Origin of the sequence: Geobacillus sp. PK12, assembly GCF_004123125.1 — a bacterium.
GTDB lineage: Bacteria > Bacillota > Bacilli > Bacillales > Anoxybacillaceae > Geobacillus > Geobacillus zalihae.
In genome coordinates, this window is record NZ_SDKL01000013.1 from 170006 (window position 1) to 225766 (window position 55761).

The 55761-nt window shown below is 55.0% G+C and carries 61 protein-coding genes and 1 pseudogene (2 of these 62 only partly in view); 49 read left to right on the forward strand and 13 right to left on the reverse strand.

The genetic code is table 11. From position 1 onward, the window contains the following. The 9 genes from buk to ETR37_RS07055 all read left to right on the forward strand — a co-directional run. Positions 1-782: the 3' portion of a butyrate kinase gene (gene buk / locus ETR37_RS07015; RefSeq protein WP_060787680.1), read on the forward strand. 331 nt of this gene lie to the left of the window's left edge; only the last 782 of its 1113 coding nucleotides appear in the window; its start codon lies beyond the left edge, outside the window; it ends in the stop codon at positions 780-782. Between the two features lie 30 nt (positions 783-812). After that, positions 813-2234 carry a dihydrolipoyl dehydrogenase gene (gene lpdA / locus ETR37_RS07020; protein ID WP_015375360.1) on the forward strand — a complete coding sequence of 474 codons (1422 nt, stop codon included), beginning with the start codon at positions 813-815 and terminating at the stop codon, positions 2232-2234. A gap of 69 nt (positions 2235-2303) precedes the next feature. Then, entirely contained in the window at positions 2304-3299 is a 996-nt protein-coding gene (locus ETR37_RS07025) for a thiamine pyrophosphate-dependent dehydrogenase E1 component subunit alpha (RefSeq protein ID WP_015375359.1), read from the forward strand. A 13-nt stretch (positions 3300-3312) separates the two neighbouring features. Then, positions 3313-4296: an alpha-ketoacid dehydrogenase subunit beta gene (locus ETR37_RS07030; protein ID WP_011231859.1), complete on the forward strand. Its 984-nt coding sequence runs from the start codon at positions 3313-3315 to the stop codon at positions 4294-4296. 37 nt (positions 4297-4333) lie between these two features. After that, positions 4334-5671: a dihydrolipoamide acetyltransferase family protein gene (locus ETR37_RS07035; protein WP_015375358.1), complete on the forward strand. Its 1338-nt coding sequence runs from the start codon at positions 4334-4336 to the stop codon at positions 5669-5671. A gap of 119 nt (positions 5672-5790) precedes the next feature. Next, positions 5791-6768, forward strand: a complete 978-nt coding sequence (locus ETR37_RS07040) for a YncE family protein (protein ID WP_129447067.1) — start codon at positions 5791-5793, stop codon at positions 6766-6768. Then, positions 6765-7439, forward strand: a complete 675-nt coding sequence (locus ETR37_RS07045) for a response regulator transcription factor (RefSeq protein WP_015375356.1) — start codon at positions 6765-6767, stop codon at positions 7437-7439. Before ETR37_RS07040 ends, ETR37_RS07045 begins: the two co-directional genes overlap by 4 nt. 2 nt (positions 7440-7441) lie before the next feature. Next, positions 7442-8848: a sensor histidine kinase gene (locus tag ETR37_RS07050; RefSeq protein WP_129447068.1), complete on the forward strand. Its 1407-nt coding sequence runs from the start codon at positions 7442-7444 to the stop codon at positions 8846-8848. 66 nt (positions 8849-8914) lie between these two features. After that, a complete protein-coding gene (locus tag ETR37_RS07055) occupies positions 8915-9499 on the forward strand; it encodes a Uma2 family endonuclease (RefSeq protein WP_129447069.1) in 585 nt (194 codons plus the stop codon). 94 nt (positions 9500-9593) lie between these two features. Here ETR37_RS07055 and ETR37_RS19750 read toward each other — a convergent pair. Continuing rightward, a pseudogene (locus ETR37_RS19750) lies at positions 9594-9728 on the reverse strand (type II toxin-antitoxin system HicB family antitoxin); the annotation flags it as partial. Between the two features lie 186 nt (positions 9729-9914). Here ETR37_RS19750 and ETR37_RS07065 point away from each other — a divergent pair. The 10 genes from ETR37_RS07065 to ETR37_RS07110 all read left to right on the forward strand — a co-directional run bounded on the left by ETR37_RS07065 (position 9915) and on the right by ETR37_RS07110 (position 19411). Beyond that, entirely contained in the window at positions 9915-11963 is a 2049-nt protein-coding gene (locus ETR37_RS07065; RefSeq protein WP_129447070.1) for a methylmalonyl-CoA mutase family protein, read from the forward strand. Beyond that, complete coding sequence (scpA, locus tag ETR37_RS07070; protein WP_129447071.1) at positions 11947-14142, forward strand: methylmalonyl-CoA mutase; 2196 nt, start codon at positions 11947-11949, stop codon at positions 14140-14142. The genes ETR37_RS07065 and scpA overlap by 17 nt, the downstream gene beginning before the upstream one ends. Continuing rightward, positions 14139-15287, forward strand: a complete 1149-nt coding sequence (meaB, locus tag ETR37_RS07075; RefSeq protein ID WP_129447072.1) for a methylmalonyl Co-A mutase-associated GTPase MeaB — start codon at positions 14139-14141, stop codon at positions 15285-15287. The genes scpA and meaB overlap by 4 nt, the downstream gene beginning before the upstream one ends. Before the next feature lie 32 nt (positions 15288-15319). Then, the gene (locus ETR37_RS07080) at positions 15320-15757 is read left to right on the forward strand and encodes a BrxA/BrxB family bacilliredoxin (RefSeq protein ID WP_011231850.1); all 438 of its coding nucleotides are present in this window, start codon (positions 15320-15322) and stop codon (positions 15755-15757) included. A gap of 433 nt (positions 15758-16190) precedes the next feature. Beyond that, on the forward strand, positions 16191-16598 hold the full coding sequence (locus ETR37_RS07085) for an AbrB/MazE/SpoVT family DNA-binding domain-containing protein (RefSeq protein WP_233130393.1): 408 nt from the start codon (positions 16191-16193) through the stop codon (positions 16596-16598). Beyond that, complete coding sequence (locus ETR37_RS07090) at positions 16585-16926, forward strand: type II toxin-antitoxin system RelE/ParE family toxin (protein ID WP_050572321.1); 342 nt, start codon at positions 16585-16587, stop codon at positions 16924-16926. Before ETR37_RS07085 ends, ETR37_RS07090 begins: the two co-directional genes overlap by 14 nt. Before the next feature lie 42 nt (positions 16927-16968). Beyond that, the gene (locus tag ETR37_RS07095; RefSeq protein WP_033006466.1) at positions 16969-17424 is read left to right on the forward strand and encodes an HI0074 family nucleotidyltransferase substrate-binding subunit; all 456 of its coding nucleotides are present in this window, start codon (positions 16969-16971) and stop codon (positions 17422-17424) included. After that, positions 17405-17692, forward strand: a complete 288-nt coding sequence (gene mntA / locus ETR37_RS07100) for a type VII toxin-antitoxin system MntA family adenylyltransferase antitoxin (RefSeq protein ID WP_081132527.1) — start codon at positions 17405-17407, stop codon at positions 17690-17692. Before ETR37_RS07095 ends, mntA begins: the two co-directional genes overlap by 20 nt. Positions 17693-17861: 169 nt before the next feature. Then, entirely contained in the window at positions 17862-18836 is a 975-nt protein-coding gene (locus ETR37_RS07105) for an aromatic acid exporter family protein (RefSeq protein WP_129447089.1), read from the forward strand. A 68-nt stretch (positions 18837-18904) separates the two neighbouring features. Beyond that, a complete protein-coding gene (locus tag ETR37_RS07110; RefSeq protein WP_129447073.1) occupies positions 18905-19411 on the forward strand; it encodes a L,D-transpeptidase in 507 nt (168 codons plus the stop codon). Between the two features lie 47 nt (positions 19412-19458). Here ETR37_RS07110 and prli42 read toward each other — a convergent pair whose 3' ends face one another. After that, on the reverse strand, positions 19459-19551 hold the full coding sequence (prli42, locus tag ETR37_RS19095; protein WP_020755294.1) for a stressosome-associated protein Prli42: 93 nt from the start codon (positions 19549-19551) through the stop codon (positions 19459-19461). A 207-nt stretch (positions 19552-19758) separates the two neighbouring features. Between prli42 and mce the strand changes: the two genes are divergently transcribed. The 7 genes from mce to gndA all read left to right on the forward strand — a co-directional run bounded on the left by mce (position 19759) and on the right by gndA (position 25556). Continuing rightward, positions 19759-20181: a methylmalonyl-CoA epimerase gene (gene mce / locus ETR37_RS07120; protein ID WP_033005773.1), complete on the forward strand. Its 423-nt coding sequence runs from the start codon at positions 19759-19761 to the stop codon at positions 20179-20181. Further along, complete coding sequence (locus ETR37_RS07125) at positions 20178-21728, forward strand: acyl-CoA carboxylase subunit beta (RefSeq protein ID WP_129447075.1); 1551 nt, start codon at positions 20178-20180, stop codon at positions 21726-21728. Before mce ends, ETR37_RS07125 begins: the two co-directional genes overlap by 4 nt. Positions 21729-21786: 58 nt before the next feature. Beyond that, complete coding sequence (locus ETR37_RS19100; protein ID WP_164977985.1) at positions 21787-21957, forward strand: hypothetical protein; 171 nt, start codon at positions 21787-21789, stop codon at positions 21955-21957. 31 nt (positions 21958-21988) lie between these two features. Further along, positions 21989-23113, forward strand: coding sequence for a tripeptidase T (locus ETR37_RS07130; protein ID WP_033005758.1), 1125 nt, complete (start codon positions 21989-21991; stop codon positions 23111-23113). 108 nt (positions 23114-23221) lie between these two features. Next, entirely contained in the window at positions 23222-23716 is a 495-nt protein-coding gene (locus tag ETR37_RS07135; protein ID WP_011231828.1) for a chemotaxis protein CheW, read from the forward strand. Positions 23717-23798: 82 nt separating this feature from the next. Next, on the forward strand, positions 23799-23990 hold the full coding sequence (locus ETR37_RS07140; RefSeq protein WP_020755290.1) for a hypothetical protein: 192 nt from the start codon (positions 23799-23801) through the stop codon (positions 23988-23990). A 156-nt stretch (positions 23991-24146) separates the two neighbouring features. After that, positions 24147-25556 (forward strand): NADP-dependent phosphogluconate dehydrogenase, encoded by a 1410-nt coding sequence (gene gndA / locus ETR37_RS07145; RefSeq protein WP_020755289.1) that lies wholly within the window; start codon positions 24147-24149, stop codon positions 25554-25556. Positions 25557-25720: 164 nt separating this feature from the next. On the opposite strand, the gene ETR37_RS07150 is transcribed toward gndA, so the two are convergent. From ETR37_RS07150 to ETR37_RS07165, 4 genes are all read right to left on the reverse strand, one after another. Further along, positions 25721-27646, reverse strand: a complete 1926-nt coding sequence (locus ETR37_RS07150) for an FtsX-like permease family protein (RefSeq protein WP_020755288.1) — start codon at positions 27644-27646, stop codon at positions 25721-25723. Further along, positions 27643-28398 (reverse strand): ABC transporter ATP-binding protein, encoded by a 756-nt coding sequence (locus ETR37_RS07155; RefSeq protein ID WP_015375338.1) that lies wholly within the window; start codon positions 28396-28398, stop codon positions 27643-27645. Before ETR37_RS07155 ends, ETR37_RS07150 begins: the two co-directional genes overlap by 4 nt. A gap of 93 nt (positions 28399-28491) precedes the next feature. After that, positions 28492-29496, reverse strand: coding sequence for a sensor histidine kinase (locus tag ETR37_RS07160; protein ID WP_060787668.1), 1005 nt, complete (start codon positions 29494-29496; stop codon positions 28492-28494). After that, positions 29496-30182 carry a response regulator transcription factor gene (locus ETR37_RS07165; protein WP_013144816.1) on the reverse strand — a complete coding sequence of 229 codons (687 nt, stop codon included), beginning with the start codon at positions 30180-30182 and terminating at the stop codon, positions 29496-29498. The genes ETR37_RS07160 and ETR37_RS07165 overlap by 1 nt, the downstream gene beginning before the upstream one ends. A 161-nt stretch (positions 30183-30343) precedes the next feature. On the opposite strand from ETR37_RS07165, the gene ETR37_RS19755 reads away from it, so the two are divergent. Then, entirely contained in the window at positions 30344-30784 is a 441-nt protein-coding gene (locus ETR37_RS19755) for a hypothetical protein (RefSeq protein ID WP_020755285.1), read from the forward strand. Between the two features lie 198 nt (positions 30785-30982). Continuing rightward, positions 30983-32350 carry a glycoside hydrolase family 1 protein gene (locus tag ETR37_RS07175; RefSeq protein ID WP_129447076.1) on the forward strand — a complete coding sequence of 456 codons (1368 nt, stop codon included), beginning with the start codon at positions 30983-30985 and terminating at the stop codon, positions 32348-32350. A 107-nt stretch (positions 32351-32457) separates the two neighbouring features. On the opposite strand, the gene ETR37_RS07180 is transcribed toward ETR37_RS07175, so the two are convergent. Both ETR37_RS07180 and zwf read right to left on the reverse strand, forming a co-directional pair. Further along, a complete protein-coding gene (locus ETR37_RS07180) occupies positions 32458-33075 on the reverse strand; it encodes a cyclase family protein (RefSeq protein WP_020755283.1) in 618 nt (205 codons plus the stop codon). A gap of 73 nt (positions 33076-33148) precedes the next feature. Continuing rightward, the gene (zwf, locus tag ETR37_RS07185; protein WP_129447077.1) at positions 33149-34642 is read right to left on the reverse strand and encodes a glucose-6-phosphate dehydrogenase; all 1494 of its coding nucleotides are present in this window, start codon (positions 34640-34642) and stop codon (positions 33149-33151) included. A 228-nt stretch (positions 34643-34870) separates the two neighbouring features. Here zwf and rnz point away from each other — a divergent pair, with 228 nt between their 5' ends. Next, positions 34871-35794 (forward strand): ribonuclease Z, encoded by a 924-nt coding sequence (rnz, locus tag ETR37_RS07190; RefSeq protein WP_129447078.1) that lies wholly within the window; start codon positions 34871-34873, stop codon positions 35792-35794. Here the strand turns inward: rnz and namA are convergent. Then, positions 35791-36813, reverse strand: coding sequence for an NADPH dehydrogenase NamA (gene namA / locus ETR37_RS07195; protein ID WP_129447079.1), 1023 nt, complete (start codon positions 36811-36813; stop codon positions 35791-35793). The two genes, rnz and namA, sit on opposite strands and share 4 nt — an antisense overlap. 324 nt (positions 36814-37137) lie before the next feature. Beyond that, positions 37138-37977 (reverse strand): pyrroline-5-carboxylate reductase ProI, encoded by an 840-nt coding sequence (proI, locus tag ETR37_RS07200; RefSeq protein ID WP_060787746.1) that lies wholly within the window; start codon positions 37975-37977, stop codon positions 37138-37140. 508 nt (positions 37978-38485) lie between these two features. On the opposite strand from proI, the gene ETR37_RS07205 reads away from it, so the two are divergent. Together ETR37_RS07205 and ETR37_RS07210 are read left to right on the forward strand one after the other, a co-directional pair. Then, on the forward strand, positions 38486-39457 hold the full coding sequence (locus tag ETR37_RS07205) for an MBL fold metallo-hydrolase (protein WP_129447080.1): 972 nt from the start codon (positions 38486-38488) through the stop codon (positions 39455-39457). After that, on the forward strand, positions 39448-40236 hold the full coding sequence (locus ETR37_RS07210; RefSeq protein ID WP_129447081.1) for an SDR family NAD(P)-dependent oxidoreductase: 789 nt from the start codon (positions 39448-39450) through the stop codon (positions 40234-40236). The genes ETR37_RS07205 and ETR37_RS07210 overlap by 10 nt, the downstream gene beginning before the upstream one ends. Before the next feature lie 147 nt (positions 40237-40383). Here the strand turns inward: ETR37_RS07210 and ETR37_RS07215 are convergent, their stop codons facing one another. Both ETR37_RS07215 and ETR37_RS07220 read right to left on the reverse strand, forming a co-directional pair. Beyond that, on the reverse strand, positions 40384-40581 hold the full coding sequence (locus tag ETR37_RS07215) for a YqzH family protein (protein WP_033005755.1): 198 nt from the start codon (positions 40579-40581) through the stop codon (positions 40384-40386). A gap of 72 nt (positions 40582-40653) precedes the next feature. Next, complete coding sequence (locus tag ETR37_RS07220; RefSeq protein ID WP_012820666.1) at positions 40654-40872, reverse strand: CDGSH iron-sulfur domain-containing protein; 219 nt, start codon at positions 40870-40872, stop codon at positions 40654-40656. An 84-nt stretch (positions 40873-40956) separates the two neighbouring features. Between ETR37_RS07220 and ETR37_RS07225 the strand changes: the two genes are divergently transcribed. From ETR37_RS07225 to ETR37_RS07240, 4 genes are all read left to right on the forward strand, one after another. Beyond that, positions 40957-41301 (forward strand): iron-sulfur cluster biosynthesis family protein, encoded by a 345-nt coding sequence (locus ETR37_RS07225; protein WP_129447082.1) that lies wholly within the window; start codon positions 40957-40959, stop codon positions 41299-41301. After that, on the forward strand, positions 41291-41530 hold the full coding sequence (locus ETR37_RS07230; protein ID WP_015375326.1) for a YqkC family protein: 240 nt from the start codon (positions 41291-41293) through the stop codon (positions 41528-41530). Before ETR37_RS07225 ends, ETR37_RS07230 begins: the two co-directional genes overlap by 11 nt. A gap of 270 nt (positions 41531-41800) precedes the next feature. Then, the gene (locus ETR37_RS07235) at positions 41801-42043 is read left to right on the forward strand and encodes a YqkE family protein (protein WP_033009052.1); all 243 of its coding nucleotides are present in this window, start codon (positions 41801-41803) and stop codon (positions 42041-42043) included. A 15-nt stretch (positions 42044-42058) separates the two neighbouring features. Beyond that, entirely contained in the window at positions 42059-43255 is a 1197-nt protein-coding gene (locus ETR37_RS07240) for a CynX/NimT family MFS transporter (protein ID WP_020755272.1), read from the forward strand. Positions 43256-43409: 154 nt separating this feature from the next. Here the strand turns inward: ETR37_RS07240 and ETR37_RS07245 are convergent, their stop codons facing one another. Then, positions 43410-44330: an aldo/keto reductase gene (locus ETR37_RS07245; protein ID WP_020755271.1), complete on the reverse strand. Its 921-nt coding sequence runs from the start codon at positions 44328-44330 to the stop codon at positions 43410-43412. A 120-nt stretch (positions 44331-44450) separates the two neighbouring features. Here ETR37_RS07245 and ETR37_RS07250 point away from each other — a divergent pair, with 120 nt between their 5' ends. The 14 genes from ETR37_RS07250 to ETR37_RS07315 all read left to right on the forward strand — a co-directional run. Next, the gene (locus tag ETR37_RS07250; protein ID WP_020755269.1) at positions 44451-45011 is read left to right on the forward strand and encodes an NUDIX domain-containing protein; all 561 of its coding nucleotides are present in this window, start codon (positions 44451-44453) and stop codon (positions 45009-45011) included. Next, the gene (locus tag ETR37_RS07255) at positions 45001-46191 is read left to right on the forward strand and encodes a TIGR00375 family protein (RefSeq protein ID WP_081212526.1); all 1191 of its coding nucleotides are present in this window, start codon (positions 45001-45003) and stop codon (positions 46189-46191) included. The genes ETR37_RS07250 and ETR37_RS07255 overlap by 11 nt, the downstream gene beginning before the upstream one ends. Before the next feature lie 224 nt (positions 46192-46415). Then, a complete protein-coding gene (spoIIM, locus tag ETR37_RS07260; protein ID WP_013144830.1) occupies positions 46416-47081 on the forward strand; it encodes a stage II sporulation protein M in 666 nt (221 codons plus the stop codon). Between the two features lie 97 nt (positions 47082-47178). Continuing rightward, on the forward strand, positions 47179-47631 hold the full coding sequence (gene fur / locus ETR37_RS07265; RefSeq protein ID WP_011231799.1) for a ferric iron uptake transcriptional regulator: 453 nt from the start codon (positions 47179-47181) through the stop codon (positions 47629-47631). A gap of 100 nt (positions 47632-47731) precedes the next feature. Continuing rightward, complete coding sequence (locus tag ETR37_RS07270) at positions 47732-47944, forward strand: YqzK family protein (protein ID WP_011231798.1); 213 nt, start codon at positions 47732-47734, stop codon at positions 47942-47944. A 6-nt stretch (positions 47945-47950) separates the two neighbouring features. Further along, a complete protein-coding gene (gene xerD, locus ETR37_RS07275; RefSeq protein ID WP_129447083.1) occupies positions 47951-48847 on the forward strand; it encodes a site-specific tyrosine recombinase XerD in 897 nt (298 codons plus the stop codon). Positions 48848-48980: 133 nt separating this feature from the next. After that, the gene (gene deoB, locus ETR37_RS07280) at positions 48981-50168 is read left to right on the forward strand and encodes a phosphopentomutase (RefSeq protein ID WP_033005752.1); all 1188 of its coding nucleotides are present in this window, start codon (positions 48981-48983) and stop codon (positions 50166-50168) included. A 30-nt stretch (positions 50169-50198) separates the two neighbouring features. Further along, a complete protein-coding gene (locus tag ETR37_RS07285; protein WP_011231795.1) occupies positions 50199-51035 on the forward strand; it encodes a purine-nucleoside phosphorylase in 837 nt (278 codons plus the stop codon). Positions 51036-51040: 5 nt separating this feature from the next. Next, complete coding sequence (locus ETR37_RS07290; RefSeq protein ID WP_129447084.1) at positions 51041-52342, forward strand: pyrimidine-nucleoside phosphorylase; 1302 nt, start codon at positions 51041-51043, stop codon at positions 52340-52342. 166 nt (positions 52343-52508) lie between these two features. Next, entirely contained in the window at positions 52509-53684 is a 1176-nt protein-coding gene (locus ETR37_RS07295; RefSeq protein WP_060787659.1) for a D-alanyl-D-alanine carboxypeptidase family protein, read from the forward strand. A 125-nt stretch (positions 53685-53809) separates the two neighbouring features. Then, entirely contained in the window at positions 53810-54160 is a 351-nt protein-coding gene (gene spoIIAA / locus ETR37_RS07300) for an anti-sigma F factor antagonist (RefSeq protein WP_011231792.1), read from the forward strand. Further along, positions 54161-54601, forward strand: a complete 441-nt coding sequence (gene spoIIAB / locus ETR37_RS07305; protein ID WP_011231791.1) for an anti-sigma F factor — start codon at positions 54161-54163, stop codon at positions 54599-54601. 13 nt (positions 54602-54614) lie between these two features. Continuing rightward, the gene (gene sigF / locus ETR37_RS07310) at positions 54615-55367 is read left to right on the forward strand and encodes an RNA polymerase sporulation sigma factor SigF (RefSeq protein ID WP_011231790.1); all 753 of its coding nucleotides are present in this window, start codon (positions 54615-54617) and stop codon (positions 55365-55367) included. Between the two features lie 311 nt (positions 55368-55678). After that, positions 55679-55761 carry the start of a stage V sporulation protein AA gene (locus ETR37_RS07315; RefSeq protein WP_033005766.1) on the forward strand. 541 nt of this gene lie beyond the right edge of the window, so only the first 83 of its 624 coding nucleotides appear in the window; it begins with the start codon at positions 55679-55681; its stop codon lies beyond the right edge, outside the window.

A 55761-nucleotide genomic window follows, 5' to 3' on the forward strand; every position in this document is an offset into this window, starting at 1 on the left:
ACCTCGGCGGTATTTTGGCGCATGAGATCGCCTCGGCCTTAAACATCCCGGCGTTTATCGTCGACCCGGTCGTCGTCGATGAACTTGATCCAATCGCCCGGATCAGCGGATTTCCGCTCATTGAGCGGCGCAGCATTTTCCACGCCTTAAACCAAAAAGCGGTCGCGCGCCGCGTCGCCAAGCAGCTCGGCAAACGGTATGACGAACTGAACTTGATCGTCGCCCATATGGGCGGCGGCATTACGGTCGGCGCCCACAAGCAAGGAAGGGTCGTCGATGTCAACAACGGGCTTGATGGCGAAGGCCCGTTCAGCCCGGAGCGCGCCGGGACGGTGCCAGCGGGCGATTTGGTTGCTTTATGCTTCTCTGGTGAATATTACCGCGAAGAGATCATGAACATGCTCGTCGGCGGCGGCGGCCTTGTCGGTTATCTTGGCACGAATGATGCGGTGAAAGTCGAGAACATGATCGAAGCCGGCGATGAAAAGGCCAAGCTCGTGTATGAGGCGATGGCGTACCAAGTGGCGAAAGAAATCGGTGCGGCAAGCGCCGTGCTTTCCGGCAAAGTTGACGCCATCATTTTGACCGGCGGACTGGCGTATGGCAAATCGTTTGTCGAACAGATCACTCGCCGCGTGCAATGGATCGCCGATGTCATCGTCCATCCGGGCGAAAACGAACTGCAGGCGCTCGCGGAAGGCGCGCTTCGCGTCCTGCGCGGCGAAGAAGAGGAAAAAGTGTATCCAGGCGAGGCCGTTTCGCCGATTCCAGCCCGGCGCTGATGCGGCAATGGACAGAAAGGAGAAGGCAAGATGGCAAAAGAATACGATGTCGTCATTCTCGGCGGAGGAACGGGTGGCTATGTGGCCGCCATTCGCGCCTCGCAGCTCGGGTTGAAAACGGCCGTTGTGGAAAAAGGGAAGCTCGGCGGCACGTGCCTGCACGCTGGCTGCATTCCGTCCAAAGCGCTGCTTCGCAGTGCCGAAGTGTACGCACAAACGAAAAATGGCGAGGCGTTTGGCGTCATCGCCGACGGCGTGCGCCTTGATTTTGCCAAAGTGCAGGCGCGCAAAGCGGCGATTGTTGAGCAGCTCCATAAAGGAGTGCAGCATTTGATGAAAAAAGGGAAAATCGATGTGTACGCCGGCACCGGCCGCCTGCTCGGCCCGTCGATCTTTTCCCCGCTGCCGGGGACGGTGTCGGTCGAAATGAACGACGGCAGCGAAAACGAAATGCTCGTCCCGAAATTCGTCGTCATCGCCACCGGTTCGCGCCCGCGCACGCTGCCGGGGCTCGAGCCGGACGGCGAATTCGTGATGACGTCCGATGAGGCGCTGCAAATGGAGACGCTCCCCTCGTCCATCTTGATCGTCGGCGGCGGTGTGATCGGCATGGAATGGGCGTCCATGCTTAATGATTTCGGCGTTGACGTGACGGTGCTCGAATATGCCGATCGCATTTTGCCGACAGAAGATGAAGACGTGTCAAAAGAAATGGAAAAACTGCTTCGCCGCCGCGGTGTCAACATCGTCACGGGAGCGCGGGTGCTCGCGGAAACGCTCGAAAAAGGAAACGGCGTCACAATCCAAGCGGAGCATCAAGGCGAGCGGAAAACGTTTGCGGCTGACAAGATGCTCGTTTCCGTCGGGCGTCAGGCGAACATTGAAGGGATTGGCCTTGAGAACACCGACATCGTCATTGAAAAGGGATATATTCAAACGAACGAGTTCGGCCAAACGAAAGAAGCGCACATTTACGCGATCGGCGATGTGATCGGCGGTCTGCAGCTCGCCCATGTCGCCGCCCATGAAGGGATCGTCGCCATTGAACATTTAGCCGGGCATAACCCGGCGCCGATTGACTACACGATGGTGCCCCGCTGCATTTACACCCGTCCGGAAGCGGCGGCGGTTGGCTTAACCGAACAAGAGGCGAAAGCGAAAGGCTATGATGTCAAGGTCGGCAAATTTCCGTTTAAAGCCATTGGCAAGGCGCTTGTGTTCGGTGAGGCGGAAGGGTTTGTGAAGCTCATCGCCGACCGGAACACGGACGATCTGCTTGGCGTCCATATGGTCGGGCCGCACGTAACCGATTTGATTTCCGAAGCCGGTCTCGCCCGCGTGCTTGATGCGGCTCCTTGGGAAATCGCCCATGCGATCCACCCGCATCCGACGCTGTCAGAGGCCATGGCGGAAGCGGCGCTGGCGGTCGATGGCAAAGCGATTCATTTTTAACCGATTTCGCCGTATGCGCGCGGCGCGTGATCATTGGTTGACTATGTGAATCTAAGGGAGGTTGTTGCGATGGCGCAAAACCGTCATCAGGCGCTTGGATTAAGCGATGACACGGTGTTGGAAATGTATGAAACAATGCTTCTCGCCCGCAAGCTCGATGAACGGATGTGGCTGCTAAACCGCGCGGGGAAAATTCCGTTCGTCATCTCATGCCAAGGGCAGGAGGCGGCGCAAGTCGGCGCGGCGTTTGCCCTCGACCGGACGAAAGACTATGTCTTGCCGTATTACCGCGATGTGGGCGTTGTCCTGACGTTTGGCATGACGCCGAGAGAATTGATGTTGGCGGCGTTTGCCAAGGCGGAAGACCCGAACTCGGGTGGCCGGCAAATGCCTGGCCATTTCGGGCAAAAGAAAAATCGGATCGTCACCGGTTCATCGCCTGTGACGACGCAAGTGCCGCACGCGGTCGGCTTTGCGCTGGCGGCGAAAATGGAAAAGAAAGATTTCGTCGCCTTCGTCACCTTTGGCGAAGGGTCGTCGAACCAAGGCGATTTCCACGAAGGGGCAAACTTTGCCGGCGTTCATAAACTCCCAGTCATCTTTATGTGCGAAAACAACAAATACGCCATTTCCGTACCGATTTCGAAACAACTCGCGTGCGAAAAGGTGTCGGACCGCGCCATCGGCTATGGCATGCCGGGCTATACGGTCGACGGCACCGATCCGCTTGAAGTGTACCGCGTCGTGAAAGAAGCGGCCGACCGCGCCCGCCGCGGCGAAGGGCCGACGCTCATCGAGGCGGTGACATACCGGCTGACGTCGCACTCGTCGGACGACGACCACCGCGTCTACCGGACGGAAGAAGAGCTCGCCGAAGCGCGCGCCAAAGACCCGATCGTGTCGTTTGCCAACTATTTGAAAGAAACCGGCGTTTTGACCGATGAACAAGATGAAGAAATTCAAGCGCGCGTCATGAAAGAAGTGAACGAAGCGACCGACTATGCGGAGAAGGCTCCGTACGCCGAGCCGGAGCATGCGCTTCGCTACGTGTATGCCGAGGAGTAAGGGGGAATCGACGATGCCTGTTATTTCCTATATTGATGCCGTCACGATGGCGATTCGCGAAGAAATGGAACGAGACCCGCGCGTGTTTGTGTTAGGAGAAGACGTCGGCCGAAAAGGCGGAGTGTTCAAAGCGACGCAAGGATTGTACGAGCAGTTCGGCGAAGAGCGCGTCATCGACACGCCGCTTTCCGAGTCGGCGATCGTCGGCGTCGGCATCGGCGCGGCGATGTACGGCCTGCGCCCGATTGCCGAAATTCAGTTTGCCGATTTTATCATGCCAGCGGTCAACCAAATCATTTCGGAAGCGGCGCGCATCCGCTACCGCTCGAACAACGACTGGAACTGCCCGATCGTCATCCGTGCCCCGTACGGCGGCGGCGTTCACGGCGCTTTGTACCATTCGCAGTCCGTCGAAGCGATTTTCGCCAACCAGCCTGGGTTAAAAATCGTCATGCCGTCGACGCCATACGATGTGAAAGGGCTGCTGAAAGCGGCGATTCGCGACGAAGACCCAGTGCTCTTTTTCGAGCATAAACGCGCCTACCGCCTCATTAAAGGGGAAGTGCCGGAGGACGACTACGTGCTTCCGATCGGCAAGGCGGACGTCAAGCGTGAAGGCGATGACATCACCGTCATCACGTATGGGCTGTGCGTCCATTTTGCCTTGCAGGCGGCCGAGCGCGTCGCCCAAGACGGCATTTCCGTTCACCTGTTGGATTTGCGCACCGTCTATCCGCTTGACAAAGAAGCGATCATCGAAGCGGCGAGCAAAACAGGAAAAGTGCTGCTCATTACGGAAGACAACAAAGAAGGCAGCGTCATGAGCGAAGTCGCCGCCATTATCGCGGAGCATTGTTTGTTTGATCTCGACGCGCCGATTATGCGCCTCGCCGGCCCGGACGTTCCGGCCATGCCGTATGCGCCGACGATGGAAAAATTCTTTATGATCAATCCAGAAAAAGTCGAAAAAGCGATGCGCGAATTAGCGGCGTTTTGAGGCGAAGACATTGCAGCCAAGATAGGAGGGTATCGATGTGGCCATCGAACAATTGACGATGCCTCAGCTCGGGGAAAGCGTCACGGAAGGCACGATCAGCAAATGGCTCGTTTCCCCGGGCGACAAAGTGAACAAATACGACCCGATCGCTGAAGTCATCACCGATAAAGTGAGCGCGGAAATTCCGTCGTCGTTTGCCGGCGTCATTCGCGAGCTGATCGCCAAAGAAGGGGAGACGCTCCCAGTCGGCGCGCCGATTTGCACGATCGAAGTCGAAGGCGCTGCACCGGCTCCGGAAGCGAAGCCGGCGGATGAAGCGCCGAAAGCAGAAGACAACGCGGAACCAGCCGCTCCGAAACAGACCGGCCGGGCAAACAACGGCCGCTATTCGCCGGCCGTGCTCCGCCTTGCCCAAGAACATGGCATTGACCTTGAACAAGTGAAAGGCACCGGCCTTGGCGGGCGGGTGACGCGCAAAGATTTGCTGAAGCTCATTGAGTCTGGACAAATTCCGAAAGCGGGAGCGGCACCGGCGGCGGAACAAGCGGCGCCAAAAGCGGAACCGAGAGCGGAACAGACGGCCCCGGCCGCCGCGGCGGCTCAACCGTCTGCCGCGCCAACCGCGCCGCAGGCAGCGCCGATCAAACCAGCGGCCCCGAACGTCGAAGCCGGAGCGGGCGACATCGAAATTCCGGTCACCCCGGTGCGCAAGGCGATCGCCGCCAACATGCTCCGCAGCAAACACGAAGCGCCGCACGCTTGGACGATGGTCGAAGTCGACGTCACCGATCTTGTCGCCTACCGCGATGCGATCAAAGACGAGTTCAAGCGGCGTGAAGGCTTCAATTTGACGTATTTCGCCTTCTTCGTCAAGGCGGTCGCCCAAGCGCTGAAAGAATTCCCGCAGCTGAACTCGACGTGGGCGGGTGATAAAATCATCCAGCGCAAAGACATCAACATCTCGATCGCCGTTGCGACGGACGATGCCTTGTTTGTTCCGGTCATCAAGCACGCCGATGAGAAAACGATCAAAGGCATCGCCCGCGAAATCGCCGAACTGGCGGCGAAAACGCGCGCCGGCAAACTGCGACCGGAAGACATGCAGGGCGGCACGTTCACCGTCAACAACACCGGCGCGTTCGGCTCGGTGCAGTCGATGGGCATTATCAACTACCCGCAAGCGGCCATTTTGCAAGTGGAAACGATCGTCAAACGCCCGGTCGTGAAAGACGGCATGATCGCCATCCGCGACATGGTCAACTTATGCTTGTCGCTTGACCACCGCGTCTTGGACGGCCTCATTTGTGGACGCTTCCTCGCCCGCGTCAAAGCGATTTTGGAAAACATGAACAAAGACAACACGCCGATTTATTAACGATTCCCCCATCGCCATCGGTTGGCGGTGGGGGTTTTTGCGTGGCGCGATTTCAAACTTCTTTCACAAATGTGAGGTATAATGAGGGCGGAAACAAACGTGCGAAGGAGAAAAACAAGATGAAACGAGCGAGCGTGTGGATGCTGTTGTGTCTGTTCTTTATGCTAAGCGGCTGCGCCAATCCGTCGTTTCCCCCGGTGGCCGATTCGCTTCCTGTCGTCATCAGCCTCGATGTCAAAGCGGAAACGGTCACCTTTTTGAACGCAGAAAACGGCCGCAAAATCGCCCGCTGGAACATCAACGAACCGTTTCAAGGCGGGGCGTTGAGCCCGGACGGCCGGACGCTTTTTTTGTACGGGCGGGATCTTGACGGGGTCTATCGGTACGATCTGGCCACCGGGAAGCCGCTCGCCGAGTGGAAAACGGGGAGTGGCATCGTCAGCGCGGCCCCGTCCCCGGATGGCCGCACGTGGTTTTTCGGCGACAGCACTCATCACGCGGTGCTTGTCGTCGACCGGGATGGGAACAAGATCGCCCGCCTTTCGGTCGGACGCTCCCCGATGACGTTGCTGGTCAATCGCGCTGGAACGAGGTTGTATGTGATCGATTTTCAAGACGAACGGGCGTGGATCATCGATGTGGACCGCCGCTGCGTCATCCGTTCGTTCGCCGTGCCAAAGTTCGCCTTAGGCGGAGTGGTGCGCGAGCAGGAAGGAGAGCTGTGGGTTGGCGGGCACGGCAGCGGAAGCCGTGTGGAAACGAACATTCATGTCTACTCGCTGCAAGACGGCCGCTTGCTCCGGACGATCGCCGCTCCGGTCATGCCGGTCGATTTCGTCGAAACAGGCCGCGGCGTGTTTGTGCTAAGCCATGGCTCCAACACAGTTTACCAATTTTCCCTAGATGGAAAGAAACTCGCTTCGGCGTCTGTCGGCGCCAATCCATTTGCGATGGAAGCGGCGTTCGGTCGTTTGTATATCGCGAGCTATGACAGCGATGAAATCATCGTGGTCGATGAGGCGACGTTGCGTCCGCTTGTCCGTTGGAAAACAGGGGATGGCCCGCTGCAGCTATTCATTCGGGAGGGACGAACATGAGCGAACGAACCGTTTTAATCGTCGATGATGAAGAAGAAATGCGCCTGCTCGTTGGCATGTATTTGGAAAACGCCGGCTTTCGCTGCCTCGAAGCAGGGGACGGGGAAGAAGCGCTGGTGCTGCTTTCGCAACATCCGGTTGATGCCGTGCTGTTGGACGTCATGATGCCAAAACAGGACGGATTCGCCGTCTGCGCCCGCATCCGCGAGCAGTCGGACGTGCCGATTTTGTTTTTGACCGCGCTTGGCGAAGAATGGGACAAAGTGAAAGGATTGAAGCTGGGAGGCGACGATTACATCGTCAAACCGTTCAGCCCGGGAGAGCTCATCGCCCGCCTTGAGGCGGTGCTGCGCCGGGTGCAGCGCGTCCGCGAGCACGACGGACGGCTGCAATTTGGCGACCTTGCCATCGACGAAAAAGGCCGAACCGTGACCGTTGGCGGCAAACCGGTGAAATTGACGTTGAAAGAGTTTGAGCTGTTGCTGTTTTTGGCGAAGCACCGCGGTCAGGTGTTCAGCCGCGACGACTTGCTCGTCAAAGTGTGGGGATATGATTATACAGGAAACGCCCGCACGGTCGATACGCATGTGAAAACGCTGCGCATGAAGCTGAAAGACGCCGCTCGCCATATCCAAACCGTCTGGGGCATCGGCTACAAGTTTGAGGGATGAACATGAAACGGCTTCGGTTAGGACAAAAACTATGGCTGTCGATCGGCGCCGCGGTCGTGGTGACGCTGGCGTTTTCTTTTGGTCTTCTCAATTATTTTTACCGGACGGTGTACATGAAAGAAGTTGAGCGAACGTTGATCGCGGAAGGGACGAGCCTCGCCCGCGACTATCGCGGCGGGGCGGTGACGGAGGCATATCGCCGTCAAATCGAATGGTATGACGAAAAATCAACGGCCACGATCTTGTTGATCGACAACCCGCGCGAACTGAGCGCCTGCTTTCCGTTTCCGGTCCACTATGACGCGTTAGTCAGCGGCCGCGACCGGGAAACATTGTTAGCCGGGAAGCCTGTTGTCAAAACGGGATACGAAAAGCGGTTCGGCCGCCGCGTGATGGCGGTCGTCGTTTCGCTTTTGGACGGCAAGCGGCTTGAAGGAGCGATTTACTTGTATTTGCCGTTAGCCGACGTTCAGGAAGCAACGAAGCGGGCGGCCGCCGCGTTTTGGCCGTTGGCCGCCATATTCGCCGCCGCGCTTTTGGTTGTCGGCCGACGGATGGTGCGGCAGATGACCGAGCCGCTGCAGGCGATGGAACAAGCGGCAGAACGCATGGCGGAAGGACGCTACGAAGCGGACATCCCCGTGCGGAGCGATGATGAAATCGGCCGCCTGGCGGAGGCGTTCAACCAAATGGCGGACGCCATTGCCAAAGAAGACGAGCGGAAGCGCGAGTTTTTAGCGAACGTCTCGCATGAGCTGCGCACGCCGCTCAGCTATATGAAAGGATACAGCGAAGCACTCCTTGCTGGCCTCGCGAAAACGAAGGAAGAAGAAAAGGCGTACCTTCGCCTCATCCACCGCGAAACGGAGCGGATGGAGCGGCTGGTGCGCGATCTTCTTGACCTGGCGCGCCTTGAAGGGCAAAGCGTGCCGCTCGAGCGCGAGCCGGTGGCGTTCGCCCAAGTGATCGAAGATGTCATCGCCACGTACGAACCGATCGCCGCGCAAAAGCGGATCGAGCTGGCGTGCGAGTTGGACTATGACATCATCGTCAACGGCGACGCCGACCGGCTCGAACAAGTCGTGCGCAACTTGCTTGACAACGCCATCCGCTACACCCCAGAAGGCGGTGTGGTGACGGTGCGGCTTTCCCGCTTGTCGGAAGCGGAAGGCGAGCTTGTCGTCCAAGATACGGGAAAAGGAATTCCGAAAGACCAGCTCCCGCTTCTCGGCCAGCGCTTTTTCCGCGTCGACCGCGCCCGCACCCGCAAAGAAGGCGGCACCGGCTTGGGGCTTGCCATCGTCAAACAAATCGTCTCTCTTCATGACGGCGCGATTTGGTTCGACAGCGACCTTGGACGCGGGATGACCGTATTCGTCCGCCTGCCGCTCGTTCGGGAAGAGGAATAAACATCGTTCAAGACACAGGAATGGATGATGTATAATCAATATAAAATTAGGAGGCAGGTGGAGGATATGGGTTCACCAGAAAAGGAACAGGCCCCTATGACCTACAAAGAGTATGCGACATGGCCGGAAGGAAAACGGTGCGAGGTGTTGGATGGGAACATCATTAGCGTGGCGCCGTCGCCGACACCGGAACATCAATCCGTTTCGCTCCAACTTTCCATTGAATTCGGGATGCATCTTCGTGGGAAGGATTGCCGCGTGTTGGCCGCCCCGATCGATGTGTATCTTTTCGAAGATCATCGAAAGGGATGGATGGATGAAAACGTCCGAAACTGGGTATGCCCCGATCTTGTCGTCATCTGCGACCAAAACAAAATTCAAAAAAACCGCATTGTCGGGGCTCCGGATTTGGTCGTCGAGATCTTGTCCCCCGCCACGGCCAAAATCGACCGGATGGACAAACGGATCGCGTACGAGCGGGCCGGGGTGAAGGAATATTGGATCGTTGACCCGGCGAATCAAGTGGTGGAAGTGTATTTGCGCGGAAAAACAGGAAGATTGGAACTTCATGGAGTGTACAACCGGGATGACGCCGTTTTGGTTCATGTATTGAAGGATTTCGTGATCGATTTGCGAAACATTTTCCAATGAATAAATGGCAGTTGAGATTTTCGCTAAGCGGCGATTTGGAGGGGGACGAGGGAGCATCGTCCAAGAGAGCATGCAACAACGCCCTCTTCCTTTCATGTTTTTTCAGGGCTTCTTGGAGGATTTGTGAATCGTTGAGATGGTGTTGTTTCGCCAAGTCATCGAGCCATTTCGGGATCGTTCATGTTTTTTTGACCGCTTTGTTTTCCATTTCATGGCGAAATGGTGGCATCAGCAAGTTGTTTGCCTTTTTGTTCATTGCCCAAACGCGGCCGATGTACTACAATAAACATAGAAACCGTTTTTTCCCACACGAAGCGTCATCAGCGCTTCGTTCTGAGCAGACGGGTTCGAGAGGGAAAGGTGCGGCTTGAAAAGAAAGCGGTTTCTTATGTCTGGAAGGCAAAGGGGGATCGGAATGAGCGATGTCGCAAAGATGAAGGAAGCGGCGTTTCCGGCTCCGAGGGTGGAGGAGTGGGAGCGGGAAGCGGAAAAGTCGCTGAAAGGCAAGCCGCTCGAGCGGCTTGTATCGATGACGTACGAAAACATTGCGGTCAAACCGCTCTATACGCGCCGCGATGTGGAGGCGCTCGGCCCGCTTGAGCAGTACCCGGGCTTTGGCCGCTATGTGCGTGGGGCGCGGCCAGAAGGGTATCGGGGCGAGCCGTGGAAGGTGAGCCAGGAGATTTCGGCAGCGAGCCCGTCCGACTGGAACGAGGCAGTGAAGCACGACTTGGAGCGGGGGCAGACGGAAATCCATCTTGCCCTTGGTCGGCTGCCGTTTGCCGTCGAGTCGGTTGATGATGTGGCGGCGATGTTGGATGGCGTGCCGCTGGACCGCTATTCGCTCCGTGTGGACGCCGGGGCGCGGTCGCTTTCGTTTTTGGCGCTGTTGGCCGCTTATTTAGAGGAACGGGGCGTCCCGCTATCGAGCGTACGGGGCGCGATCGGCATGGATCCGCTCGGAGCGTGGGCGGAGCAGGGGACGCTCCCGTGTTCGCTTGAGCGGCTGTATGATGAAATGGCGGAAGCAACGAAGTGGGCGAAGGAACAGATGCCTGCCGTTCGCACGATTTTGGTGCGCGGCGAGCCGTACCATAACGGCGGGGCGAACGCCGTGCAGGAGCTCGCGTTTTCGTTGGCGGCAGCCGTCGAGTACATCCGCGCCGGGTTGGACCGGGGCTTGACGGTTGATGACATCGCGACAAGGATGCAAGTGTCGCTCGCCGTCGGAGCCGACTTTTTCATGGAAATCGCCAAGCTGCGGGCGGCGCGGCGGTTGTTTGCGCAAGTGATCGAAGCGTTTGGCGGCGGTGAATCAGCAAGGCGGATCGAGCTGCATGTGCGCACGTCGCCCTTTACGAAAACGGTGTACGACCCGTATGTGAACATGCTCCGAGCGGCGGCGGAAGCGTTTGCGGCCGTTGTCGGTGGCGCCGATGGCGTGCACGTGTCGCCGTTTGACGAGGCGCTCGGACTCGCTGATGAGTTTTCGCGACGCATCGCCCGCAACACGCAGCTCATTTTGCTCGAAGAGGCGCATGTGGCGAACGTCATCGATCCGGCGGGCGGCTCGTATTATGTGGAAACGTTGACCGCCAAGCTCGCCGAAGAAGCGTGGAAGCTGTTCCAGCGTGTGGAGGAAAAAGGCGGCATGGCGAAGGCGCTCGAAGACGGCTTCGTGCAGACGGAAGTGGAAGCGGTCGCCAAGCGGCGGCTGGATCGTGTCAAGACGCGGAAGGAAAAAATCGTTGGCACGAACGTGTACGCCAATTTGGAGGAAACGCCGGTTGAAAAACCGAAGCAAGACGCAGCGAACGTGGCGCCGCCGCTGGATGAAAAGCGGGTGGCCGATATTCGCGCCTCGCTCGCGGGCGGGAAGTGGATGGAAGCGGCGATTCGTGCGGTTCGTCGTCGAGCAACCGCTCGGGAGATCGCGGCGGCGTTGGTCGATGGGAACGCGGTTGTTGCCATCACGCCGATTCGGGCATGGCGCTTGGCCGAGCCGTTTGAGCAGCTGCGGAAGGCAGCCGAGGAGTATGCCGAACGCACAGGAAGCAGGCTTTCCGTTCACTTGATCAATATCGGGCCGCTTGTCCGTCATCAAGCGCGCGCCGATTTCATCGCCGGGCTGTTTGCGGCCGGCGGGGTGGCGGCCGAGCGGAGCGATGGCTTCGCCTCGGTCGCGGAAGCGGTCGAATGGGTGCGGAACACGAACGGGACGCATTATATCGTGTGCGGCGCCGATGACGATTATCCGGCGTTCGTTCCAGCGTTGGCTGAGGCGTTCAAGCAAGCCAAGCCGAACGCGAAGCTGTATGTCGCCGGAAAGCCGCCGGAAGAGCTTGAGAGAACGTACGCGGACGCGGGCGTGGACGGATCGATTCATCTCGGTTCGAACGCGTACGATGTGATCGTGGCGTTTCTAACGGAAAGAGGGGTGGCGCTTGATGGCGAAGTACGTTGATTTTACCAACATGACGCTTTCCGACGCAACGGCCGATGTGGATGAGAAACAGTGGAGAGACGCGGTGGAGCGGCGCGTGCAAGCGTCGATCGATGAGCTGTTGTTTCAGACGAACGAACACATTGCGGTGAAGCCGCTTTATACAAAGAATGACATCGATGGGCTCGATTTTCTTGATTATCTGCCCGGCTTGCCGCCGTACTTGCGCGGGCCGTACCCGACGATGTACGTCGTGCGGCCGTGGACGATCCGCCAATACGCCGGCTTTTCGACCGCCGAGGAGAGCAACGCCTTTTATCGGCGCAACTTGGCGATGGGGCAAAAAGGGTTGTCGGTCGCCTTTGACCTGGCCACCCATCGCGGCTATGACTCCGACCATCCGCGCGTCGTCGGCGACGTCGGCAAAGCGGGGGTGGCCATCGACTCGGTGCTCGATATGAAAATTTTGTTTGACGGCATCCCGCTCGACCAAATGTCAGTGTCGATGACGATGAACGGGGCGGTGCTCCCGATTATGGCGTTTTACATCGTCACCGCCGAAGAGCAGGGAGTGACGCAAGACAAGCTGTCCGGCACGATCCAAAACGATATTTTGAAAGAATATATGGTGCGCAACACGTACATTTATCCGCCGGAGATGTCGATGCGCATCATCGCCGACATTTTCGCCTATACGGCCAAATACATGCCGAAGTTCAACAGCATCAGCATTTCCGGCTACCATATGCAAGAAGCCGGGGCGCCGGCCGATTTGGAGCTGGCGTACACGCTCGCTGACGGGCTTGAGTACGTGCGCACCGGCTTGAAAGCCGGCATTGACATCGACTCGTTCGCGCCGAGGCTGTCGTTTTTCTGGGCGATCGGCATGAACTACTTTATGGAAGTGGCGAAACTGCGGGCGGCGCGCCTCATGTGGGCGAAAATGATGAAAACGTTCAATCCGAAAAATCCGAAATCACTCGCTCTCAGGACGCATTCGCAAACGTCGGGTTGGAGCTTGACTGAGCAAGATCCGTTCAACAACGTCGTGCGCACGCTCATCGAGGCGCACGCGGCGGCGATGGGGCATACGCAGTCGCTCCATACGAACGCCTTGGATGAAGCGATCGCCTTGCCAACCGACTTCTCGGCGCGCATCGCCCGCAATACGCAGCTGTACTTGCAGGAAGAAACGGGCATTTGTCGGACGATCGACCCGTGGGCCGGTTCGTATTACGTCGAGACGTTGACGAACGAGTTGATGAAGCGGGCGTGGGCGCATATCGAAGAAATCGAAAGCTTAGGCGGGATGGCGAAAGCCATTGAAACGGGCATCCCGAAAATGCGCATCGAAGAAGCGGCGGCCCGCCGCCAAGCGCGCATCGATTCAGGAGCGGAAACGATCATCGGCGTCAATAAATACCGCCCGGAAAAAGAAGAGCCGATCGACATTTTGGAAGTCGACAACACCGCCGTGCGCCAGCGGCAAATCGAGCGGCTGAACGAGCTAAAGGCGACGCGCGACAACGAGCAGGTCGAAGCGGCGCTTGACGCCATCACGAAAGCGGCGGAAACGGGCGAGGGGAACTTGCTCGAGCTTGCTGTCCAAGCGGCGCGCGTCCGGGCGACGCTCGGGGAAATTTCGTATGCGATCGAAAAAGTGGCGAGTCGCCATCGCGCCGCCATCCGCTCGATCAGCGGCGTTTACAGCTCGGAATACAAAAACGAAGCGCAGCTCGAGCGGGTGAAGCGGCGGGTGGAGCAGTTCGCCGAACTCGAAGGACGCCGCCCGCGCATCTTGATCGCGAAAATGGGGCAGGACGGCCATGACCGCGGGGCGAAAGTCATCGCCACGGCGTTTGCCGATTTAGGATTTGACGTCGACATCGGCCCGCTCTTCCAGACGCCGGAAGAAACGGCGCGCCAGGCGGTCGAAAACGACGTGCACGCTGTCGGCATCAGCTCGCTCGCCGGCGGGCATAAAACGCTCGTGCCGCAGCTTGTGGCGGAGCTTGAAAAACTCGGCCGCGGCGACATTCTCGTTTTTGTCGGCGGCGTCATCCCGCCGCAAGACTACGCGTTTTTGTATGAGCACGGCGCCGCCGCCATCTTCGGGCCGGGAACCGTGATTCCGGAGTCAGCGGAAAAGGTGTTGGAGGAAATTTACGCCCGGCTTGGCTATGAGGAAGTGAACCAATGAACGGCGAAGAGAAACGGCGGGAACAGGAAAGCGGCCAGAGCGCAGCTTCGGACGGGCAGCCGCGGCGCCCGGAATGGGCGGACGGCAATGGTCTGTCGTCGTACGTGCAAGCCGAGCGCCCGCCGGCGCCAAAGCGGGTCGTGAGACGGAAAGAGCGGTCGGTCGAAGAGTACGTCCAAGGGGTGCTCGCCGGCGACCGCACCATTTTGGCGCAGGCGATTACGCTTGTCGAAAGCAATGCGTCTAGGCATATGGATCTCGCCCAGCAAGTGCTCAATGAACTGCTTCCGCACGTCGGCCGCTCGATTCGCATCGGCATCACCGGCGTGCCGGGGGCGGGAAAAAGCACGTTCATTGAAGCGTTTGGCACGTTTTTGTGCGAGCAGGGCCATCGCGTCGCCGTCTTGGCCGTCGACCCGACGAGTTCGTTGACCGGCGGCAGCATCCTCGGCGACAAAACGCGAATGGAGGCGCTCGCCCGCCATCCGCTTGCTTTCATCCGTCCGTCCCCATCGGGCGGGGCGCTTGGCGGCGTACACCGAAAAACGCGCGAGACGATGATGCTGTGCGAGGCGGCCGGCTATGACATCATCCTCGTCGAGACGGTCGGCGTCGGGCAAAGCGAGTTTGTCGTCCGAGGGATGGTTGACTTTTTCTTGTTGCTCGCCTTAACCGGCGCCGGCGACGAGCTGCAAGGCATGAAGCGCGGCATCATGGAGCTGGTGGACGCCATCGTCATCAACAAGGCGGACGGCGATAATAAAGAAAAAGCAAAAGCGGCGCAAAAAGAATACAACCAGTTTCTCCATTACCTCCGCCCGGCCACGCCCGGCTGGGAGACGAAAGCGTACACATGCTCGGCGCTTTTGGGAGAAGGGATCGCCGACATGTGGCGCGTCATTCAAACGTTTGTCGAGACGACGAAGCAATCCGGCGTCTTTTTCGACCGCCGCCGCCAGCAGCAAAAAGACTGGATGCACGCCATGATCAAAGAATATATCGAAACGCGCTTTTTCGCCGACCCGATCGTGAAAGAAAAGCTCCCGATGCTCGAGAACAGCGTCATTTCCGGCGCCAAGCCGGTCACCGCCGCCGTCCGCGAGCTGATCGAGGCGTATGAACGGAAGCGGGGCGGTGAACTGTGATATGATAAAGGCAAATCGAAGGAGGTGTTGAGATGTTCCAATTTCAATTTCCGCTCTATAACGACATCGTCGAACAAGCGCGGCGCGAAGCGGTCGAAGCCGGATTTGAAGAACTGCGCACGCCGGAAGACGTCGATGCGGCATTCCGCCGTCCGGGCACAACGCTCGTGCTCATCAACTCCGTGTGCGGCTGCGCCGGCGGCATCGCCCGTCCGGCAGCGGCCCACGCGGTTCATTACGACAAGCGCCCGGACCATTTAGTAACTGTCTTTGCCGGCCAAGACAAAGAAGCAACCGCCCGCGCGCGCGAATATTTTGTCGGCGAGCCGCCGTCCTCGCCGTCGTTCGCGTTGTTAAAAGACGGGAAATTGTGCGCCATGTTGCACCGACACGACATCGAAGGGCACGAACCGGTCGCTGTCGTGCAAAAGCTGCAGGCGCTGTTCGATGAATATTGTGAGGAAGTGTGAAAGGAGAACCCGAAGTTCCAAAAGGGACTTCGGGTTTTTGCATGGCCATTATTGTTTGTGATAATAGATTAGTAGGGGTGCGAAATGTGAGTTCCAATGTCAAATGAATCCTTGAAATACAAGGAAAGTGAAGGAATTTCCACACCATGGACGTTCGAATTCGTATCATTTATGAAAGTTCCTATTTGAAATAATAATCGCTATCTTTGAAAACCTTGGCCTCCATCAATTGAGCGTCGTTTTGTTCAGGAATTCTCCGCTTTGTTCCACTAGGATGTTAGTGTTTGCATCAATCTATTCCTCTTCCGCAAACATTGAACACTTCTCCTCCCTACGGTATGGGAAAATCATTGTGTTTGTTTCCCCACCATGCTATGATCATTAGTAAAGAAACCAAGAAATTTGGTTATTTTTTTGGAAGGAGGGGAATAATATGGTACCATCAGATTCGATGACAAAGGAGAAGGTACCGATGGACAATATCCCTAACCGTAAGAAAAACCTTGTGAAACGAATTGCCGTATCGAGCAAAAAACAAATTACGATCCCAAAGGATTTTTATGAGCAATTAGGAATTGGAAACGAGGTGTTAATTGAGTTAGCGGATAATAAGTTAATTATTCATCCTATTCATGAGGATCATTTTGACTTTTCCGATCTGATTTTAAAAGACTTGATCGAAGAAGGATATACAGGCGAAGAACTATACAAAGAATTTGTATACCGTAAATCGCAAATTGCCCCTGCATTCAACGCGATGATTTCTGAGGAAAGACCGAAGGCAAAAACGTATACCGCGGATACGTTAGAGGAGTTATTTGGTGAAGATGATGAACCATAATCGACTGCAATTGCTTCCGAAAGCAGAAAAAGCCATTAAAAAATTGACAAAAAAGGATGCAGCTCTGAAGCAGCGTTTGATCGAAGCCTTGCGGCAGATTCTTACCGATCCCGCCGAAGCAGGGGAAGCGAAAACTGGTGATTTGGCAGGAATTTACGGTTATGACATTTATCATCGAGGCATCAATTATGAGATTGCTTATTTGATCGACCAAGATGACAGCGGACATGTTGTGGTGGTGGTGGTTTTGGTGGGGACGCGTGAAAATTTTTACGAAGAGCTGAAGCGTTATATGAAGACGAATCAAGCGCCATTTTCGAAGCCATAGATGCAGATCCATTTAGGACAATGGGCAAAGGAGAACGATGGCATGGATGAACGAGAATCGATTGTATTATCGTACCAGCGCGCGTTTCGATTGTTGCTTCATTTGAAGAATGTCATTGCCGCGTCGAAGCAAGTGTCGGCAGAAGATGAACTGCTGAAGGAAGTATATCGTGATTCGATCGTGAAAAAGTATGAAATTTTGGAAGACCAGCTCTGGAAGCTGTTGTCGCGAATTTTCAAAGCGTCCGGTCTGGAATTGAACAACCCGCGGGCATGTTACCGCCAGGCGTTTAAGGAAGGGTGGATTCAGAATATTGATGTATGGAACGATATATTGCACTCGCGAAACGCTGCAGCCCATGTATATAACGAGGAAGACTATGAACAGATTAAAAACCGAATTGTATCACAATATGTCCATGAAATTGAAGCACTGCTCAAATACATCAAAAAAGAAGTGATCGATCGTGACCTATGGAATGAGCCCGACCGTGTTTGAACGGTTGATGGCGTATTTCGCGGGCGAAGAAGATATACAAAAAGTCATTTTGTTCGGCTCGCGGGCGCGCGGCACGGCCCGCTACAACTCGGACATCGACTTGTGCGTGGACTACACCGGCAAACAAAAGTGGAAAATCAAAGAGGATCTTGACGAGATTGTCGGCATTTACTCATGTGATGTGCTCTTTTTCGACGCGCTGAACGAAGCGATCCGGCGGGAAATCGAGCGCGACGGGAAGACGATTTATGAGAAATCTCCGTCGTGAGCGTAGGCGGCTTGCCCTGCATGAGCGGACAGCCGCCTTTTTTGTCCTTTTGCGCCTGTTGGGACAGATCGGCTTCGGAGCGGAGGCCAGGATTGTCCGTTTTTTCTTGCACCGAAAGCGCCGCCATCGGTACAATGAAGTCGGCAACCATTGGCAAAGGAGACTCGCGATGAAAATCGGCTATCGGACATTGAAAACGGCGGTGGGGGCGGCGCTGGCGATTGCCATCGCTCAGCTGATCGGTCTTCATAACTTCGCTTCCGCTGGCATTATCGTCATTTTATGCGTCCAAGTGACGAAAAAGCGGTCGCTTGAGACCGCCCGGGCTCGTTTTGCGGCGTGCGTCGTCGCCATTGGGTTTGCGGCGTTGTTTTTTACCGTCTTCGGCTATCATCCGTGGACGATCGGGCTGTTGCTGCTGCTGTTCATTCCAGTGACCGTCAGGCTGAAGGTGAACGAGGGCATTGCCACAAGCTCGGTCATTATTTTGCATTTGTATGCGGCCGGGGACATCACGTGGGGATTGGTCGCCAATGAGATCTTGCTCGTGGCGGTTGGCATTGGGGTAGCGCTGCTGATGAACATGTACATGCCGAGCGCCGAGAAGGAGCTCAAAGAGTACCAGCGCATTGTCGAAGATTTGTTTCGCATTATTTTAAAAGAAATCGTCCGCTACTTGCGCACCAATGAACTCGATTGGGACGGAAAAGAGCTGCCGCTTGCGGCGGAGACGCTCGACAAAGCGAAAAAACTCGCCATGCGCCACGCCGACAATCAATTATGGCGGAATGAGGATGAATATGTCCGCTACTTCCGCATGCGTGAGCGGCAGTTGGAAATCATCGAGCATATGCTTCCGCTTGTGACATCGCTCGTCTACACGGTCGAGCAGCGGATGATGGTCGCCGATTTTATCGACGAATTAAGCGACGCCATTCATCCGGGAAATACGGCGGACCGCTTTTTGCGGCGCCTTGCCGAGATGCGCGAACAGTTTAAAGCGATGCCGCTGCCAAAGACGCGCGAGCAGTTTGAAGAGCGGGCGGCGTTGTTTCATTTAGTGCGCGAATTGGAGCGATATTTAATCATCAAAAGCGAATTCCATCCCGGAAACGAACGAAAACCGCAGCGGCTGAAGGCATGATGCAGGGCATATGTCCATCCGTTTTGGCGCACACTATAGCCAAACATTCAAGCAAAGGATGGACGGATATGCGGGTATGGTTGGCCATTTGTCTCGTGCTCACCGCCGTGTTGGGAGCGCCTTTCCAGACAGCGGCGGAGGCGAAGCCGCTTGTCATTGTGAACAAAGCGATCAATAAGCTCGCGCTCGTCCGCGACGGCCGCATCGAAGCCGTTTATCCGGTGGCGACCGGGGTCAATGCCGATTTGACGCCGGAGGGGATGTTTACGGTGACGGTGAAGGCGAAATACCCGTATTATCGGAAAAAGAACATTCCAGGCGGGGCGCCGAACAATCCGCTCGGCGCAAGGTGGATCGGCTTTAACGCGCGCGGGACGGACGGGCGCATCTACGGCATTCACGGCACGAACAACCCGGCGTCGATCGGCCGGTATGTGTCGCAAGGTTGTGTGCGCATGCACAACCGCGATGTCGAGCATTTGTATGAACGGGTGCCGATTGGCGCCAACGTGCTCATTCTCCGCAGCAACGAATCGTTTTACGCCATTGCTAAGCGGTATGGTGCGGTGCGCTAAAAAACGCAAGCTCCTCAGCGGGAAGCTTGCGTTTTTTATGCCTGCGGTTAAAACCACATGCTGATGCCGGCGAGGAGCGTCGTCAGCAGCATGCAAATGAGCATTACATACACGATGAATTTTTGCGTTTTCCGCGACAACGGTCCGTCCTCCTTCCGTCCGCTGTTCTACGTTTATTGTAACGGCAAACCGCAGGGCGGACAAGGAAAAATGCCCGATGCGAAGCGAACCGATCCAAAGCTCGACCGTGGCGCGTACAAAGAAAAACAAAAAAGCAGGATTTTTTGTCGAAACGGCGAATGATAAAATGTTGGCCTCATCATTTTGCGGCAAAGGGGATGCAGACGATGGAAGTGAAAAAAGTCGACCATATCGGCATTGCCGTCCGTTCGATTGAGAAAGCGCTTCCGTTTTATACGGATGTGCTCGGCCTGCCGTTTCTTGGCATCGAGGAAGTCGAGTCGGAACAGGTGAAAGTGGCGTTTTTGCAGGCAGGAGAGGCGAAAATTGAACTTCTTGAGCCGCTGTCGCCAGAGAGCGCGGTGGCGACATTTATCGAGAAGCGCGGCGAAGGGATTCATCATGTGGCGCTTGGGGTGGAAGACATCACCGAGCGCATCCGCGAGCTGAAGGAGCACGGCATCCGTATGATTCAAGATGCGCCGAAACGCGGCGCCGGCGGGGCATGGGTCGCGTTCATGCACCCGAAATCGACCGGCGGCGTGTTGTATGAGCTTTGTGAACGGACGAAAACGGAGGGACACCAATGAGCGACATGTACGACAAAATCAACGAACTGTATGACCGCCGACGTGAGATTGAACTGGGCGGGGGCGATGAGAAAATTGAACAGCAGCACGCGAAAGGGAAGCTGACGGCGCGCGAGCGGATTGATTTGCTGTTGGACGAAGGGACGTTTGTCGAGCTCAATCCGTTCATCGAGCACCGCTGCACCGATTTTGGCCTCGGGGAAAAGAAGGGGCCGGGTGACGGGGTGGTGACCGGCTACGGGAAGATCAATGGACGCACCGTGTTTGTGTTTTCGCAAGATTTCACCGTCTTCGGCGGGGCGCTTGGGGAAATGCACGCGAAAAAAATTGCGAACATCATGGATTTAGCGGCGAAAACCGGGGCGCCGGTCATCGGTTTGAACGATTCGGGCGGCGCCCGCATTCAAGAAGGGGTCTTGTCGCTTGACGGGTACGGACACATTTTTTACCGCAACGCCATTTATTCCGGCGTCATCCCGCAAATTTCCGTCATTATGGGGCCGTGCGCCGGCGGGGCCGTCTATTCGCCGGCCATCACCGATTTTGTGTTCATGGTCGAAAAAACGAGCCAAATGTTCATCACCGGTCCGAAAGTGATTGAAGCGGTGACCGGGGAGAAAATCAGCGCTGAAGATTTAGGCGGCGCCCGCGTGCACAACACGATCAGCGGCAACGCCCACTTTGCGGCAGCGAATGAAGAGGAGGCGCTCGCTGAAGTGCGGCGGCTCTTGGGCTATTTGCCGTCCAACAACAACGAAAAGCCGCCGTTTGGCCCGATTCCGGATGGGGACGACTACCGCCCCGATTTGGCCGATGTCGTGCCGATTGACGCCGTCCGCCCGTACGATGTGCGCCACGTCATCGCCCAAGTCGTCGATGACGGGTCGTTTTTTGAGGTGCAAAAAGATTTCGCGAAAAACATCGTGATCGGCTTTGCCCGCATTAAAGGCGAAGTGGTCGGGCTTGTGTGCAACCAGCCGAAGTTTATGGCCGGCGGGCTGGACATCGACTCGTCCGATAAGGCGGCGCGGTTTATCCGCTTTTGCGATTCGTTCAACATCCCGATCATTACGTTTGAGGACGTCACCGGCTTTTTCCCAGGCGTCAAGCAGGAGCACGGCGGCATCATCCGCCATGGGGCGAAAATTTTGTACGCTTACTCGGAAGCGACCGTGCCGAAAATCACCGTCATTTTGCGGAAAGCGTACGGCGGCGCCTATGTCGCCTTAAACAGCAAATCGATCGGCGCCGATGTCGTCTATGCGTGGCCGAACGCGGAAGTGGCGGTCATGGGGCCGCAAGGAGCGGCGAACATCATTTTCGCGGGCGAAATTGAAAAAAGTCCGAATCCGGAAGAAACGCGGGCGCAAAAAATTGCCGAATACCGCGAGAAATTCGCCAATCCGTACGTCGCCGCGAAATACGGCATGATCGATGACGTCATTGACCCGCGCGACACGAGAATCAAGCTCATTCAGGCGCTCGAGATGCTTCGCCATAAGCACGAAGAGCGGCCGAAGAAAAAACATGGCAACATTCCGCTGTAAACGATGGAAGGCGTCCGGCAAGCAACGGGCGCCTTTTTCGCGGCAAACGATATTTTAGATGGGGGCGGCGTGGCCGTTTGCCGCAGCGGGAGCGGATGAAAGCTCGCTCGTTGAGAGGCGGTCAGGCAGCCCGTATCGGTACATCTCAAGCGCGTTCTTATACGTTTGCAGCGTTTTGATCGTTCCGGCGTCCGGTTTGGCTCTTGGCGGAACATTTCGGTATACTTAAGGTGGAGTACATAAGCAGGAGGAAAAAAGCGATGGTCAATGAACAGCGTCTTGTCGACGAATTTTTGGAACTTGTGCAAATCGATTCGGAAACGAAGCATGAAGGGGACATTGCGAAGGTGCTCAAACAAAAGTTTGAAGCGCTTGGCCTCGATGTGATCGAAGACGATGCGGCCGCGAAAACGGGGCATGGGGCAGGCAACTTGATTTGCACGCTCGCCGCGACGAAAGACGGGGTCGACCCGATTTACTTCACGTCGCATATGGATACGGTCGTGCCGGGCAAAGGGGTGAAACCGTCGATCCAAGACGGCTATGTCGTCACCGACGGGACGACGATTTTAGGGGCGGACGACAAGGCGGGCTTGGCGGCCATGTTGGAAGCGATTCGCGTGTTGAAAGAACAAAACATCCCGCATGGCGTAATCCAGTTTATCATCACCGTCGGCGAAGAGTCGGGGCTTGTCGGGGCGAAGGCGCTTGACCCGTCGCTCATTCAAGCGAAATACGGCTATGCCTTGGACAGCGACGGCAAAGTCGGCAACATCGTCGTCGCCGCCCCGACGCAGGCGAAGCTGAAAGTCGTTGTGCACGGCAAAACTGCCCATGCCGGCGTGGCGCCGGAAAAAGGAGTGTCTGCCATTACGATTGCGGCGAAGGCGATCGCAAAAATGCCGCTCGGCCGCATCGACGAGGAGACGACGGCGAACATCGGCCGCTTTGAAGGCGGCACGCAAACGAACATCGTCTGCGACCGCGTTGATATTTTAGCGGAAGCCCGTTCCCTCGTTCCGGAAAAAATGGAAGCGCAAGTGGCGAAAATGAAAGAGGCGTTTGAAACGGTTGCCGCGGAAATGGGGGGGCGCGCCGATGTCGAAGTGGAAGTGATGTACCCGGGCTTTAAGTTCAGCGACGGCGACCATGTCGTCGAGGTCGCCAAACGGGCGGCGGCGAACATCGGACGGCCGTGCAAGCTGGAGAAAAGCGGCGGCGGCAGCGATGCCAACATCATCGCCGGCTTCGGCATTCCGACGGTCAACCTCGCAGTCGGCTACGAAGAAATCCATACGACGAATGAGCGGATGCCGATTGAAGAGCTGGTGAAGCTGACAGAGATGGTTGTCGCCATTGTCGAGGAAGTCGCCAATGCCGAATGAGCATCCCGAGGCTGGATGCTCTTTTTTCTTGAACCTTTCGGTAAACATTCGGCCGGAATGAGCCGATAAAAAAAGCAGAGTGCGAATCACGAAAGAGGTGGCGGAGGAATGGACAAATACGTGGTGTTTCGCGTCGAGCGGGAACAGTACGCCGTCTCGATCGCGTATGTCGTCTCGATTGAGAAAATGACGGCGCCGACGGCCGTGCCGCATATGCCGGATTGTATGGCGGGCGTCGCGCGCATCCGCGGCGAGCTCGCGCCGGTGCTCGATATGCGAAAGCTTCTATATGGGAAAGCGATCGAGGAAACCGAGCAGACGCGTCTTGTCGTCGCCGCGGTCGACGGGTTGTCGGTGGCGTTTATCGTTGACGAAGCAAAGGAAATTGTCGATATTGAACCGGAAGCCATCAAACCGCTGCAGCTCGTATCCGCGGAGCGCACGCCGTATGTCGTCGGGATCGCGACGCTGCCGGAGCGGTTGCTCACGGTGCTGGATCCGCGCGTCTTGTTTGCCCATTTGGAAGAAGCGGACGCGATTCGCGAGCAAGTGGCCGCCGCCCAGGCCGCGGCCCAGGTCATCCAAGAGGAAGAGACGGTATAGGTGTTTGCCTATACCGTTTTTTCTTCCGCGCATATCCTAATCATGGAAATGAACTTCAACTCATGAAGAGGAGGCGCATTCCATGGTTCGACCGTTTGGCCCGTATCCGGGCGGCTTTTATCCGCCGTACTTTGGCGGCTACGGCCACTATCCGTATGGCTACTATCCTTATTGGCACGGGGGCTACGGCGGCTATCACCACTTTCCATACGGGATGCATGATGGCCACTATCCGTTTTCCCCATACGGCTTCCCGCACTATGGAGGCTACTAAGCATGAGGGGCGTTACGCCCCTTTTCGCATGGACAGGTCAAGCAAAGTCCGTCGTGCCGCCCCGTTCCTAAATCGGTTTAGAAAAACTTGCAGGCAAGCGCAAACGTATGGTATGTTGTTTGATGAACAAACCAAAACGGAAAGGGACGTTGGACAATGGCGAAACAGCAAATCGGCGTCATCGGACTGGCGGTCATGGGGAAAAACTTGGCGCTCAACATCGAAAGCAAAGGCTATTCGGTGGCGGTGTACAACCGTTCGCGCGAAAAAACGGACGAGTTTTTGCAAGAAGCGAAAGGAAAAAACATTGTCGGTACATACAGCATCGAAGAATTCGTCAACGCCTTGGAAAAACCGCGGAAAATTTTGCTGATGGTCAAAGCCGGAGCGCCGACGGACGCGACGATCGAACAGCTGAAGCCGCATTTGGAAAAAGGCGATATTGTAATTGACGGCGGCAATACGTATTTTAAAGATACGCAGCGCCGCAACAAAGAACTCGCCGAACTTGGCATCCACTTTATTGGCACGGGCGTCTCGGGCGGCGAGGAAGGGGCGCTGAAAGGCCCGTCGATCATGCCAGGGGGCCAAAAAGAAGCGCATGAGCTCGTGCGCCCGATTTTTGAAGCCATCGCCGCCAAAGTCGACGGCGAACCGTGCACGACGTACATCGGTCCGGACGGCGCCGGGCATTATGTCAAAATGGTGCACAACGGCATCGAATACGGCGACATGCAGCTGATCGCTGAAGCGTACTTCTTGCTCAAACATGTGCTCGGCATGGATGCTGCAGAGCTGCACGAAGTGTTCGCCGACTGGAACAAAGGCGAGCTGAACAGCTACTTAATCGAGATCACGGCCGACATTTTCACGAAAATCGATGAAGAAACAGGCAAGCCGCTTGTTGATGTCATTTTGGACAAAGCCGGGCAAAAAGGGACGGGCAAATGGACGAGCCAAAACGCCCTCGATTTGGGCGTGCCGCTGCCGATCATCACGGAATCGGTGTTCGCCCGTTTCCTCTCGGCGATGAAAGACGAGCGCGTGAAAGCAAGCAAAGTGCTGGCAGGCCCAGCGGTGAAGCCGTTTGAAGGCGACCGCGGCCACTTCATCGAAGCCGTGCGCCGCGCGCTTTATATGAGCAAAATTTGCTCGTACGCCCAAGGATTTGCGCAAATGAAGGCGGCTTCTGAGGAATACAACTGGAACTTGCGCTATGGCGACATCGCCATGATCTTCCGCGGCGGCTGCATCATCCGCGCGCAATTTTTGCAAAAAATTAAAGAGGCGTACGACCGCGATCCGGCGCTTTCGAACTTGCTCTTGGATCCGTATTTCAAAGACATTGTCGAACGCTACCAAGACGCGCTCCGTGAAATCGTCGCCACCGCGGCGATGCGCGGCATTCCAGTGCCAGGATTCGCAAGCGCCCTCGCCTATTACGACAGCTACCGCACCGCGGTGCTCCCAGCCAACTTAATCCAAGCGCAGCGCGACTACTTCGGCGCCCACACGTACGAACGCGTTGACAAAGAAGGCATTTTCCATACGGAATGGTTGAAATAAGAAAAAAGCCCTTAGAGTCATTCACCACTCTAAGGGCTTTTCGTGTTCGATAAAGCTAAAATTCGTTCCGTCAACTGGAACTGCATCTTCAGAATGGGATGACCACTGATCGAGTGGGCGAACGTTGGAACGGTTTTGGTTCTTCCCTCACTCGCTGCATCGTTTTAAAGCGCCTCGCGAATTAGCTTTTTGTAATAACGAACGGACAACACGCCAAACAGCGAATAGCAGACCGTGTAAATCGCCATCACCGTCAACATCGGCGTCCACAGTTCGGTGCCGAAAAAGAACCAGCCGGAACGGACAGCGAAATAGCTATGGGACAATCCCAGCAGCAACGGAATGCCAAAGTATAACAGCTGTTTCCGCCGAATGCCCCCGAGCAAGTCTTTTTCGGTGAATCCCAGTTTGCGCAAAATGGTGTAATTCGGCCGCTCTTCTTCGCCGGCGCCCATTTGCTTGAAGTAAAGAATGCAGCCGGATGTGACCAAAAAGGCGAGTCCTAAAAAGGTGACGACAAACAAGATCAATCCGAACGTCTGCTTTTGGTGGCGGCTCATCATCAGGCGCGAATCGGTGATGGAGGAAAACTCCATGCGTTGAAACAACTGATCAGCCCGTTCAATATTTGTTTCGTCAGTCAGATGAATTCCGATATGCACCTTTTTCTTTTGTGGATCGGTTTCTTTTTGCAAACGATCAAACATCGTTTGGTCGACGATGACAGTCGGCATGCCGTACGTGAAATGATAGTTGACGTAATAGTCTTTTTTCATCCCAAGGTAATGAAGCGGGACCATGCGGCCGTTTTCTTCTAAGCGAATCGTTCCCGTTTCTTTAAACGGCAAGAATTGACGGAGCATGTCCTGATATCCCGTCAGCAGTGCTTCATTAGGCTTGACATCGATGCGGCCTGTACTTGTGTCGCTGATCACCGATAGCGGCGCGGCGGACGGCTGAAACTGGAGCCGGCTTTGATCAGCGATGTCCAAAATCATCGAAATATCAGTCGGTGCTTCGATGACATCGATAATCGTTTCCCGATAGCGAATATCATGAGATCGCAGCGCCGCCGTAAAACGGGCGGCATCCTTTTTGTCCGTAAACGCGAAATCGGCGGCGACGTTGTTTTTGGCTGATTGCTCGGCTGAATAATAGGAAATATAGCTTAGTGAGATCAACCCGATCGCGATGGCCGACACGGTCGTGATGATCGTAAGCAGCAACGCGTTCGATTTCATGCGAAACATGAGCGACGATACCGATAGCACGTCGTTGATCGACAAATAGCCACCTTTTTGTTTTCGCCATAGGTGGAACAGAAAGCTGATCGTTCCTTTGAAAAATAAATAGGTGCCGATGATGACAGCGCCTAAAATGAACGCCATGGCCATGAATAATCCTTGAACGCTCTTCCAGTCGCTGCTAAACAATTTCGTCGATATACCATAGCCGCTGCCGATGAGGATGATCCCCACCATCCCCACGACCATGTTCCATACGGATACGTGTTTTGCTTCGGTTGTGGATGTAGTGCGGAACAAGGATAAAATCGTCTGTTTTTTGAGAAACAAGCGGTTCATCCCCATCATGAGGACATCAATCACGCTGAACACAATCAACGTTTGCACCAATGCTCGGCCAGAAAAGGAAAGAGATGCCGCTAGCGGAATATCGATGATTTTAAACAAAATCATCATCAACAGCTTGGAAGCGGCAAATCCCACCAATATGCCGATGATCAGTGTGCCGTAATAAAGAATGACGTTTTCGGCCGCCAGCATAAAAAAGATGTTTCGTTTCGTCATGCCGATCAACTGCAAAAGAGCGATCTCATGGCTCCGACGCTTGATAAACAGGGCGTTGGCGTACAAAAGAAAGACGGCGACAATCACGATAAGAAGCACCGCGCCTGTACGGACGGCCGCCGCGCCTTTCACTCCCCCTTTGATGGCATCAAGCGATGGATCGTACTGCAATGTCACGAACGCGAAATACAAGGCGGAAGCAAACATCAAGGCAAACACGTACAAATAATAATGTTGGATGTTTTGTTTCAAGTTGCGGAACAGGAGTTGCTTCATGCTCATGGCCGAACACCGCCCAGCACGCCTTGCGTTTGCATAATGGCTTGGAAAAATTGCTGCCGCGTTTCCGTTCCTTTATACAGTTGCGTATACAATTGTCCGTCTTTGATAAAAACGACACGGCCTGAGAAACTGGCGGCGACCGGATCGTGGGTGACCATGATGATTGTCGTCTTCCGTTTTTTATTAAGTTGTTGCAGCTTGTGCAATAAATCGGAAGCCGATTTTGAATCGAGTGCGCCCGTCGGCTCATCGGCAAAAATGATGCTCGGTTCATGGATGAACGCCCGCGCCGCCGCAGCGCGCTGTTTTTGCCCACCAGAAATTTCGCTCGGATAGTGGTTTTGGATGTCAGTAATGCCAAGTTCAGCCGCCAATTCTGCAAATTTCTTTTCCGCTTCTCGCTTGGGCGTTTTCGTAATCGATAAAGGCAAAAGGACGTTCTCCTTCACCGTCAGCGTGTCAAGCAAATGATACTCTTGAAAGATGAATCCGACATGGCGTTTGCGAAATTCTGCCAGCTCTCGGTCTTTCATGGCGACGACGTTGTTTCCTTCGATGAAAATAGCGCCCTCGCTCACCCGGTCGATTGAGGAAAGAACGTTGAGGAGCGTCGTTTTCCCTGATCCGGAAGGCCCCATGATCGCGAGAAATTCCCCCTTCTCCACACGCAGATCGATGCCTTTGAGCACTTCTTGTAGGTTCTTTTTCGTTCCGTACGTTTTGTAGATGTTGGTTGCTTCCAATATGACCATCTCGTTTTCCCTCCTTCGTTTCTATCATAAGCAATGGGGTTGGTTTTTTCCTGCGTTTGGCCGAACAAAACGAAACCGCGTGTGACAAAATCGTCACATGCGGTGCGTGCGGATGATGTCATTTTCTTGCGGAAATATGATCGTAAATGTCGTTCCGCGTCCGGGCGTGGATTCGACATGAAAGTCAAGAAGAAGCGGTTTGGCGGCTTTTTTCGCCAAATACAGCCCCATCCCCGTCGCCGCTTCATTTTGGTGTTCGGTGGTGGAGGTGAATCCTTTCTCGAAAATGCGCGGCAAGTCCTTTGGATCAATGCCCAAGCCGAAATCTTGAATTTGCAAGCGGGCATGGCCGTTTTTCATAAAGCTTTTCACGACAATGTCAGATGACTCGCTGTATTTCACCGCATTCGTGATGATTTGCCGGATGATAAAAGAAAGCCATTTGGCATCGCTTAGGACGGAGCGGACGTCCAATTGAAGGTCAAAGCCGATGCCTTTTTGCATACACCACGATTGCAGCGGTTTAATCTCATTGATGAGAAGCGGCTCAAGCTCGACTTGTTCGATATATAAGTCGTTTTCCATGTGTGGAAGCCGTCGTTGATGAAGTTGCTGATCAAGAAGCAGATGAATGCGCAGCCACTCGTACAAGAGTTGCGCTTTCGTGTTTTCGTCCCCGACCCGTTCGATGATGAGCCGCATGGCCGTCAGCGGCGTTTTCATTTCGTGAATCCATGACAACAGTTCATCTTTCTCTTGTTCCAACGTGGCGAGGTGTTCTTTCAGCTCCTGTTTCCATTGGTCCGTTTGGCTGGCGAGGACGCGTTCGACGATCTTCTCCAGTGGGCTTGCCGCCCGCAGGGCAGAGACAGGATCGAGGCCGCGCTCCCACTCTTGCAAACGTTGATAAAATGCCGTTTCTTTTTTCCAACGGATGATGACAAAGACAACAAAGATGATAGTCGTTAAAAAGACGATGTAAAGGATGGAGGAGAGCGGAATCGTCGGATCCAGATAAGCGACAAACAGGATGAACAGCTCCAGAAAGAGAAAGAGGGCCATCCAGCTTTTTCGTTCCCACAAATAGTCTTTGATCATCAGTGGCTCCCTTCTTCCGTAGCCATATAGCCTTGCCCAACTTTCGTTTCAATGAAGCGGCCCAAACCGAGTTCGTCGAGTTTTTTCCGCAGGCGGTTGACGTTGACGGTCAGCGTGTTGTCGCTGACAAACCGTTCGTCTTCCCATAGCCGTTTGATCAGCTCCGTCCGAGCAACGATCTGGTTTTTCTTGGCCAATAAATGTTTCAAAATCAACAGCTCGTTTTTCGTCAGCTCCACTGTTCCGTGTTCATTTGAGACTGTGCTTTTTTCATAGTCGACCGTTGCCCCGCACCATGTTTGCAGCTGAACGGGTCCGGCATTGTAGTTGTACACGCGGCGGAGCAGCGCTTGGATTTTGGCGATCAGCACATCGAAATGAAACGGCTTTTGGATGTAATCATCAGCCCCAAGCTGCATCGACATGACCATATCAGTCGGGTGGTCGCGCGATGATAAAAACAAAATCGGGACGTTCGAATGAGCACGAATCTGGCGGCACCAGTGGAACCCGTCAAATTTCGGCAGCTGGATGTCGATGATCACCAAGTGCGGCTTGCAAGCAGAAAACTCTTCCATCACACGACCGAAATCGCGGATGCCGCAAACGTCGTACGACCATTGTTCCAAACGTGCTTTGATTTCTTGAAACAACGTCACATCATCTTCAATGAGCAAAATGTTCAACTTTGCCTCACCCCACTTGTTTCTATTGGGAGTTCCGTTTTCATTATATTTGTTTGACCGTTCGGGGGAAAGGAGGTTCAAAATGGAAAGCATAAAAATGTATTAGACAGCAAAGCGATGGCCGCTGTTCGTGATCGGCGGCGGTTGGTGTATGCAGCCGAATGGGGTGCGTATGGCAAAAAGAGCTTGAAGTGATGATCGACGGTGGGCTATCATGGATATTGAGGATGGATAAGGAATGGTCAAATGTCGGTGCTCGATTGTTTGAGCTATGCTATGCGCAAGGAATGTATAAGGAAGGAATTAGAAATCATTGTTTGACGGGGGATTGGAATGGCGGGGAGATTTTTTACGGAAAGGCGCGCATCAATCCAGCCCAGCCCGGCGCATTGGTGGCCGCTGAATTTCCGGAGCCGCTGCGGGCGGCGAGCCGTCAATATATCATCACCAGCCGTGCCATTTATAACCGGGCAACAGGAACGAAAATCGCCGATTTGTCATCTGAAGCGTTGCTCGCAACGGCTGGAGATGATGGAATGATCTTCACGTATCGAAAAGTGGCTACGAACCATTATTTGATTAAGCAAAAACTGTCTCAATAAAATTGCCATTGCTGGGAGCGTTGGTGCTCTCCAAAGCGCATGAAACAGTTTTCACAACGTCTAGACGGGCTTCGTACCTCCGCCCGTCTAGTTTTATAAAGAAGCAAATATGTCATAATGAGGATGATGCCCAAAGGTGAATTTTCCAAGGCGTTCAATCACTGAAACACGTCTGTTCACAGATAGGAGGGTCTTTCCATGTCACAACAGCGTAAATCGATCATCCCCGACCACTTTTTATGGGGCGGGGCGGTGACGTCGTTTCAGACGGAAGGGGCGTGGAACGAAGGCGGCAAAGGGCTGTCGATCGTGGATGCGCGCCCGATTCCAAAAGGGCATTCCGACTGGAAAGTGGCGGTCGATTTTTACCATCGCTACAAAGAAGACATCGCTTTGTTCAAGGAGCTCGGCTTTACCGCCTACCGGACGAGCATCGCTTGGACGCGCATTTTTCCGGACGGGGAAGGGGAGCCGAATGAAGCGGGGTTGGCGTTTTATGACGCCGTGTTTGATGAATTGAGAGCGAACGGCATCGAGCCGGTCATTACGCTGTACCATTTTGATTTGCCGCTGGCGTTGGCGAAAACGTACAACGGCTTTGCCTCGCGGAAAGTCGTCGACTTGTTTGAGCGGTACGCACGCACCGTATTTGAGCGTTACCGCGGGAAAGTGAACTATTGGCTGACGTTCAACGAACAAAATTTAGTGCTCGAACAACCGCATTTATGGGGGGCGATCTGCCCGGAAGACGAAGACCCGGAAGCGTTTGCCTACCGCGTCTGTCATCATGTGTTCATCGCCCACGCGAAAGCCGTGAAGGCGCTGCGCGAAATCGCTCCCGAGGCGAAGATCGGCGGGATGGTGACGTATTTGACGACGTATCCGGCGACATGCCGGCCGGAAGACGCTTTGGCCAACGTGCAGGCGAAAGAGCTATTCCTTGATTTCTTCTTTGATGTGTTCGCCCGCGGCGCCTATCCGCGTTATGTGACGAATCATCTGGAGAAAAAAGGAATCCTTTTGCCGTTGGAAGAAGGGGATGAACAGCTGCTCCGGGAGCAAACGGTCGACTTTTTGTCGTTCAGCTACTATCAAAGCCAAATCGTCCGTCACCAAGAACAGGATGAACGGATCGTCAAAGGGCTGGAACCGAATCCCTATTTGCCAAAGACGAAATGGGGCTGGGCGATCGATCCGATCGGGTTGCGAATGGCCTTAAAAGACGTGTACGCCCGTTACGAAATGCCGATTTTCATCACCGAAAACGGGATCGGATTGGAAGAGGAGCTGAATGAGAACGGCACGGTCGAAGATGATGAGCGGATCGACTATTTGCGCCGTCATATCGAACAAATGAAGATGGCGATGGAAGAAGGCGTCGAGGTGATCGGCTATTTGATGTGGGGGGCGACGGATCTGTTAAGTTCGCAAGGGGAGATGCGCAAGCGCTACGGCGTCATTTTCGTCAACCGTGACGATGAGAACTTGCGCGATTTGAAGCGCTATAAGAAAAAAAGCTTCTACTGGTTCCAGCGCGTCATTCGCACGAACGGGGAAGAGCTGTAAACAGAGGCGGGGAAGCCCCCGCCATTTTACCAGTCTTTAGGGCGGCCATGGCGAATATTCAATTTGACATGATCAAACAGCCGGTCCCATCGGGGGACCGGCTGTTTTTACGGCTCGCGGTCAAACAGCAAGACGCGCGCCGGGGCGGCGTCGGTGCCGACGAGTTTGAGCGGAGCGGCGACCATGAAATAGCGGCCTTCGGGGACGTCTTTCAGCCGCAGCCCTTCGATGACGATGACGCCGGCCGAAAACAGCGTTTTATGAGTCGGGTGGCCTTCTTGCGCCCGTTCGATGCCAAGGGCGTCGATGCCGACGCCGCGGATCCGTTTGTCGGCTAGATACCGAGCCGCGTCTTCGGCGACGAAAATAAACTCAAAGTTAAATGCATCATCAAAGGAGTTTTTCGTTTTAAACAGAACGAAGTCGCCTTCTTGAATGTCAAGATGCGCGATGTCGTCTTTCATGATCCGGTTGTTGACATGCGTCAAATCGAACAGCTTGCACGGGCCGACGAGGTCGTTCAATGGAATCGTTTCAAACGTCGCCCCGCCTTCGACCATATGGAGGGGGGCGTCAATGTGCGTGCCGGTGTGCACGTCCATGTCAATGCGCGATTCGGTCACATAGCCGTTGGTGATCGTTGTGCGTTTCGGCTGTTTTTCCGGTTTGTTTTTATATACGGGCATGCCCTCGTAAATCGGGGCCGTGACGTCATACACCTTCATCGTTCATTCGCTCCTTTGCATGAGAGATAACGCTCGCTTGTCCAAAAGGGCGGCGGGCGCAAACGATTCGCGGTTATGGCCGCGGATGCGCGATCGGCCACCAGTGGAAGCCGTCTTGTTTGAGCAGCTCGTCCGCGGCCGCCGGGCCCATGGAGCCAGCCGCGTAGTTCGGAAAGTCGGAAGCTTTTGTGTTCGCCCACACCTCAGAAATTGGGTCGACAAATTGCCATGACGCTGCCACCTCGTCCCAATGAGTGAAGTTTGTCGCGTCGCCGCGCATGCAGTCGTACAACAGCTTTTCGTACGCTTCGGGCGTGTTGATGCCGTCGATGCAGTTGTTGCAATAGTCGAGTTGAAATGGAGCTGTTATGGTCGTCGATTCCCCGGTTTTTTTGCCGTTTAAATGAAGGGTGATCCCTTCGTCCGGCTGGATGTGGATGACGAGCAAGTTCGGGGCGATCGTCTCATTCGTCCGGTAATACAAGTTCATCGGTACATCTTTAAATTGGACGACGATTTTCGTCGATTTTTCCGCCATCCGTTTGCCGGTGCGAATGTAAAACGGCACGCCAGCCCAACGGAAGTTGTCGATCAGGAGTTTTCCAGCGACGAACGTTTCCGTGTTCGAGTCCGGATCGACGTTCGGCTCCTCGCGATACGCCGGCACGTTTTTGCCGTGGATCACCCCGCGCCCGTATTGGCCGCGCACGAAATAGCGGTCGACTTCATCGTGCGCAATCGGGCGCAAGGCGCGCAACACTTTCACTTTTTCATGGCGGATGTCATCGGTCGTTAATTTGATCGGCGGTTCCATCGCCAACAGAGCGACCATTTGCAGCATATGGTTTTGCACCATGTCGCGCAACGCCCCGGAATGGTCGTAGTAGCGGCCGCGGTCTTCGACGCCGAGCGTTTCGCTCGATGTGATTTGAATGTTGGCGATGAACCGGTTGTTCCAAAGCGGCTCGAAAATGGCGTTTGAAAAGCGGATGACCTCGATGTTTTGCACCATTTCTTTGCCGAGGTAATGGTCGATCCGGTAGATTTCCCGCTCGGAAAAGACGCGGCGAATCTCGTCATTCAGCTTCTCGGCGCTCGCCAAGTCATGCCCGAACGGCTTTTCGATGACGAGCCGCTTAAAGCCGTGCGTTTCCGTCAATCCTTCCGACTGCAAGCGGGAAGTAACGGTGCCGAAAAATTCCGGCGCCATCGCCAAATAAAAGATGCGGTTGCCTTCGGTCTTGTATGTGCCGTCGAGCTGTTCGAGGAGCGACTTTAAGCGCTGGTACGACTCGGCTTCCGTCACGTCGAACGGATGATAGTAGAAATGGGAGGTGAATCGGCCGTCGGTGAGCTTCTGCTGAAACGCCGTTTCGACCGAGTCGCGCACATAGTTCCGGAACTCATCGGCCGACAACGGGCGGCGCGCGACGCCGACGACAGCGAATTGCTCATGCAAATGCCCTTTTTCATACAGGCGGTAAAGGGACGGAAACAGTTTCCGTTTCGCCAAATCTCCCGTCGCTCCGAAAATGACGATGATCGATTTCGGATTCATGTTGTCCACCGTATGTACCTCGCTTTAACCAAATTTGTCTCTTCAATGAAACCATTGTAGAGGTTTGCCGGTCGGAACGCAAACACTTTGTTGCTTTCCGGCGGGAAAGCGTTTATGTTCATGAAAGAGCCGGGCGCCAACCCGGCGTTTTTGAGCGCAAAAGAAAGTTGAAAAGCCGTTTTGACATTGGTACGCTAACAACAGGCAATGTTGAGCGAGAAAAAGGAGTGAAGCGCGTTGGAACTGTTGTTTTTAGGCACGGGTGCCGGCGTGCCGGCCAAAGAGCGCAACGTATCGTCCGTCGCCCTGCAGCTGCTTGACGAGCGGGGGGCGACATGGCTGTTTGACTGCGGCGAAGCGACGCAGCATCAAATTTTGCATACCGCCATTCGCCCGCGCCGCATTGAGCATATTTTTATTACGCACTTGCATGGCGATCATCTATTCGGCCTGCCTGGGCTGCTTGGCAGCCGTTCGTTTCAAAGCGGCGAAACGCCGCTTACGGTCTTCGGCCCAAAAGGCATTCGCGTGTTTGTCGAAACGGCCCTTGCCGTCAGCGGGACAAAGCTCCGCTATGAACTGAACATTGTGGAGATCGATGAGGGCGTCATTTTTGACGATGAACGGTTTTCCGTCATCGCCAAACGGCTCGATCACGGCATGCCGTCATACGGTTTCCGCGTCGTTGAAAAAGATTTGCCCGGCCCGCTCTTGGTCGAGCGATTGCAAGCACTCGGCGTCCGCCCCGGCCCGATTTATCAAGAAATTAAGCAAGGAAAAACGGTCGTGCTGGATGACGGCACGGTCATCGACGGGCGCGAATTTGTCGGGCCGCCGCAAAAGGGGAGAATCGTCGCCGTGTTGGGCGATACCCGTTTTTGCGAAGCGGCGATTGAACTCGCCCGCGATGCCGATGTCGTCGTCCACGAGGCGACGTTTGCCGCGGCGGAACAGCGGCTGGCCCATGACTATTTCCATTCCACGACCACAGACGCAGCCGAGGTGGCGAGGCGGGCCGGGGCGAAGCGGCTTATTTTGACCCATATCAGCTCTCGCTACCAAGGTGAGGCGGCGCTGCAGCTCGTCGCCGAGGCGCGCAGCGTGTTTCCGAACACCGAGCTCGCCGTTGATTTCGCCTCGTTTTCGATCCCGCGCGGTTAAAACCGCCAGCCGCGCTCATATTGGACGGGCGCCGAGATTTTTGCGCCCAGCTCTCTCGCCGCGGCGTATGGCCAATACGGGTTGCGCAGCAGCTCGCGCCCCAAAAAGACGAGGTCGGCGCGGCCGTTATGCACAATTTCTTCCGCCTGCCAGCCGGATGTAATGAGCCCGACGGCGCCGGTCGGCACGTCCGCTTCGCGGCGGATCAGTTCGGCAAACGGCACTTGGTAGCCCGGATAGACGTCAATGCGCGCCGGAACAACAGCGCCGGAACTGACGTCAACAAGGTCGACGCCTTGCTCTTTCATCCGTTTGGCGTATGGAACATAGTCTTTCGCTGTCAGTCCTTCCGGGTGATAGTCGGACGCTGAGATGCGCACAAACAGCGGCCCGTCCCATACCTCGCGGACAGCGTCAATCACGTCGCCCAAGAAACGGTAACGGTTTTCCGGAGAGCCGCCGTACTCGTCTTGGCGCCGGTTGGAGAGCGGCGATAAAAATTCGTTAATCAGGTAGCCGTGGGCGGCATGGATTTCAATCACGTCAAAGCCGGCTTCTTTTGCCCTCCGCGCCCCGTTTTGGAACGCCTGCACCGTTTCTTCGATGTCGGCTTTCGTCATTTCTTTTGGCGTCGGCGACGAATCATCAAACGGGACGGCTGACGGAGCGATGATCTCTCCCGGCACTTGCGATTTTCTCCCCGCATGGGCAAGCTGGATGCCGATGGCGGCTCCATGCTCTTTCACAAGCCCAACGAGTTCGCGAAGCCCGGCGATATGGTCATCGCTCCAAATGCCTAAGTCGCGTTCAGAAATGCGACCTTGCGGCGTCACGCCGGTCGCCTCGACGATAATCAAGCCGACTTGGCCGACGGCGCGAGCCGAGTAGTGGATTTTGTGCCACGTGCGTACGGCGCCGTCTTTCGTGTCGCACGAATACATGCACATCGGCGACATGACAATTCGGTTTTTCAGCGTCAGCCCGCGGATCGTATACGGCGAAAACAATACCGTGTTCATGACAAGCGGCTCCTTTCTAAGCCAATGAGTGGTTCATGACTGATGATAGCACGCTGCCTGTCAAAAACAAAGTGAAACGGACTGTTTTGCCTGAGCCGGACGGTGGAAAAGCTGCGGCCCTGTTAACATGGTCTGTTTTGGGTAAAGATGGGCTTATGCGGTTGTGTCATGTGCGAAATTCGAGTTTCCGTTATGCGAAACCAAAAAAATCTTCCATAACCGGATGAAAAGGTTCGTTTGTTTCCTTGTTCATTGCGCCCGGTTTTGCCGAAACTTCCCCGCCCATCCGCCGTGCGGGGGCGGCGCGCTCCGGAGGTCCGTTCTTTACGCTTCCATGATGGCAGCGAGAAGCGCGCTGCCGAGCTCTTCGGAGCGGGCCGTCGCCCTTCGGATGCAGGCGATGACCGCTTCTTGGAACCGGTATTGCTCAAGCACGCCAATGCCGGCTTCGGTCGTGCCGCCTGGACTTGTCACTTCGCGGCGCAAGACGGATGGATGTTTGTCGGACGCTTTTAGCATCTCGGCTGCGCCGATGATCGTTTGCAAAATGAGCCGTTTGGCGACATCTCGCTCAAGGCCGATGTCGGCCGCCGCTTTTTCCATCGCTTCGACCAAGTAATACACATACGCCGGACCGCTCCCGGACAGGCCGGTGACCGCATGCAAGTCGCGCTCCGGCACAACAGCGACGATGCCGACCGTTTCAAACAGCTGTTTGGCGATCTCAAGATGTTCTTTCGCGGCGAAGCGGCCGCCGGCGATGGCGGTCGCCGACAAACCGACGGCGGCGGATGTGTTTGGCATGGCGCGCACGACAGGGATGTTGCGCCCGGCGAGCCGTTCGATCGTTTCCGTTGTCACGCCGGCCAACAGCGAAAGAATAAGATGATCGGACCGGATGGATGGTGCGATGGCGTTCATGGCTTCGGCGACGTCTTTCGGTTTCATCGCCAAAATGATGATATCCGCTTGTTTGACGGCTTCTTGCGCGCAATCCGCCGTGCCAACACCGTATTGACGCGCCAGTTCCTCAAGACGGGGGCGGTTTCGTCGGTTGGCGACGACAATGTGCGCCGGATGGCAAAACGCTTTCGTCATGCCGGCGATGAGCGCTTCCGCCATCGAGCCGGCGCCGATGAGCGCGATCGTTCGTTCGTTGTTCATCATTCCACTCCTCCTTGCCTTGATGTATCCATCCAAAAGAAAAAGGTTTCCCGTCCTGCAAAAGGACGGAAAACCTTCGTTTCCGCGGTACCACCTTTTTTGGCCCGATTTGGCCCAAGCGCCAAACAGGCCCAACTCTGCCCCGATAACGCCGGGGAGGCGTTTAGGTTGGCCTAACAGCTCCTAGGGTAGGTTCAACCGCAAAGAGGGCCGCAAAGCCTTCCAGCCGCGGGCTTCGCTCTCTGGTGCCGTTTGCGGTTTACTGGCCCTGTTCATCGCCTGTTTTGCCGTATCATAATTTATTTGTCATTATGCCGCGGGACGAGCACGGTTGTCAAGAGAGGAGAACGAATTTTTTTGCAATTTCGTCGTGCGGAAGAAAAAGGCATGACAAATGGATGAAATCAGTGTAAACTGTAAAATAAAATATAATGAATCATTATTCATTTTGCCTAATGAAACGGTTCGAACGGGATGGTTCATGAACTTTGGGAAAGAAGGGAACGCAATGAACGAAGAACGAGTGTATCGGATCACGGTGCCGACGCCGTTTCCGGTCGGCGATGTGCATATGTACGTGATCGCCGGCGATCGGTTGACACTGGTCGATGCCGGAGTGAAAACAGAGCAGGCATGGCAGCTGTTTGTGAAGCAGCTTGGCGAGGTCGGTTATGCGCCAGAGGATATTGAACAAATCGTCATTACTCACCATCATCCGGATCATGTCGGCTTGCTTGATTATTTTCCGCATGCGCCGATCATCGGCCATCCGAAAGCGGATCCGTTTTTGCGCCGTGAACGTTCGTTTATGGAGCGGTACGTCCAATTTTTTCAGGAATTTTTTACGGAATGCGGCGTCGACCGCCGTTTGTTCAGTCAGCTGTCCAAAGAAGGCGGATCGCTTCGATACGCAAGCCGGCGCGGGCTTGACATCATGGTGACGGAAGGGGACGCGGTGCCGGGGATGCCCGGGTGGCAGGTCATCGAAACGCCGGGGCATGCGCAAAGCCATATCGCCCTCTACCGCGAGGCGGATGGGTTGCTGATCGGCGGTGATCATTTGCTTGTTCATATTTCCCCGAATCCAATGATGGAGCCGCCGGCGGAAGGGGAGACGGAGCGGCCGAAACCGCTGCTGCAGTATAATGAATCGCTCGAAAAAATGCTGCAATACGACATCGTTCGCTCGTTAAACGGCCATGGCGACGATGCGACCGATATTCCGGCGCTCGTTCGCGAGCGGCTCGATAAGCAGCGCCAGCGCGCCGAGCGGGTGCTCGAAATGGTGAAAGAACGCCCGCATACGGTGTTTGACGTTTGTCAAAAGCTGTTCCCAACGGCTTACGAACGCCAGCTCATGCTGACGATGTCGGAGACAATCGGCCAGCTTGATTATCTCGAGGCGAACGGGTATGTGACGAAAAAACAGGAAGCCGGCCGATACGTTTACGAAGCGGCGGGGGTGTCGGTGTGCGGCTGAAGGGGCGCCATGTCGTCATTACCGGAGCGTCGGGAGGAATTGGCGAGCAAATCGCCTATGAAGCGGCGCGCCAAGGGGCGGTGCCGGTGCTCTTGGCGCGCAGTGAAGAAAGGCTGAAAGAAATCAGCGCGCGGATCGAAGCGCAAACCGGCATTCGCGCCCCGTATGCATCGCTTGATGTCAGCGACCGCGAGATGGTCGAGGCGGTATTTGCGAAGCTGTCTGCTGAACTGGGCGCTATCGATGTGCTTGTGAACAATGCCGGATTTGGCGTATTTCGCTACGTGGAAGATATCGACCTTGACGAGATGGAACGGATGTTTGCGGTCAATGTCTTCGGCTTGATCGCCTGCACGAAGGCGGTGTATCCGCATATGAAAGAACGCCGAAGCGGCCACATTCTCAATATCGCCTCGCAAGCCGGCAAAATCGCGACGCCGAAGTCGAGCGTCTATTCCGCGACGAAACACGCGGTCGTTGGCTTTACCGACAGCCTCCGCCTCGAGGCGGGGCGCTTTGGCGTTTTTGTCACGGCCGTCAATCCGGGGCCGGTGGAGACGAACTTTTTTTCGGCCGCTGATGAATCGGGAGAGTATGTGCGCAACGTGTCGCGTTGGATGCTGCGCCCGGAGGCGGTGGCGAAGCGCGTTGTTGCCGCGATGATGACGCCAACGCGCGAAGTGAACATGCCGCGCTGGATGGATCTTGGCAGCCGGCTGTATCGCCTTGCGCCGGGTTTGGTGGAAAAGGTGGCGAAACGGGCGTTTTTCCAAAAGTAAGTCAAAGAAGCGGGTCCGAAAACGGTCATGTTGTTTGATCGTTTTGCGTCTATGGAATACGAGAGGGTGTCCCGAGCCTGTGGGACACCCTTTTACAATCGCAGCGCCGCTTTTCTTTCTCATTAGGGGCATTTGACACAAGTCGGGTCAAGAACCGGCGATGAACCGGTAGACGGCGTCATGGACAAGTTCATAGATGTCCGCGTTTGGCTGCCTCTCTTTGGCGGCGGCAATGCGGGCGCAAAGCTCGCGCCAGTCGTCTTCGTCAAGCGGCATCATGTCATCATCGCAGCCGTAATGCCGCAGACAGTTGCGCGCTTGTTTTTGCAGCCAACGTTCATTCATCGATTTCACCGTCCGTTATGAAACTTGTGCAAAGACGTCCTTGCCTGTTGGCTGGGAAGAAACGGCCGTTCGTTACGATTCGCTCGATTCCGGCGACGGGGCGCGGACGACCGATTGGAATCGGCCTTTATGTGAACCGTCACAAAACGGTTTATTGTTCGACAGCCCGCACCGACAGAGCGAAAACGTTTGTTTCGTCACAAACGGCTTTCCTTCTCCATCGAGCAGTTCCACATCGCCGGTGACGCGCAGCGAACCGTTGTCATTCACTTTGATTTGCACGTTTGCCATCGCTTGTTCCTCCTTTGCTTTGACAGTTTCGCGTGTTGGCAGGTAAAATGAAAAGGAAAATCAATAAGGAAAAAGGAGTCAGGCATGAGTGTATCGATCACGTTTACGGATGCAGCCAAACGGGCGCTTGCCTCTATTGTAGCGCAATCCGAACGGCAGTTAAAGCTGGCGTTTGACACGGACGGCTGCGGCTGTTTGGTCGACGGCGTGCCGGCGCTATGGCTTGTCGACAAGGCCGATGACGATGATTGGGCCGTCGAAACGAATTTCGTGCCGGTGCTCGTGGAACGGTCGCGGCTCATCTTTTTTGATGAAGCGATGACGATTGACGTCAAGCCGGGAACGACCGTTTTTCAGCTCAAAAGCCCAGGGCAAATGTTGAATGGTCATATGCCGCTTGTTGAGGTGAAATCCGGCGATGAACGGTAAGTTAGAGCAGCTCGCAAAGACGGCGAAGCAAAAAACATGGGTGTCGTTCACCCATGAAAACGATCCGTACAGCTTGCTTCATTGGTCGGTCGCCGGCCCGTATCATGAGGCGAAAGACGTCTGGCTGCTGCAAAACGAAATGACGTTTGAAACGAAAGAGTTTCCGACGCTTGAGTCGGCCATTGCTTGGCTTGGCGAGCATATGCCGCACATCACCGAAGTGTTGTAAAGGGGACGCCCTGAAAGCCGATTTGGGCTGCAGGGCGCCCCTTTTGATAAAAGCTGCATCGTCCATGTTGCGGTTATTGAGGACTGTTTTGCCGCTTGGTCGGGTGGATTGCTTTTTCCAATTCTTCTTTTGCGATCACCGGCTTGACCGTATCAGCGGATGGTTTCCCTTTTTGGGCGCGGTTTTTCGCCATCCATCATCTCTCCTTTTCTTTGTCGTGTAGTTGTATCGTTTGACAAATGAACGATTGTTATGCAAGGGGGGGCGGACATGATGAAGAAGATCGGGCGAAAAAAAGAGCAAGGGACGGAGGCCTTGACGATCGCCGACCGGCTTGGCGCCGCGGTGGAAGCGAAGCTGCTTGAGAAAAAGCGCGCACTTGCCGAGGAAGAAGCGCGGAGGCGGGCGGCAGAGGAAGCGCGGCGCCGCGAGGAAGCGCGCCGCCGCGAGGAACAGAAATCGTTTGCCGAGCTGCTTGAGGAAAGCGAGCTAGACTGGCGGAAATTTAAGTAGCGGAGGGGATGGACGATGAAATCGAATGCGGCAGCGGCGCGCCCCTCTTCTTTTCCATTCTGGACGGCCGGAGCGGTCGTCGCGTTGGCCGTCAATTTGCGCGCGCCGCTTACGACGGTCGGCCCGCTCGTGCCTGATTTGCAGCGGGGGCTTGGCCTTTCCTACGCGGCCGCCGGGGCGTTGACGACAATTCCGCTTATGGCGTTCGCCTTGCTGGCGCCGGCGGCAGCGGCTCTCGCCCGCCGGTTCGGGATGAAGCGGACGCTCTTTTTTTCGTTGATCGTTTTGCTCGTTGGCGAGCTTCTCCGGCCGCTCTCCGGCGTTGGCTGGCTGTTTGCCGGCACGGTGCTGATCGGTGCAGCCATTGCGGTGGACAACGTCTTGCTGCCGGCGCTGGTGAAAGAGTCGTTTCCCGAACGGGTTGGTTTCATGATGGGCATTTATACAGTGACGATGAACATGAGCGCGGCGTTCGCTTCCGGGATCGCCGTTCCGCTTGCGGATGACTGGGGGCTTGGCTGGCAAGGGGCGCTTCGCTTTTGGGCATTGTTGGCGGCTTTGGCGCTTTTCGTTTGGCTGCCGCAAGCGCGCCGCCAGGAGCCGGACGGCGCGCCGTCCGGAAGCCGCCGCTCAACGCTTTGGCGGTCATGGCTCGCCTGGCAAGTGACGTTGTTTATGGGATTGCAATCGTTTTTCTTTTACTGCGTCGTCACTTGGCTTCCGGAGCTTGGACAAAGCAAGGGGTTGGCCGCCGGGGCGGCCGGATGGCTGCTCTTTTTCTTTCAGTTTGCCCAGCTGCCGATGATGTTCGTCTCTCCGATGCTCGCGGAGCGGATGGACAATCAAAAGGTGCTGATTGGTTCAGCTGTGCTTTGCATGGGAGCTGGGACGCTTGTCTTTTTCGGCGGGCAAGGGTGGTGGCTGTGGGCGGGGGCGCTTGTTGCCGGCATCGGCGCTGGCATGGCGTTTTCGCTGGCGATGATGCTGTTTACGCTGCGGACGCGCCATCCGCTCGCCGCCGCCCAATTGTCCGCCATGGCGCAATCGGTCGGCTACTTGCTGGCGGCTTCCGGTCCGCCGTTGTTCGGGGTGCTGTATGATGCGTCCGGCCGCTTCAATGCGCCGCTTGGTCTGCTTGTTGCCGTCTGCATCGCCATGATGGCCGTTGGCTTAGGGGCGGCGAGGGACCGATACGTAGATGAAAAGAAATAAAGCGGCCCGCTCGTCGCAAATGAGCGGCCGCACGTACCGAACGAGAGCCCGTATGCGGCCGTCAACGGCCGCCGGGCTCTCGATTTGTTTGCATTTTTTGGCTCGATCTATTTTTCAGCAAGGCATGTCGGCTTTCTTTCCGCTCCTTTGGTTTTTATCGATGCACGTCGTACACCGAGCGTTTCGTCGCTTGTTTCAGCCATTCGTATTCAGTGCGGTCAAGCGGCGGGGCTGACGCAGCGGCGACGTTTTCCTCAAGCTGTTCAAGGCGGCTGGCGCCCGGGATGACGGCGGCAACGACCGGGTCATACAAGCAAAATTGCAGCGCGGTCGCGGTCAAGGACCGGCGTCCGGCCGTTTTTTCCTTCAGCTTCGGGATGAGCGCCTGCAGTTCTTCATACGAATAATCGAGGTAGCCGTGTTGTTTCACCGCGCTGCCCGCCTGCTCAAGCGGGCGGCTCGTGAGCAAGCCTCTAGCGACCGGACCGCGGGCGATCACGCTGATGTTGTGTTCGCGAAGAAGCGGGAACCATTCTTCCGGCCGACGGTCAAGCAAGCTGTATTGCATCATGACGCTGACGATGTTCGAGCGCTTCACATATTCGCGAATGACGTTTGGGCGGATCGAGGAGATGCCGTACCAACGGATGACGCCTTCTTGCTTCAGCTCTTCGAACGCTTCAATCGTCTCATCGATCGGGTCGTCGATCGTGCCGCCGTGGAGCTGGTATAAGTCAATGTAGTCCGTTTGCAGGCGGCGCAGGCTTTCTTTGACCGCTTGTTTGATATAGGCTTTTGACGGATCCCAGTCCCAGCCGCTTCCGTCTCGGCGCCAACGGTTGCCGACTTTTGTCGCGATGATGACTTGGTCGCGTTTTCCTTTCACCGCTTTGCCGACAAATTCCTCGTTTAAGCCGCGGTCGTATAAATCGGCTGTATCCAAGTAGTTGATGCCGCGCTCCAATGCTTCATGGATGAGATAGATGGCATGGTTTTCATCAGTGCCGAGCGACATGCAGCCGAGTCCAATTTCGCTGACGTATAAGTCTGATGTGCCGATGCGGCGTTTGTTCATGTTTTGCGCCCCCTTTCGCGATCGATAATGATATGTTCATTGTACAACGGAAGCGAAAAAATGGCCAAACATGTAGTACAATGGAAAAGAATCGATCCAATTTGATAGGGGAGAATGAACATGGAGCTGTATGAAAAAACAATCCGCAGAGAGAAGCTGTTCAGCGGCCGCATCATTGACTTGTATATCGAGGAAGTCGAGTTGCCAAATGGGAAAACGAGCCGGCGCGAGGTGATCAAACATCCGGGGGCGGTGGCGGTGCTGCCGCTGTTGCCGGACGGGAAAATCGTTCTTGTCCGCCAGTACCGAAAAGCGTTGGAGCGCGCATTAGTCGAGATTCCGGCGGGCAAGCTAGAACATGGGGAAGAGCCGCTCGCTTCCGCACATCGCGAGCTCGAAGAAGAAACCGGCTACCGCGCCCAATCGATGCGCCATCTCATGTCCTTTTATACATCCCCAGGGTTTGCCGATGAACTCATCCATTTGTATGTCGCCGAGGGGCTGGAAAAAGCGGAGGACGGCGCCGGTTTGGATGAAGATGAGTTTGTCGAGCTGTTGGAAGTGACATTGGAGGAGGCGCTTGAGATGCTTCAACAACGTGACATTTACGACGCGAAAACGGCATACGCCTTGCAATATTTGCAGCTGCGCCGCGCGCTAGGGGAGCAAAATGCCGAATAAAAAAAACGAGCGCGGCCTCGGCCGTTATTACGCTGATTTACATATTCACATCGGCCGCACCGCCTCGGGCCGCCCGGTGAAAATTACGGGGGCGCGCACGTTGACGCTTGAGAACATCTTGCATGAGGCGGCTGAGGTGAAAGGGATCGACCTCGTCGGTGTCATTGACAGCCATGTGCCCGAAGTGCTGGACGAGCTCGAGCGGGCAGTGGAGAAGCACGGTTGGCGCGAACATGAGGGGGGCGGCGTCAGCGCCGGGAAAGTGACGCTTTTGTTAGGCAGTGAAATCGAAGTATATGACGACCATTGCCATGGACCGATCCACGTGCTCGTTTTTTTGCCGACTGTGCAGACGATGCGCACGTTTTCCGGCTGGCTTGGCAAACGGGTAAAGAACGTGTCGCTCAGTTCGCAGCGCATTTACGTGTCCGGCCGTGAACTGCAAGCTGCCGCGAAAGAGCAGGGCGGCTGGTTCATTCCCGCGCACGCGTTCACCCCGTTTAAAAGCTTGTACGGAAAAGGGGTCAAGCACAGCCTGACAGAAGTGTTTGACCCGGATTGGATTGATGCCATTGAACTTGGGTTAAGCGCCGACACGGCGATGGCGGACCAGATCGCCGAATTGCATCGCTACCCGTACTTGACGAATTCCGATGCCCATTCGCTGCGGAAAATCGCCCGTGAATATGAAGAAGTGCGGCTCGCCGCCCCGACGTTTGCCGAATTTGAAAAAGCGCTGCGCGGTGAAGACGGGCGCGCGATTGTCGCCAACTACGGTTTAAATCCCAAACTCGGAAAATATCACCAGACAGTGTGCGAGCGCTGCCTTGCGCCGGCTGCACCGGACGTCGACAGCTGTGCGGCATGCGGCCATCATCGCTTCGTGAAAGGCGTGTTTGACCGGCTTGCGGAGCTGAAAACGGCGGAACGCGGGCCGAAACGGCCGCCGTACATTTATCAAGTGCCGCTTGAATTCATCCCCGGCCTTGGTCCAAAAGCGTATGAAAAGCTGCTCGCCCGTTTTGGCACGGAAATGAGCGTTCTTCATGAGGCGGCGGAGGAAGAGATCGCGGAGACGGTGGGAGAAAAGTTGGCCCAACTGATCGTCCTTGCCCGCAGCGGTGCGCTCCATATCGAGGCCGGGGGCGGTGGGAGATACGGGAAAGTGCGGGAGGGGTAACCACTCGGGCAGCGCTCCTGCCGTTCATCATCATGCCGTGCGTGCTGCTTGGCCCAGCCCAGCCATGCGCCAATGGACCGAGGCGGCGTGCCGCCCGTGGAGTTGGTCACACGTCGGTGTTGAGCTGCTTTTTCATTCCATCACCAGCCTTTTAGAAAAACAGTCATACCGAAAGCGGATGGACATACAATCTACTAAGAGACAAAGTAGGAGGACGAAGCACAATGAGAACCCATCCGCTGAAATCGGCTATCGCTGTCCATTGGCGTGAACATGCTTCGCTGTATGTGTTTGTCATCGTCCTGTTTCTCATGGGCGTCATTTTCGGCGCCATTGTCGTCAACAGCCTCGGTTTCAGTCAAAAGCAAGACTTGTACTATTACTTGACGCAATTTTTTGGACAAGTGTCAAAAGACAATATCGCAAGCGCCCATGATATGTTCCGGCAAAGCTATATGCACAACGTCAAATATACCGCGCTGATGTGGGTGCTTGGCATTTCTGTCATTGGCTTGCCGATCATTCTTGTTTTGCTGTTTTTCAAAGGCGTCGTCGTCGGCTTTACGGTTGGCTTTTTAGTCAACCAAATGGGTTGGCGCGGGTTTCTTTTGTCGTTTGTGTCCATCATGCCGCAAAATTTGGTGGCCATTCCACTCATGATCGTCATGGGCGTCATTTCGATTTCGTTTTCCTTGCACATGGTGCGCAACCAGTTTATGAAGCGGCCGCATGGATCGATGTTTCCGATGGTGATGCGCTACGCAGCGGCGATGGCGGCTGTCGCCCTTGGGTTGCTTCTTTCCTCAGCGGTCGAGGCATATCTTTCGCCGGCATTGATGAAACAGGCGGTTCAATGGACAATGAGTTTAATCATAATGAATATTATATAATAACCATTATCATTTCTTCATAATAGTGATTTTACTTTGATACTTCCCTCGTGCATTTGTTATAATGATGGGTGAATGGCGAGGGAGGAATGAAAAGATGGAAGATCGTGTGGAACGAATCAAGAAGCAGCTGCATTCGGCGGGTTACAAGTTAACGCCGCAGCGGGAAGCAACAGTAAGAGTCCTGCTTGAACATGAAGAAGACCATTTAAGCGCGGAAGACGTCTACCTCCTCGTGAAAGAAAAATCCCCAGAAATCGGGTTGGCGACCGTTTACCGGACGCTCGAGCTGTTAACCGAGCTGAAAATTGTCGATAAAATCAATTTCGGGGACGGGGTGTCGCGCTATGACCTCCGCAAGGAAGGAGCGGCCCATTTCCATCACCACCTCATCTGCTTGGAATGCGGATCGGTGGCGGAAATTCAAGAAGATTTGCTTGAGGATGTCGAAGCGATTGTTGAGGAGAAGTGGAAATTTAAAATTAAAGACCATCGTTTGACGTTCCACGGCATTTGTCACCGTTGCCAGCAAAAGCATGAAGAAAAATAAAAACCTTTTCCAACGGGAAAGGTTTTTTGCGTATAAACAACGAAACAAATGGCATATCCTCATACTAGCAAGCTGACAAGCAGCTGATAGGGAGGATGCCATGAAAACCGTTTGGCAAATGGTGAAAGTGTTTCTTTTATTTACGGGATGCACCATTTTATTTTATTATAGTCTTGTATGGTTTAACCGCGAGTACGAGTATTACCACCGATACGATGAGCCGAAGGGATCGGCGGTCAAAGTATCGGCGGCGGAGAGTGCGCCGCCAAGTTGGCTCGACCGGCTGTTATTTTTTTATCGCGATGGGGAGTAGAGAGCGTTGGAATACGAGTTGAAAGATTTTCTGCATTATTTGACGGTGGAGCGGAATTTGGCGCACAATACGATCGTTTCGTATGAACGCGATTTGAAAAAATACGTCCGCTATTTGTGCCAAGTCGAGCAGCTTCAGGCGTGGGGCGAAGTGGAGCGCCTCCATATTCTCCATTTTTTAAAGTTTTTAAGCGAACAAGGGCAATCGGCGCGGACGATCGCCCGCCATTTGGCGTCGATCCGTTCGTTTCATCAGTTTTTGCTAAGGGAGAAAATCGCGGCGCAAGACCCGACCGTCCATATCGAAACGCCGCAGTTTGAACGGACGCTGCCGAAAGTGCTGTCGGTCGAGGAAGTCGAGGCGCTGCTTGCAGCGCCGCAAGTGAGCACACCGTTTGGGCTGCGCGACAAGGCGATGCTGGAGCTGTTGTATGCGACCGGCATGCGCGTCAGTGAGCTTGTGCAGCTCAACTTAAGCGACGTGCATTTGACGATGGGGTTTGTCCGCTGCTATGGAAAAGGGCGGAAAGAGCGGATCGTGCCGATCGGGCGCATGGCGATTGAAGCGCTTGCCCACTATTTGGAGCGAGGGCGCCCGCAGCTTGTCAATCCGCGACGGCGGGCAACGGAGGCGCTGTTTTTGAACCATTATGGCCAGCGGTTGACACGGCAAGGGTTTTGGAAAATTTTAAAGCGGCTCGCGAAAGAAGCCGGCATCGAAAAAGAATTGACGCCGCATACGCTTCGGCATTCGTTTGCGACGCATCTGCTTGAGAACGGAGCCGATTTGCGCGCTGTGCAAGAGTTGCTTGGGCATGCCGACATTTCGACGACGCAAATGTATACGCATGTTACGAAAACGCGCCTAAAAGACGTGTACAAACAGTACCACCCGCGCGCCTAGCAGTTGCCGTATGCTAGGCGCTTGCCTGTCGTTTTAGTTGTCAGACTTCTGACCAATTGGCCATAGGCGTGTTTTCGCGAAAATACGGGAACGATAGAAAGAGACTCCATATTTTTCATTGCAGGCAGGGGGAATGAATGTGAAAGCGACATACCGGCGCGTCTTTTTGATTGTGATGGATTCAGTCGGCATCGGCGAAGCGCCGGATGCCGAGAAATACAACGACAAAGGAGCGGATACGCTCGGCCATATCGCTGAGTATCGCGGCGGCCTCTATATGCCGAACATGGCGAAGCTCGGCCTAAGCCATATTCGTGAGATCAAAGGGGTGCCGAAAGTCGATCGACCGCTCGCGTACTATACAAAAATGAAGGAAGCATCGGCTGGAAAAGATACGATGACAGGCCATTGGGAGCTGATGGGCCTTCGCATCGACAAGCCGTTCCGCGTCTTTCCGAACGGGTTCCCAGATGAATTGATCGCTGAGCTCGAGCGGCGCACCGGCCGGAACGTGATCGGCAACAAACCGGCGAGCGGAACAGCGATCATCGAAGAGCTTGGCGAAGAGCATATGAAAACAGGGGCGATCATCGTCTATACATCAGCCGACTCCGTCTTGCAAATCGCCGCCCATGAACAAGTTGTGCCGCTTGATGAATTGTACCGCATTTGCGAAATCGCTCGTGAATTGACGCGCGACGAGCCGTATATGGTCGGGCGCGTCATTGCCCGACCGTTCATCGGCACACCCGGCCATTTTGAGCGAACCGCCAACCGGCACGACTATGCGCTTAAGCCGTTTGGCAAAACGGTGATGAATGAATTGAAAGACGCCGGTTATGAAGTGATTGCCATCGGGAAGATCGCCGATATTTACGACAATGAAGGAGTTACCCAGTCGTTGCGAACGACATCCAATATGGACGGAATGGATAAGCTCGTCGACACGCTCGGCATGGACTTTACCGGGTTGAGTTTCGTCAATCTCGTCGATTTTGACGCTAAATACGGCCATCGCCGCGACCCAAAAGGTTACGGCGATGCGCTCGAAGAGTTTGACGCCCGGCTTGCCGATGTGTTGCCGCGCTTGACAGCGGACGACTTGCTTATCATCACCGCTGACCACGGCAACGACCCGATTCACCACGGAACCGACCATACGCGCGAATATGTGCCGCTTCTTGTGTACAGTCCGCGATTTCGCGGCGGCAAGCCGCTCCCAGTCCGCGAGACGTTTGCCGATGTCGGCGCAACGATTGCGGATAACTTCCAAGTCAACCGGCCGCCGTACGGAACAAGCTTTTTGGCTGATTTGGCCTAACTTCATAAAGAACGATGAGGGGGGAAAAGAATGGATCGACAAGCGATTGAAAAAACCGCCGGTCATTTGCGCCCATTGATGCCAACTCCGCCTGAAATCGGTCTCATTCTCGGCTCGGGGCTCGGCGTGCTCGCTGATGAAATCGAAGAGGCGGTTCGCATTCCGTATGAAGATATTCCCGGATTTCCAGTGTCGACCGTTGAAGGACACGCTGGACGGCTCGTATATGGGCGGCTTGAGGGGGCGACCGTTGTCGCCATGCAAGGGCGGTTTCATTATTATGAAGGGTATTCGCTTCAGGAAGTGACGTTTCCCGTCCGGGTGATGAAGGCGCTTGGCGTCCGCGAATTGATCGTGACAAACGCTGCGGGCGGCATCAACGAACGGTTTCAGCCCGGCGATTTCATGATCATTTCCGACCATATCAACTTGCTGGGCACAAATCCGCTCATTGGTCCGAACGATCCGGAGCTTGGTCCGCGCTTTCCGGACATGACGGAAGCGTACAGCCGGCGGCTGCGCGAGCTCGCCAAGGAAACGGCGGCGAGACTTGGCGTTCGCGTGCATGAAGGAGTATATGTCGCCAATACGGGGCCGTCGTACGAAACGCCGGCGGAAATCCGCATGATTCGTACGCTCGGCGGCGATGCGGTCGGCATGTCGACCGTCCCGGAAGTGATCGTCGCCCGCCACGGCGGCATTGAGGTGCTCGGCATTTCGTGCATTTCGAATATGGCTGCAGGGATGTCGGATGCTCCGCTTCACCACGACGAAGTGGTTGAAACGGCCGAGCGGGTGAAGACGGACTTTTTGCGGTTTGTGAAAGCGATTGTCGCCGAAATGGCGAAATCAAAACGAAAAAGGTGATCGCGATGCGAATGGTCGATTTGATTGCGAAAAAGCGCGACGGAAAGGCGCTGACGAAGGAAGAAATTGAGTGGATCGTCCGAGGGTATACAAACGGGGACATTCCCGATTACCAAATGAGCGCGCTCGCGATGGCGATTTATTTCCGCGGCATGACCGAGGAAGAAACGGCCGCGCTGACGATGGCGATGGTGCACTCCGGCGAAATGCTCGATTTGTCGAGTATTCGCGGCGTGAAAGTCGATAAACATTCGACCGGCGGGGTCGGCGATACGACGACGCTCGTTTTAGGGCCGCTTGTCGCTTCTGTCGGCGTGCCGGTGGCGAAAATGTCTGGACGCGGCCTCGGCCATACGGGCGGCACGATCGACAAACTCGAGTCCGTGCCCGGGTTTCATGTCGAGATCAGCAAAGACGAGTTCATTCGACTCGTGAATGAAAACGGAATCGCCATTATCGGCCAAACGGGCGATTTGACACCGGCTGACAAAAAGCTATATGCGCTTCGCGATGTGACGGCGACCGTCAACAGCATTCCGCTCATCGCCTCGTCGATCATGAGCAAAAAAATCGCCGCTGGGGCTGATGCCATCGTCTTGGATGTGAAAACGGGCGCCGGAGCGTTTATGAAGAAACTTGACGAGGCGCGCCGGCTCGCTCGAGCGATGGTCGACATTGGCAAGCGCGTCGGCCGCCGGACGATGGCGGTCATTTCTGACATGAGCCAGCCGCTCGGCTATGCCGTCGGCAACGCCTTGGAAGTGAAAGAGGCCATCGAAACGTTAAAAGGAAACGGGCCGCACGATTTAACCGAACTTTGTTTGACGCTCGGCAGCCATATGGTCTATTTGGCGGAGAAGGCGCCATCGCTTGATGAGGCGCGCCGTTTGCTTGAAGAGGCGATTCGCAGCGGGGCCGCCATCGCGGCGTTCAAAACGTTTTTGGCCGCTCAAGGTGGAGATGCATCGGTCGTCGACGATCTGGATCAATTGCCAAAGGCGGCCTATACGTCGACCGTCACGGCGGCTGCCGACGGCTATGTCGCCGAGATGGCCGCCGATGACATCGGCACGGCCGCCATGTGGCTCGGCGCCGGCCGGGCGAAAAAAGAAGACATGATCGATTTGGCGGTCGGCATTGTGCTCCATAAAAAAATCGGCGATCGCGTGCAGAAAGGGGAAGCGCTCGCCACGATTCACAGCAACCGGCCAGATGTGCTTGACGTGAAAGAAAAGATCGAGGCGGCTATTCGTCTGTCGCCGCAGCCGGTTGCTCGGCCGCCGCTCATTTATGAGACCATCGTATAGAGAGGGACGCTGGCGATCCGCAAGGAAAAAAGCAGTTGTTCAAGTAGAAGACGCCTGAAACGCGTGTTTCGGGCGTTTTTTTTGTTTTTTGGAAAATGAGCTGTTTTTTGTATAAAAATATCTCGCCTGGAAAAAATGGCATGTATAAAGAATGGAGGTTTGGGAGATGAAAACGAAAGTCACTCGTCTTCTTTTATTGCCGTTTCTTCTTTTTCTTCCTCTTTCTGCCCATGCCGAGGCGAAAGAGATGAAGGAGGCGAAAGTGAAGCTGGCCGATGAGGCGAAATCAGCCATTTTGATTGAACGCGACACCGGCAAAGTATTGTATGAAAAAAATGCCCATGAACCATTGCCGCCGGCGAGCATGACGAAAATTATGACGATGCTGCTAGTCATGGAAGCCATCGATGAAGGAAAGCTGTCCTACGATGAAAAAGTGCGGGCGAGCGAATACGCCGCGTCAATGGGTGGATCGCAAATTTTCCTCGAGCCGGGCGAGGAAATGACCGTCGATGAGCTGCTGCGCGGCATTGCCATCGGTTCGGCCAACGACGCGTCGGTCGCTATGGCTGAGCAGATCGCCGGGTCGGAAGAAGCATTTGTCGAGATGATGAATGAAAAAGCGAAACAGCTTGGCTTAAAAAACACCCATTTCGCCAATGCGACCGGCCTGCCGGCGGAACATCACTACAGCAGCGCTTATGATATGGCCATGATGGCGCGCGAACTGTTGAAATATGAAGATATTACCAAATATACGAGCAAATACGAAGACTATTTGCGCGAAAATACGGACAAAAAGTTTTGGCTCGTCAATACGAACCGGCTTGTCAAATTTTATCCGGGCGTTGACGGCCTGAAAACCGGATATACAGCCGAAGCGAAATATTGTTTGACCGCCACGGCGAAAAAGAACGGCATGCGCGTCATCGCTGTTGTGTTTGGAGCGCCGACGCCGAAATCGCGCAATGCGCAAATTACGAAGATGCTCGATTACGCGTTTTCCCAATATCGAACTCACCCGGTGTACAAACGGAATGAAACTGTCGCCCGCGTCAACATAAGCAAAGGCAAACGGTCATCCGTCGAAGCGGTGACGTCGGAGCCGGTGTCGGTGCTGACGAAAAAAGGGCAGTCGGTCGAGCAGATCGAAAAAGTGATCAAAGTGAAAGACAATGTGAAAGCACCCGTTCGCAAAGGCGATGAGCTTGGCGTCCTCATTTTAAAACAGGATGGAAAAGAAATTTTGCACAGCCTGATCGTCGCCAAGCAAACGGTCGAAGAAGCGAGCTTTTGGGACTTGTTTAAGCGGGTGTTTGGCCGCTTCGTGCAAGCGGGATAATGTCAAGTTTTGCGGTCTTTTCGCTCTCTTTGGCGAACGACCACTAGTTTTGTCGGGCGGCAGGATTTCGGGCGGACAGCAGCGAAATGTCTCCATATCCTGAAATGGACAAGGGGGAACACGCTGTGAGTCTCGCGATCGACTTGGAAGTGAAGCAAGACGTGCTCATCGTTCGCCTGTCTGGGGAGCTTGACCATCATACAGCCGAAGAATTGCGTGAACAAGTGACGGATGTGCTCGAAAACCGAGCGATCCGCCACATCGTGCTCAATTTAGGACAATTGACGTTCATGGACAGCTCTGGCCTCGGCGTCATTCTCGGACGCTATAAACAAATCAAAAACGTCGGCGGGCAGATGGTTGTATGCGCCGTATCGCCGGCCGTCAAACGGCTGTTTGACATGTCGGGTCTGTTTAAAATCATCCGCGTTGAGGCGGATGAGCAATTCGCCTTGCAAGCATTGGGGGTGGCGTAAATGCGCAACGAAATGCACCTCCAATTTTCTGCCCGCAGCGAAAATGAATCGTTCGCCCGTGTGACCGTGGCGGCGTTCGTCGCCCAGCTTGACCCGACGATGGACGAACTGACGGAAATTAAAACGGTTGTCTCTGAGGCGGTGACAAACGCGATCATTCACGGCTACAACAACGATCCGAACGGCATCGTCTCCATTTCGGTCATCATTGAAGACGGTGTCGTCCATTTGACGGTGAGAGACGAAGGAGTCGGCATTCCTGACATCGAAGAAGCGCGCCAGCCGTTGTTTACGACAAAGCCCGAGCTCGAGCGGTCAGGGATGGGCTTTACCATTATGGAAAACTTCATGGACGAAGTCATCGTCGAATCGGAAGTGAATAAAGGGACGACTGTGTATTTGAAAAAGCATATTGCGAAAAGCAAAGCGTTATGTAACTGAGGGAGACATGCCTATGGATGTCGATGTCAAGCAAGATCAGTCGCCAATCAAAGATCAGGAGATGAAAGAGCTGATCCGCCGCAGCCAAGAAGGCGATCAAGAAGCGCGTGATGAAATTATTGAAAAAAACATGCGCCTCGTTTGGTCGGTCGTTCAACGTTTTTTAAACCGCGGCTATGAAGCGGACGACTTGTTTCAAATCGGCTGCATCGGCTTGTTAAAGTCGGTCGACAAGTTTGACCTGTCATATGACGTCAAGTTTTCGACGTACGCCGTGCCGATGATCATTGGGGAGATTCAGCGGTTTCTTCGCGACGACGGCACCGTCAAAGTGAGCCGTTCGCTGAAAGAGATGGGCAACAAAATCCGCAAGGCGAAAGATGAGCTGTCGAAAACGCGCGGGCGGGCGCCGACGGTTACGGAAATCGCCGACCATTTAGGCATTTCGCCAGAAGACGTCGTTCTGGCTCAAGAGGCGGTCCGCTCGCCGACATCGATTCACGAAACGGTGTACGAAAACGACGGCGATCCGATCACGTTGCTTGATCAAATCGCTGACGCCGACGAGGCGTCATGGTTTGACAAAATCGCCTTAAAAAAAGCGATCGAAGAACTCGACGAGCGTGAGAGGCTGATCGTCTATTTGCGCTATTACAAAGACCAAACCCAGTCCGAAGTGGCATCGAGGCTCGGCATCTCTCAAGTGCAAGTATCCCGGCTGGAAAAGAAAATATTGCAGCACATAAAGGACAAAATGGACGGATAGTCCATTTTGTCCGCACGGAGTGGGCAACAAAATGGACGGATCGACCATTTTGTCCGCACAGGTGTGTTCAAAATCGACGGATGTCAATTCATCGGCGGTGAACCATGAATCGCATCCGTCTTTTGGTCTGTAAGCGCATTTTGGAACGCTTTTTCCAGAGCAAGCAACAAAAGTCTAAAAAAGAATGGGCATTTTTTGCCCATTCTTTTCTATTTTTATGAAATCGATGGTGAACGCCGACAGGCCGCATGATCGGTGTTTTTGCCAACCAAACTAAAGAAAAACAAAATGGGGACAAAGGTGTGAAGCAAATGGCCAACACCGTATTTATCAAGCCGCGCCATCGCGTGCAAGTCAAGCCGGGGGCGGTGGTGACGCTCGGGCAGGCGGCCCA

Coding starts and splice junctions, on each gene's coding strand:
- lpdA (WP_015375360.1), top strand. CDS start 813: ATGGCAAAAGAATACGATGTCGTCATTCTCGGCGGAGGAACGGGTGGC.
- ETR37_RS07025 (WP_015375359.1), top strand. CDS start 2,304: ATGGCGCAAAACCGTCATCAGGCGCTTGGATTAAGCGATGACACGGTG.
- ETR37_RS07030 (WP_011231859.1), top strand. CDS start 3,313: ATGCCTGTTATTTCCTATATTGATGCCGTCACGATGGCGATTCGCGAA.
- ETR37_RS07040 (WP_129447067.1), top strand. CDS start 5,791: ATGAAACGAGCGAGCGTGTGGATGCTGTTGTGTCTGTTCTTTATGCTA.
- ETR37_RS07045 (WP_015375356.1), top strand. CDS start 6,765: ATGAGCGAACGAACCGTTTTAATCGTCGATGATGAAGAAGAAATGCGC.
- ETR37_RS07050 (WP_129447068.1), top strand. CDS start 7,442: ATGAAACGGCTTCGGTTAGGACAAAAACTATGGCTGTCGATCGGCGCC.
- ETR37_RS07055 (WP_129447069.1), top strand. CDS start 8,915: ATGGGTTCACCAGAAAAGGAACAGGCCCCTATGACCTACAAAGAGTAT.
- ETR37_RS07065 (WP_129447070.1), top strand. CDS start 9,915: ATGAGCGATGTCGCAAAGATGAAGGAAGCGGCGTTTCCGGCTCCGAGG.
- scpA (WP_129447071.1), top strand. CDS start 11,947: ATGGCGAAGTACGTTGATTTTACCAACATGACGCTTTCCGACGCAACG.
- meaB (WP_129447072.1), top strand. CDS start 14,139: ATGAACGGCGAAGAGAAACGGCGGGAACAGGAAAGCGGCCAGAGCGCA.
- ETR37_RS07080 (WP_011231850.1), top strand. CDS start 15,320: ATGTTCCAATTTCAATTTCCGCTCTATAACGACATCGTCGAACAAGCG.
- ETR37_RS07085 (WP_233130393.1), top strand. CDS start 16,191: ATGGTACCATCAGATTCGATGACAAAGGAGAAGGTACCGATGGACAAT.
- ETR37_RS07090 (WP_050572321.1), top strand. CDS start 16,585: ATGATGAACCATAATCGACTGCAATTGCTTCCGAAAGCAGAAAAAGCC.
- ETR37_RS07095 (WP_033006466.1), top strand. CDS start 16,969: ATGGATGAACGAGAATCGATTGTATTATCGTACCAGCGCGCGTTTCGA.
- mntA (WP_081132527.1), top strand. CDS start 17,405: ATGAGCCCGACCGTGTTTGAACGGTTGATGGCGTATTTCGCGGGCGAA.
- ETR37_RS07105 (WP_129447089.1), top strand. CDS start 17,862: ATGAAAATCGGCTATCGGACATTGAAAACGGCGGTGGGGGCGGCGCTG.
- ETR37_RS07110 (WP_129447073.1), top strand. CDS start 18,905: ATGCGGGTATGGTTGGCCATTTGTCTCGTGCTCACCGCCGTGTTGGGA.
- mce (WP_033005773.1), top strand. CDS start 19,759: ATGGAAGTGAAAAAAGTCGACCATATCGGCATTGCCGTCCGTTCGATT.
- ETR37_RS07125 (WP_129447075.1), top strand. CDS start 20,178: ATGAGCGACATGTACGACAAAATCAACGAACTGTATGACCGCCGACGT.
- ETR37_RS19100 (WP_164977985.1), top strand. CDS start 21,787: ATGGGGGCGGCGTGGCCGTTTGCCGCAGCGGGAGCGGATGAAAGCTCG.
- ETR37_RS07130 (WP_033005758.1), top strand. CDS start 21,989: ATGGTCAATGAACAGCGTCTTGTCGACGAATTTTTGGAACTTGTGCAA.
- ETR37_RS07135 (WP_011231828.1), top strand. CDS start 23,222: ATGGACAAATACGTGGTGTTTCGCGTCGAGCGGGAACAGTACGCCGTC.
- ETR37_RS07140 (WP_020755290.1), top strand. CDS start 23,799: ATGGTTCGACCGTTTGGCCCGTATCCGGGCGGCTTTTATCCGCCGTAC.
- gndA (WP_020755289.1), top strand. CDS start 24,147: ATGGCGAAACAGCAAATCGGCGTCATCGGACTGGCGGTCATGGGGAAA.
- ETR37_RS07150 (WP_020755288.1), bottom strand. CDS start 27,646: ATGAGCATGAAGCAACTCCTGTTCCGCAACTTGAAACAAAACATCCAA.
- ETR37_RS07155 (WP_015375338.1), bottom strand. CDS start 28,398: ATGGTCATATTGGAAGCAACCAACATCTACAAAACGTACGGAACGAAA.
- ETR37_RS07160 (WP_060787668.1), bottom strand. CDS start 29,496: ATGATCAAAGACTATTTGTGGGAACGAAAAAGCTGGATGGCCCTCTTT.
- ETR37_RS19755 (WP_020755285.1), top strand. CDS start 30,344: ATGGGGTGCGTATGGCAAAAAGAGCTTGAAGTGATGATCGACGGTGGG.
- ETR37_RS07175 (WP_129447076.1), top strand. CDS start 30,983: ATGTCACAACAGCGTAAATCGATCATCCCCGACCACTTTTTATGGGGC.
- ETR37_RS07180 (WP_020755283.1), bottom strand. CDS start 33,075: ATGAAGGTGTATGACGTCACGGCCCCGATTTACGAGGGCATGCCCGTA.
- namA (WP_129447079.1), bottom strand. CDS start 36,813: ATGAACACGGTATTGTTTTCGCCGTATACGATCCGCGGGCTGACGCTG.
- proI (WP_060787746.1), bottom strand. CDS start 37,977: ATGAACAACGAACGAACGATCGCGCTCATCGGCGCCGGCTCGATGGCG.
- ETR37_RS07205 (WP_129447080.1), top strand. CDS start 38,486: ATGAACGAAGAACGAGTGTATCGGATCACGGTGCCGACGCCGTTTCCG.
- ETR37_RS07215 (WP_033005755.1), bottom strand. CDS start 40,581: ATGAATGAACGTTGGCTGCAAAAACAAGCGCGCAACTGTCTGCGGCAT.
- ETR37_RS07220 (WP_012820666.1), bottom strand. CDS start 40,872: ATGGCAAACGTGCAAATCAAAGTGAATGACAACGGTTCGCTGCGCGTC.
- ETR37_RS07225 (WP_129447082.1), top strand. CDS start 40,957: ATGAGTGTATCGATCACGTTTACGGATGCAGCCAAACGGGCGCTTGCC.
- ETR37_RS07230 (WP_015375326.1), top strand. CDS start 41,291: ATGAACGGTAAGTTAGAGCAGCTCGCAAAGACGGCGAAGCAAAAAACA.
- ETR37_RS07235 (WP_033009052.1), top strand. CDS start 41,801: ATGATGAAGAAGATCGGGCGAAAAAAAGAGCAAGGGACGGAGGCCTTG.
- ETR37_RS07240 (WP_020755272.1), top strand. CDS start 42,059: ATGAAATCGAATGCGGCAGCGGCGCGCCCCTCTTCTTTTCCATTCTGG.
- ETR37_RS07245 (WP_020755271.1), bottom strand. CDS start 44,330: ATGAACAAACGCCGCATCGGCACATCAGACTTATACGTCAGCGAAATT.
- ETR37_RS07250 (WP_020755269.1), top strand. CDS start 44,451: ATGGAGCTGTATGAAAAAACAATCCGCAGAGAGAAGCTGTTCAGCGGC.
- ETR37_RS07255 (WP_081212526.1), top strand. CDS start 45,001: ATGCCGAATAAAAAAAACGAGCGCGGCCTCGGCCGTTATTACGCTGAT.
- spoIIM (WP_013144830.1), top strand. CDS start 46,416: ATGAGAACCCATCCGCTGAAATCGGCTATCGCTGTCCATTGGCGTGAA.
- fur (WP_011231799.1), top strand. CDS start 47,179: ATGGAAGATCGTGTGGAACGAATCAAGAAGCAGCTGCATTCGGCGGGT.
- ETR37_RS07270 (WP_011231798.1), top strand. CDS start 47,732: ATGAAAACCGTTTGGCAAATGGTGAAAGTGTTTCTTTTATTTACGGGA.
- deoB (WP_033005752.1), top strand. CDS start 48,981: ATGAATGTGAAAGCGACATACCGGCGCGTCTTTTTGATTGTGATGGAT.
- ETR37_RS07285 (WP_011231795.1), top strand. CDS start 50,199: ATGGATCGACAAGCGATTGAAAAAACCGCCGGTCATTTGCGCCCATTG.
- ETR37_RS07290 (WP_129447084.1), top strand. CDS start 51,041: ATGCGAATGGTCGATTTGATTGCGAAAAAGCGCGACGGAAAGGCGCTG.
- ETR37_RS07295 (WP_060787659.1), top strand. CDS start 52,509: ATGAAAACGAAAGTCACTCGTCTTCTTTTATTGCCGTTTCTTCTTTTT.
- spoIIAB (WP_011231791.1), top strand. CDS start 54,161: ATGCGCAACGAAATGCACCTCCAATTTTCTGCCCGCAGCGAAAATGAA.
- sigF (WP_011231790.1), top strand. CDS start 54,615: ATGGATGTCGATGTCAAGCAAGATCAGTCGCCAATCAAAGATCAGGAG.